The organism is Salinivibrio proteolyticus, from assembly GCF_001996165.1.
Taxonomy (GTDB): domain Bacteria; phylum Pseudomonadota; class Gammaproteobacteria; order Enterobacterales; family Vibrionaceae; genus Salinivibrio; species Salinivibrio proteolyticus.
In genome coordinates, this window is the sequence record NZ_MUFP01000023.1 from 1 (window position 1) to 45,386 (window position 45,386).

Genomic DNA, 45,386 nt, shown 5'->3' on the forward strand with positions numbered 1-45,386 from the left:
CCTCAAGACATTGGTGAATGAGTTCAGGGCAAAGGAGATCGGATAGACCATTGAGTTGGTCAGCAGAGAATTGATGTATTCGGTCGAGGGCTTGTCTTAAGAACATAAAAAATCCGAGTGTGCAGAAACACTCGGATTTTGACACCCTCTCAGGATCGTTCAACCGATCATTTTTTGCTTAACTGATCGGCATTAAGCCATTGGCTCGCCTTTCTATTGGGCAGTACAAAACGCTTACCGCTTACTCGTCCAAGAAGCTACGTAATGTCTCTGAACGGCTTGGGTGACGCAGTTTACGCAGCGCTTTCGCTTCAATCTGACGAATACGCTCACGCGTAACATCAAACTGCTTACCGACTTCTTCCAACGTGTGGTCGGTATTCATATCGATACCAAAGCGCATACGTAGCACTTTTGCTTCACGCGGTGTCAGACCGGCCAATACGTCATTGGTCGCCATTTTCAGGTTGTTAGACGTTGCTGAGTCCATCGGTAGCTCAAGGGTGGTATCTTCAATGAAATCGCCCAGATGTGAATCTTCATCATCACCGATAGGGGTTTCCATTGAGATTGGCTCTTTCGCAATCTTGAGGACTTTGCGGATTTTATCTTCCGGCATCATCATGCGCTCCGCCAACTCTTCAGGCAGTGGCTCACGGCCCATTTCCTGAAGCATTTGACGTGAGATGCGGTTAAGCTTGTTGATAGTCTCAATCATGTGCACCGGAATACGAATTGTCCGGGCTTGGTCTGCAATCGAGCGAGTAATCGCCTGACGGATCCACCAAGTCGCATAGGTTGAGAACTTATAACCACGGCGGTATTCAAATTTATCCACCGCTTTCATCAAGCCAATGTTACCTTCTTGAATCAAATCCAAGAATTGTAAGCCACGGTTGGTGTATTTCTTAGCAATCGAAATAACCAGACGTAAGTTGGCTTCCACCATCTCTTTCTTCGCGCGGCGTGCTTTCGCTTCACCGATAGACATGCGACGGCTAATGTCTTTGATACGCTCAACAGACAGGCCCGTCTCTTCTTCGATGATTTTTAATTTCTGCACACAACGACGCAGATCTTCTTCGTAACGTGCCACACGCTCTGCATACGGCTTACCGGATGACAGCGCTTCATCAATCCATGCATCGGATGATTCGTTACCGGCAAACAGCTGCACGAAGGTTTTCTTCGGCATTTTGGCCTGATCGACACACAGACGCATTACCAAGCGTTCTTGGGTACGCACTTTGTCCATGGTCTGGCGCATTTCGTTAACCAGACGATCAAACTGCTTAGGCACCAAGCGGAACTGCTTGAAGGTTTCTGACAGCTCTTCGATAGACGATTTAGTGCGGTCGTCGTAACGACCATACTGGTTGATTGCCGCTTCCATATTGGAATACGTACGACGGAGCTCGCTAAACTTCTCACGTGCAAGCTCAGGATCGATACCGACATCTTCTTCGCTATCATCATCGTCGTCGTCATCAGCGTCGTCGTCATCTTCGTCTTCGAGCTCTTTCTCACTCAGCTCAGAGCCGATGTGGGTGGCGGTCGGAGCCACGTCATCTTGGGTTGGATCAATAAACCCAGAGATGATGTCAGTCAGGCGTAGCTCTTCCGCTTCCACCTTATCGAACTGATCAAGCAGTGAGGCAATCGAGGCCGGGTATTCCGCCACCGAGCACTGTACTTGGTTAATGCCGTCTTCGATACGCTTAGCGATATCGATCTCACCCTCACGGGTCAGAAGCTCTACCGTTCCCATTTCACGCATATACATGCGCACAGGATCGGTGGTACGGCCAATTTCACTTTCCACACTGGACAGCGCTGCCGCTGCGGCTTCTACCGCGTCTTCGTCGGCCACGGTCTCAGACATCATCAACTCATCAGCATCGGGCGCGGCTTCTACCACTTGGATGCCCATGTCATTGATCATCTGAATGATGTCTTCTATCTGGTCGGAATCGACAATGTCTTCCGGGAGGTGGTCGTTAACTTCGGCATAGGTCAGATAGCCTTGTTCCTTGCCTTTTGCGACAAGCAACTTTAGCTGTGACTGCGGATTTTGATCCATAGACGATATCCAACTTCGGGTCTGAGTGAAGAATTTAGTATGCGGAAACGCAAACCGCCAATTTTAACAAATGTCGCCTTTGCTGGCTACTTTCTAAACGGACTGGCTCTGTATCAGTAGCATCAGTTCCCGCTTCTCTTCGACTGATAAGCCGACGGTATTTGACTTCGCTTGCAACTTGGCTATTTGTTGTTCGACACACTGGGCGAGTATTTTATCCAGTGAATCGCAAAAAAGTTCTGACGCATTATCATCGTCAATATAAAGATCCCAGCCGGCTAACCGCGCCAGCAAGGCTTCTTGTTTTGTCCCCCGCCAGTGCTCTAGCAACTGACCGGTAGTAATATTGGGGCGCGCTCGACAGATCTCAAGGATCGGATTGAGTAACGCCAAACCGGGCAAATCAATCGACTCCGCTGATGGCAACGGTGGTACCTCTTGGCCCAAGTACGGGTACTGGACCAGTAGCGCAATCACCTCACGCATCGGCGTACGCTTAATCTCTGATTGCCCATGTACTTTAACGGGCTGTCCTTGGCGACGGATCAAAGTCTCTAGCTGATGGTCATCCATGATGCCCAATTTCTGCCCCAGTGTATTACGCAGGTAAAGGCGCAACGTATCCCCGGGCACTTTTTCAATCAAAGGCACTGCCAAGTTCGCCAACTTGGCTTTGCCTTCTTGGCTGCTGGTGTCGACTTGCTTAAGCAAGGTGGTGAACATAAAGGTGGAGAGGGTTTGTGCCTCATTCAACCGCTGTTCAAACCCTTCTTTGCCCTCTTGGCGGATCATCGAATCCGGATCTTCACCGTCGGGCAAAAACATAAATTTGAGCTGCCTGCCATCATTCATGAAAGGCAGTGCTTGCTCCATCGCCCGCCATGCCGCTTCTCGGCCGGCTCGATCGCCATCGTAGCAGCAAAGTATAGTACTACTTTGCCGAAACAGGGTTTGCATATGCTCCCCTGTGGTCGATGTCCCCAGCGAGGCCACAGCGTAATCGACGCCAAATTGTGCCAGTGCCACCACGTCCATATAGCCTTCAACCACGAGGATACGCTCAGGGTGGCGATAACGTTGCATCACTTCATACAAGCCATACAACTCCCGACCTTTATGAAAGATCGGCGTTTCTGGCGAGTTCAGGTATTTCGGGGTGCCATCCCCTAACACCCGTCCACCAAAGCCAATCACACGGCCTCGGCGATCGCGGATAGGAAACATCACGCGACCACGAAAACGGTCATAACTGCGACCATTGTCGTTTTCAATCAACATGCCGGCGGTGATCAGCTGGCGTTGCTCCGCTTGGCTACGACCAAAACGTCGCTTAATGGTGTCCCAATGATCAGGGACATACCCAATACCAAACTGTTTTACCACTTCACCGGATAGACCACGTTGTTTGAGATAATCCACCGCCACTTGTCCGGCTTCCGTTCGCAGCTCGCTGCTGTAGGTCCGTGCAATGGCTTCCATGGTTTCATAAATCTGACGTTTATCATCCGTGGGAATGCTGGGGCGTGCTGTCCCGCCATTCGCTTGTTCACGGGGCACGTCTAAACCGAGTGTGTTCGCTAACTCTTCGATCGCATCGGGAAACTCCAATCGATCAAATTCCATCACAAAATCGATGGCATTACCGTGCACACCACATCCGAAGCAGTGGTAAAACTGCTTTTCTTGGCTAACGCTAAATGAAGGCGTTTTTTCGTTATGGAACGGACAACAGGCGCTGTAATTCTTGCCCTTTTTCTTGAGCTTGACCCGTGCGTCTATGATCTCAACAATGTCGAGACGTGAGAGCAAGTCGTCAATGAATGCGCGCGGGATTCTGCCTGCCATAACCTGAAATTTATAGGGAGAGAAGCAAACAAGCCGCGCCGTCCATTACGGAAAGCACGGCTTGTTGTAAGGTCTGGAAAAGCTTAGCTTAAATTCGCTTTCACGAGTTGGCTAACTTTTCCCATATCAGCTCGGCCTTGGATTTGAGGTTTTAGTACCCCCATCACCTTGCCCATGTCTTGCATGGAGGCTGCGCCGGTTTTTTCAACGGCAGCTTTTACCAATGCATCGACTTCTGCTTCACTCAGTGGTTGAGGAAGAAATTCTTCAATCACTGCAATTTCCGCAAGTTCCGCATCGGCAAGGTCATCACGACCGGCTGATTGGTATTGGGCTACGGAATCACGGCGCTGCTTTACGCTTTTTGTCAGCACCGCAAGAATGTCCTCGTCACTCAATGACTGACGGGTATCCACTTCTTGCTGTTTAATGGCTGACATCAGAAGGCGAATCGTACCAAGACGCGTCTTGTCTTTCGCTTTCATCGCCGCTTTTTGGGCATCTTTTAGACGTTCAAGCAATTCCATAGCACCTACCTAATCTGACTAAATTAGTACAGACGTACGCGACGTTGGTTTTCGCGTGCCAACTTCTTCAGGTGACGTTTTTGAGCAGCGGCTTTAGCGCGTTTGCGAACGGTAGTTGGCTTTTCGAAGTGCTCACGACGGCGAACTTCAGAAAGAATACCTGCTTTTTCACAAGAGCGCTTAAAGCGACGCAATGCTACGTCAAATGGTTCGTTTTCACGTACTTTAACTACTGGCATGTGCCTTTCACCTCAGGGGTTATCAGTTATCGCTGGCGAATTATTGGCCAGCCTTGATTAAAAATGGTGCGAAATTCTAATCCGAATAGGGGGGCATTGTAAAGCACATCTGGCGAATTACTTCCAAGCCATGTAAGATTGCGCGCACCGCCAGCCTATGCTGGCAACGTCTTCTCGCTTCGGTCTTCACGCTCAGCGTGCTCATTTATCCTAAGCGTTCAATCTATCGGCTGTTTTCCTGAGGTTATGATGCGAATTTTAGGCATAGAGACATCGTGTGACGAAACTGGCGTGGCGATCTACGACGATCAGCGCGGGCTTTTGTCACATAAACTTTACAGYCAGGTAAAGCTTCATGCCGATTATGGTGGGGTTGTCCCTGAGTTAGCCTCTCGCGATCACGTTAAAAAGACCTTGCCATTAGTCAAAGCAGCGATGGCAGAGGCACAGCTGACACCAGCGGATATCGATGGCGTGGCCTACACCGCCGGTCCCGGATTGGTCGGTGCCCTGCTAGTCGGTGCCACCATCGGTCGCAGCCTCGCGTACGCTTGGCAAGTGCCGGCGGTAGCGGTGCATCATATGGAAGGCCACTTACTTGCGCCTATGTTAGAAGACACGCCTCCTCCCTTTCCGTTTGTGGCGTTGCTCGTCTCCGGCGGACACACGCTGTTAGTCGAAGTAAAGGGTATTGGCGAATACCGCATTCTTGGTGAGTCGATTGATGACGCAGCCGGTGAAGCATTTGATAAAACCGCGAAGCTGATGAACCTTGATTATCCCGGTGGCCCCTTATTGTCAAAACTGGCAGAAAACGGCACCCACGGCCGCTTCACCTTCCCGCGTCCGATGACCGATCGCCCCGGTCTCGATTTCAGCTTTTCCGGCTTGAAGACATTTGCCGCGAATACCATTGCAGCCAATGACAATGATCCGCAAACCCGTGCGGATATCGCGTATGCCTTCCAAGACGCGGTGGTGGATACACTGACAATCAAGTGTAAGCGAGCGTTAGAACAATGTGGCATGAATCGATTAGTGGTTGCTGGCGGCGTTAGCGCGAACCGTTATTTACGCGACAAACTCGACACCCTCACGCGCAAACTGGGCGGCGACGTTTTCTATCCGCGTCCCGAGTTCTGTACCGATAACGGTGCCATGATTGCCTACGCGGGGATGCAGCGACTCAAAAACGGTGAGCATATGGGGCTGGGGGTGAAGGCACAGCCTCGCTGGCCGATTGATACCTTGCCATCGCTGACTAAATGATGCGAAAAAGCAGCCTTGAGCTGCTTTTTTTACGTCTGTTAACGTCGCCAGCGCCTGAGCACGATGGGTTTTTCCTCGCCATCGAGCAGGCGACGAATATTTTCGTAATGACGAAATAAGATCAGGCAGGAAAGCATCGCCACTGGCATGGTAAATTGCGGTTTAATCCACCAAGTGAAAAGCGGTGCCAAAATAGCAGTGACGATGGCACTTAATGACGAATAGCCGGTGATCACCAACACCACTCCCCAAGTCAGCACTAACAAGCCAGTCAGACTGAGTCCTATCGGGGCCATAGCACCTAGCGCCGTCGCCACACCTTTGCCACCTCGAAAATGAAAGAACACCGGATAAATGTGCCCAAGACAGGCGGCGATGCCAATCAAGCCAAGCAAAAACGGATTAATCCCGATAAGATAACTGAGCCAAACCGGGATCGTCCCTTTAAGCATGTCGCACACTAAGACCAATGCCGCGGCCGTGCGACCGCCGAGGCGATACACATTGGTCGCGCCCGGATTTCCAGACCCTTGTTCGCGAGGATCCGGCAGACCATAGGCCCGGCACACCAGCACCGCACTGGAAACAGAGCCGAGCAAATAGGCAGCGATGATGATGGCAATGGCCAGTGCAGTCATGTGAAATTCCTAGAGTTTGTGCTGCATTCGTTGCTATAGTGCGCCCACGATCTTGATTAGACGCAACATGGATCGGAACGCATCGCGCATCCAAGTGTCAATCGATAAGCTCGATAATACGGGCTTTCTTACCACAGTGGTATCCGACCTGTCACGGAGTGTGAAAAAACATGGATTCCGTCTTTATAGAACAACTCGACGTTGTGACCACCATCGGTGTCTACGATTGGGAACAAACTATCCAACAAAAGTTGGTACTCGATATCGAAATGGCGCACGACAATCGTCCCGCCGCCCAAAGTGATGATGTCAGTTTAGCGCTGGATTATGCCAGTGTCAGTGAGGCTGTGATTGCACATGTCCAAGCCAGCCGCTGTGCGCTCATCGAGCGGGTCGCCGAAGAGGTCGCCGCGCTAATCCAGTCACAATTTGGCGTCAGCTGGGTAAAGGTGCGTGTGGCCAAACCTGGTGCCGTCGCTCAAGCGCGTAATGTTGGCGTAGTAATAGAGCGAGGCACACGGTGACAAAAGCATTAGTCAGTATTGGCTCAAACATCGATCGCGACCTGCATATTCAAGCTGCAGTTGAAGCGTTACGTGCCTTAGACCCGCACTGCCGTTTTTCGCGCATTTTTGAGGCCGAACCCGTCGGCTTTGAAGGGCCGAATTTCTATAACCTTATTGCTGAGCTCGACACCACACTCGATCTGCAAACCTTTTGGCAAACCATACGCGATATCGAAAGTCGATATGGGCGACAGCGCGACGACGTTAAGTATCGCGATCGCACCTTGGACATCGACTTATTGACCTTTGGCTATCAGTGTCAGTCCAGCGGACCAGCCTTACCGCGCAACGATATTTATAAATTTGCATTCACCCTTTGGCCACTCGCTGAACTGTGTCCCGATCAAGCAATTCCCGGGGATGGACGAACATTTGCGCAGCTTTGGCAGCAATTTGACCAAGCCCAGCCACTATGGCCTATCGAGACCCCTGCGTATTTGAAGGAATAATCATTACCATGAGCATGTTTGAAGCCTTTTTCCTTGCCCTTATTCAAGGCTTAACCGAGTTTTTGCCCATTTCCAGCTCCGCCCACCTCATTTTGCCATCGCAGATTTTTGGCTGGGCCGACCAAGGCTTAGCCTTCGATGTGGCCGTTCATGTCGGTACACTCGCTGCTGTGATTGGCTATTTCCGTCGTGAAGTCGTGTCACTGTTAGGTGCCTTTTTCGCGTCGTTCACAGGCAAACACAGTCGGGATAGTCAATTGGCTTGGATGATCGTATTGGCGACCATTCCCGCCTGCGTGGCAGGCCTGTTTCTTAAAGATTTGATTGAGCTTTACCTGCGTTCAGCGTGGGTGATTGCCGCTACCACCTTGCTATTTGGCGCACTGCTTTGGTGGGCCGACCACCATGCGCGTCAACAATGCGATGAGTATCAAACCACTCGATCGCGTGCGCTGTTCATCGGGGTCGCTCAAGCACTTGCCTTGATCCCAGGCACCTCACGTTCGGGCGCCACCATTACTGCTGCGTTGATGCTAGGCTACACCCGAGAAGCCGCCGCGCGTTTCTCATTTTTGATGTCGATTCCGATCATCACCCTCGCCGGATCGTATCTGGGCTTACAGCTGGCCACCAGCCCAGTGCCGGTTGAACTTGCCCCCATTGGGGTTGGCGTGTTGGTCTCTTTTGTCAGCGCCTATGCGTGTATTCATGCGTTTTTAAAGCTGGTCACCCGAGTGGGTATGTTACCGTTCGTGATTTACCGCCTGATTTTGGGTGTGGGCCTTATTGCGCTATTGATGAGCCAATAAGCCTCACTAATCTAATGCCATCCGAGGGCAGACCACATTGGCTGCCTTCAGGTGGTACATCTCCACCTCAGGATGGCTAAAAAAGCCCACTTCCCACGGGTTTTTCGCCACAAAACGCTCTCGTATCTCATCAAACATCATCGACGGTTTAGGTACGGTGTAGACCTCGCCGCGAATAATGCTGTAGTTCCATTCAATCGCCTGTTCAAAGGTAAAGGTTGCGCGGCTATCAATCGCAAAGTAACAGCGGTTGTCGCGTTTTAGCAGCAAGGATTTGAAAGTACTGGGAAAGGTGATAAAGAAAATGTCATCCTCGACCGACGATAAAAACGCCATCACCGTCGTATGGGGCTGACTCGGCGCATAGGTCAAAAGCACACCGATTTTATTATCATACTCACTGTCATCCATAGCCGGGACTTGCGATAAAGGTGTGGTGGGTAACGCCACGGTCCGACGCGTATCTAACGGATAAGCATAATCAGGAGCTTGATAAGACTTCACCACGCCCATCCCATAGGCCACTTGATACTCAAGCGCATCAATCATGACCTCAAAGGCGGATGTGGCAATCACCTTGCCCTTAAACGACAGACGATACACCTTAAGGTCGGCGTCATAGTCACTCACCCCGGTGCGATTATCGAGATGTAACGTCACCCATTGACCGTCTTTCAATTGGTGTCCTTTGGGAAAAATCGTGCGTAACCGGGTATCACTAAGCGGCTCCACACCGCAAATCGACACCGCCATACTGCCCATCTTCTCTGGGGTGGAATACGTGCCTAGCACGCCCAATACACGCGCTCCAATCAGATCACGCAACGGCCTTGTGTTCATGCCTCGCTCCCTCGCTGCTCGACTAACAGCTATTAGCATGGCAGTAAACTAAAAAGGGCGCCAATCGGCGCCCTTAGGGAGGAAGTGATGGCTATTACTCGCCAGCCACTTTCATTGCATCAATAATGATTGAGCCGGTTTGAATTTGGCTGCGCGTCTCAACATCTGTGCCGATAGCGACAATATTGGCGAACATCTGGTTTAAATTCCCCGCGATGGTAATGCCGCTGACTGGATATTGGATTTCACCGTTTTCCACCCAAAAACCCGCAGCGCCGCGCGAGTAATCACCAGTGACAGGATTCACCCCCTGCCCCATTAACTCAGTCACCAACAGACCGGTGCCCAAGGTTTTCAGCATGGCATCAGCATCTTGGCCGGTGTGGCTGACATACCAGTTATGGATACCGCCAGCATGGCCAGTGGGCTCCATATCGAGTTTGCGAGCCGCGTAGCTGGTCGCTAGGTAGGTTTTTAATACCCCTTGCTCCACAATGCGTCTGTCTTGGGTCTGAACCCCTTCGCTATCAAACGGCGAGCTGGCCGACCCTTTAAGTACGTGGGGTAACTCATTGATCGTGAGCCAGTTAGGGAAGATTTGTTCATCCTTTTTATCCAGTAAAAAGGACGACTTGCGATATAACGCAGAGCCACTGATCGCCATCACCAGATGACCAAACAGGCCGGTCGCCACACTGGCATCAAACATCACGGGGACTTCACACGTCGCCAGACTACGTGGGTCTAAACGCGCTACCGCGTGTTTTGCCGCTTCGATGCCTACTGAGGTTGGGGTCCATAAATCGGCTTTATCGCGCGCAACCGTGTAGCTCATATCGCGCTCCATACCATTGGCACTTTCCGCGATCACCGAGCAGCTTAGCGCCTGACGGCTGGAGGCATAACTGCCTAGCATGCCGTGGCTATTGCCATACACACGGACTCCATAATGGCTGTCGTAACTGGCGCCATCACTGAATTTGATCCGCGAGTCATAACCTAACGCGGCTTGTTCCGCCTCAATGGCTAATGCGGCTGCAGCATCGGGCTCTGGCTCGTCAGGGTAAAACAGATCAAGATCGGGATACTCAAAGGCCATTAAGTGTTTTGGTGCTGGGCCACCAAAGGGATCCGGTGAGGTATAGCTGGCAATTTCCAACGCGGCTTCGACCGTTTTGGCAATCGCACGCTCGGACAGATCTGTCGTGGATGCGCTACCTTTGCGCTGATCGCAGTAGACAGTCACTCCCAAGGCACCATCGCGATTAAACTCTACGTTCTCCACTTCACCCATGCGTGACGTGACGCTGATCCCTGTGCTTTTGGTGATCGCTACCTCTGCGGCATCACTGCGTTGCGCGGCCATGTCCAACGCACGGCTGACGGCTTGGCGTAGGTGTTGCTCTTGCTCCGCGACCTGCTGTTTTACACTCATAGTTGACCTTTCTGATTAAAATTCGAATTTAGAATACGGGGCCACGCGAGCCGGTGACAAAAAAGCCCGCGTTTGTGCGCGTTTCTTGTTAACATAAGTGTCATTGCACATTCTCATTGAGGTTGAACATGGGCCGTAAAAATAAACCTGCTCCTTGGGAGGAAGAGGAAGAAATCATCTGGGTGAGTAAATCCGAGATGAAGCGCGATATGCTCGCCCTGCAAGAGCTTGGCGAAGAGCTGGTTAAGCTCAAGCCTGCCGTGTTGGAAAAGTTTCCACTCGACGACGACTTATACACCGCCATTGTTGACGCACAACGCTTAAAAAACGAAGCACGTCGTCGCCAATTGCAATATGTCGGCAAGCTCATGCGCTCTCGCGACCCTGAGCCGATTCAAGCGGCGCTGGATAAGCTACAAAACAAGCACGCGCAACAAAGTGCTGAGCTGCATAAGCTCGAAAAGCTGCGCGACCGTGTTGTCGATGAAGGCGACGACGCTATCAACGATGTGATGCTGCAGTATCCAGAGGCCGACCGCCAACGCTTACGCCAACTTGCCCGTCAGGCTAAAAAAGAGCGACAACAAAACAAGCCGCCCAAGGCGTATCGCGAGATCTTCCAATACATCAAAGGCTTTTACGACCAAAGCCTGTAAAACCTCACGCCAGTGTTCTCCACTGGCGTGTTTGTTTATGACTCCGTGCCACCCACTGTCATGGCATCAAGTTTCAGCGTTGGCTGACCCACGCCAACCGGCACACTTTGCCCTGCCTTACCGCAGACGCCGACGCCTCGGTCAATCGCGAGATCATTACCCACCATCGACACTTGTTGCATCGCCTCAATACCACTGCCAATCAAGGTGGCCCCTTTCACAGGCGTGGTAACTTTGCCGTTCTCAATTAAATAGGCTTCAGAGGTCGAGAATACAAATTTACCCGAGGTAATATCCACTTGTCCGCCACCAAAGTTGGGCGCATACAAACCATGCTCAACACTGGCAATAATATCACTCGGCGTACTGTCGCCACCCAGCATGTAGGTATTGGTCATGCGCGGCATGGGTAAATGCGCATAAGATTCGCGACGGCCGTTTCCGGTCGGTGCCACTCCCATCAAGCTCGCGTTGTGCTTATCTTGCATATAGCCTTTAAGCACCCCGTTTTCGATCAGGACGTTATATTGGCCCGGCACCCCTTCATCATCGATATTGAGCGAGCCGCGACGGTCCGCCATCGTGCCATCATCAACAATGGTGCAAAGCGGTGAGGTCACTTGCTCACCGAGGCTGCCGGTGAAGACAGACGATTCTTTACGGTTGAAATCGCCCTCCAAGCCATGCCCGACCGCTTCATGCAATAGTACGCCCGGCCAACCCGCGCCTAACACCACAGGCATGGTGCCAGCAGGGGCGCCTTCTGCACGCAAGTTCACCAGCGCCAAACGAATGGCTTCATCAGCAAACTGTAATGCCGTGCTTTTTCCATCTTGCTCTTGCAAGAATACCTCGTAACCATAACGGCCACCGCCACCGGCACTTCCCCGCTCACGGCGCCCATCCTGCTCAACGAGCACAGATACAGATAAACGGACCAGAGGGCGGATATCCGCGGCATAGGTCCCATCCGTCGCGGCAATCAATACTTGCTCGTACAAGCCATTAATACTGGCACTGACTTCTTTCACTCGCGGCTCTTTGGCTCGAATGTAGCTGTCGATTTCTTTCAGCAATGCGATTTTTTGCTCACGAGTTAGGCTACCGAGCGGATCAAGCGGGCCATAGTATTGACCGCCTCGAACCGTGCGAAAGGCACTGACTTGACCCTGTCCACCTTTGGGCGCAATCCCGCGTGCGGCAGTCGCACTTTGCATCAAGGCATCAGCGTTAAGTTGGTCCGAGTAGGCAAACCCGGTTTTCTCACCCGTGATAGCGCGTACACCTACACCTCGATCGATATTGAACGAGCCGTCTTTGATGATGCTATCTTCCAAGACGAGCGACTCGTGCCACGTTGATTGGAAAAAAACGTCGCCGTAGTCAATTTGACGACCACTCAGGTGAGCCAGTGTCTCTTGGAGATGCGACTCACTGATCCCCGCAGGGCGCAATAAGGTTTCTTCGACCTGTTCCAGACTCATTCGCTTACTCTTGGTTGTGGCTATTTATGCTAGCCAAAGATAAAAAGATGATGCGCCGAGGGTGCGCTATTTCAATTGGGTTTGCAACCGAGCGTGGTCGAGCACCGACATTTTACGGCGAATGGATTCACCGATGCTCAGATCAAGCTCCGCCCACGTGACACCGGGGTCGTCCCCCAGTGACGCCACTACTTGCCCCCAAGGGTCGATAATCATCGAATGCCCCCACGTTTGACGGCCTTTACTGTGTTCACCACATTGCCCGGCAGCAATCACCCAGCATTGGGTTTCAATCGCGCGGGCGCACAACAACGCCTCCCAATGCGCCTGTCCCGTGACGCGCGTAAACGCCGCCGGCACGGTTAAAATATCAGCGCCTTGCGCGCGCAACGCATGATAGAGCGGCGCAAAACGCACGTCATAGCAGATGCTTAACCCCAAGCAACCAAATGGCGTATCCACGGTGGCAAGTTGATCGCCGGCTTGAAAGTAGTCCGACTCACGATAACGTCCGTGGGCATCCGCCACTTCCACATCAAACATATGCAGCTTATCGTAGCTACCTCGCAAGTGTCCGGCATTATCGAACACTAAGCTTGTGCTACTCAGACGGCCGTTGTCGTTTTGGATTGGAAAGGCGCCCACCACCAGCCAGATGTCGAACTGGTGCGCCATTTCTGCCAGTTGGCGCTGAATACGGCCATGTCCTAACGGCTCGGCGTGCCGTTGGTAATCTTGTTTATCACCAAATACCAAGGCATTTTCTGGCGTCAGCGCCAGTTTAACCCCGTGTTGATGCAACCGCTGCAAACTGGTTTGTAGTACGTCCATGTTCTGCACCGGATCGGCGCCCGAATTCATCTGGATGATGCCGACTTTCATCATGCTCACTCCTTGGCTTGTTCTGCCTGTTGGCGCAATCGTTCCGTGGCATCGGCGGGCAAGGTTAGCGCCTCTTGATTACGGGAAATTTCCCGAATGTCAGGCGTACCAATCGGCCCAGTAACTTGATAGCGAACCTGTGTAAATACATCCACAACCGGCGAAATCGCCGTGGTGACGGCCAATACATAGAGCGCCGTTTGTGGCGTAACAGCAAACGCGCTGAGCACAGGGATCCCAGAGGTAATATCTGGCGTAAAGCGCACATCCGCGTTGACTTGATTGCTGACCAAGTTAGCGATACCTCTGATAACCATATCACCTGCTAATCCATCCATGCGGATATTATCGGTCACGACCACGCCATTTGTGATCACCGCACGGCCGGTAATGTCATCAAACGCCAGCCCATCTTCGAATACGCCAGAAAAGTCGAGTTGGATTTTGCGCAAAATAGAATCCAAGCTAAATAAGCCCAGTAATTTACCCGCGCCTCCGACGCCACTGATGTAACCATCTTGGATATCGGCACGGGCTTCACCATTTAAACTCGCGATATCCACTTGCCACGGCAGTCCCGCATAGGAGATGTCCGCTTGCGAGGTAAAACGCGCATCTTGGATACCACCGCTAACCCCAAAGCGCCCCATTAAATCAGACGTGCTATCGCCATTTAACTGTATGGAGAGTGCCGTTTGATTGCGCTGATCCTCATCGATTAACCAACTCCCGCTCACCGCCGCTTGGTTTTCACCGCTCTCGATGGTCAATGAGGTTAAGTCAATTCGTTCCTCTTGCTTATCGAGTGATGCCGAGACCCGCCCGAGTCGATAGCCTTGTAGCCATAAATCTTTGATCAAAATATCGGTGGATGGCACCGCCGCCAATAGCGCCTTATCGGCGGTAGAGGCTCGGCTATCCACTGGCGCAAACAGAGGAGCATTCGGATCCTTTGCGGCGGTATCGGCGATCATATTGATATGCCAATGATCGACATCGATAGCTAAGCGCCCTCCCGTCGGCCATTGGGCGCGGCCGCTAAGCTCATTGCTACCGAGTAAGGCGTCCCATCCTTGCGGCTTTTTGCGCACAGCAAGAGACACTTGATTAAATCTCAATTTGTCGGCGTCTAAGCGAGCTATGCGTGCGTTCACTTTAGTCGGCACCGGTAAGGTCGGAAAATCACTTTGTCCTTGTGGCCATTGCGGCGTCACATCACGCCATAGGTCGCGCCACGGCATTACATCTAGCTGCGCCAAGTCAATATCCAGCCGATGCCCTTGTGTCGCCAAGAGTGAGGTAGGCTGTTCGCCCACATTCCATTGGCTTGCAGTGATCACTGGGCGCTCGCCTTGGGTATTAATACGCGCTTGATAGCTGACTGCCGGTAACTGAATTCGCCCTTGTAGTCCTTCGCTGTTGCCCGTTGCTGCCAGCGAGGCACTACCGGTTGACCAGCGTGGTTTAGCCAGTGGCGCGGGCAATGTTGACTGCAAGGGCGTGGTATCGATATCAACCCCCAGTTGGTAGTCAAAACCGATGTCGTGTAATGTCAGGCCCAATGTTGCCTGCCAGCGTGCACCACCGGCGAGATAATCCCCGAGCGGTAGCGACAATTCAGCCAGCAAAGGGGCAACGTCCCAGTCCGCGTCGAGGTTAAGATCCAACTGATAACCTGCCGCGTCGGTTTGTCCGTCAAAATTCACCGAAATCGGTTGACCCAACCACTGTGCAGTGAGGCCACGAGTACTAATCGTGTCATCGTCAAAGTGCAGTCTGCCCGCGACATTATCCAGTTGCATGGACGGTGCTTGAATAAGCACTTGATTACCTGCAAAGCGCACTTCGCCTGTGGCATGTAGCTGACTGCCATCAAGTGGAATATTGAGCGCTAAATTGGCATCCACCAATCCCTCAACTTGGACGTGCGTCAACGCCGCACCCAAGGAGTCAACGAGTGGTGTCGCCAACATATAACGACGGACCGCATCCCCAGTGGCCGATAAATCCGCCTCTAAGGTTAATGCACTATCAGCAGCCTCCATATCGTTGATATCCGCACGAACCTGACGGCTGATCGCATCGCCAAGGCGTACATGATCGCCCTGAATAGTTAACCGAGCGTTTTCAAACAAGAGCTCAGCATCCAATTCGGTCAGAGTTGGCCAAGCGGTATCAAAACTGAACGCGCCTTGACGCAACGGCACTCGCGCTTGGAATACGCCGTCATGTAGACGGTAAGGAAACGCATTTAAGGCGCCAAACCATAAAATGTCACTGCCCTGTGCCTGCCCGCCCTGAATCGCACGAGAGAGATAATCAGTGAGGGAGTCTGGCATCGCGCGGGTAGGTAAATAGCGCCACGTCTGGCCTGCATCACGCACATCGGCGTTCGCATAGAGCGCCAAAAACGGCGAACCTTGCGAAGGAATGTCTAAGCGAAACGCCCCGCGCGCATCCAAATCAGCGGCTTTTATAGCAATCGCATCACTCCAAACCGTCAAAGTATCGCCACGCTCCGCCCATTGCACCGTCACCTCACCATGCTCAAGCGGTAATGGCGCTTGGAAAAAATCACCATAAGGGAGCGATTGTTGACCCAATGCTAAGGTTGCCTTGCCTTGATGTCCCTCACCGGACACGGTGACATTTAACCCCTCAAAGGCCGGAAAATACCCCCACTGGTTAGCGCGAATGTCAGAGAAAGAGGCTTGATAGCGCAGCGGCCCATCGGAGGCCTGACTCATTGCCAGCGTGTCCACCGTACCGGCTGGTGAAAGAGCCTCTATCAGTTGATGTTGACGGTCAGATTGGCTCAATAATCCAACTAAAGGACGCAATGCCGCAATGTCGAGGTGACGAGCATTAAGCTGCCAGTTAGACTCGTTTCCTTGCCAAGACAACTGATTCAGCGCCGGCAGCGTGGTATCCCCTTGTTGAACCCAAACCCCATCGCTATCCACGCGCCATTGCTGGTCCTCCCTTGCCTGCAGTTGCACGCGGCTGTCTTTGAGTGCCCATTGCTTCGAGGCCCCCTGCTGATCGCGCCACGTCAAAGCCAAGGTATCGACACCCAGCAAAGCATTTGCCACTTGGCCTTTCTCAACCCGCAGCCATGCATTGGCATCTAAGCGCGCATTATCAATCGTCACTGACGGCGTGAAGCGCTTCATCAGCCACGGTGCCAAATCCATGTTTTCGCTAGCTAGATAAAAATCACCACTAAGCGAGTCCAACCCATCTGTCTCGGTAAAGGCCGCATTGACGCGGATTTTTTCCAGCTCTGTCCCCGCAATCCCGATGGTGCCCTGCGCATGATGTTGACCATTTTGATTACGCCACAACAAATTATCGATATTAAGCGTCTGCGCCGCCAATGAGGGCGTGACAAGAACCAGACGAGCGTTGGTGACAGAGAACTGGCCAAGGCGGGCTAAAAACAAATCTTCAAGGCGCTCACGCACCCCAGTGCTGTCTTTTTTATCGGGAAGTTGACCGCTGTTAAAGGTCAATCCATCGAGGGTAACATGGGAAAACACCGGTTGACGGCGAGATAAGCTCGCAAAGACATCCAGTTGTAGATCAATGTGGTTTGCGGTCAGTAACGGCGGACTGTTATCACTGGTGGTCAAGGCGACATTATTGAGTTGCAATGACGGCGTAAGATTGCGCCATTGGCCTGCAATGGTCCCAAGACGCGCGCTAAAGCCCGTTTGCTCGCTGACCCATTGTCGTAGCGGCTCACGCACCATATCCACGTTAGGCAATAAAAAGCGCAAACCGCCAATAAAGGCGGCGGTTAACAGAATAAGACTCACGACGCCGGCTATCAGCCAGCGTCCAATTTTCGCGACCCAGGTCATGGATTACATCATTACTACGTCAAACTGCTCTTGGGTATACAAAGGCTCGGATTTCACCTTTACTTGCTTACCAATAAAGACTTCGAGCTCTGCAACTAAGTGGGAGTCCTCTTCCACCAAAGCTTCCACCACAGCCGGCGAGGCATATACCACAAATTTATCGGCATCATAGGCACGGTTCACTCGAGTGATTTCTCTCAGCACTTCATAGCAGACGGTTTCTACCGTTTTCACCGAGCCTCGGCCTTCACACGTTGGACACTCACCACACAGCACATGTTCAATACTTTCGCGCGTACGTTTGCGGGTCATTTCCACTAAGCCGAGTTGGGTAAAGCCATTAATGTTGGTTTTTACCCGATCATGGCTTAACGCTTGTTCCAGCGAGTGCAACACGCGGCGGCGGTGTTCGTCGGTACTCATATCGATAAAATCGATGATGATAATACCGCCCAAATTGCGCAGGCGCAGTTGGCGAGCAATGGCTCGTGTCGCTTCAACATTAGTATTAAAGATAGTCTCATCAAGGTTACGGCGCCCAACAAAGGCCCCGGTATTGATATCAATGGTGGTCATGGCCTCGGTTTGATCAATGATCAAATAGCCCCCCGACTTCAACTCCACCTTACGTTCCAGCGAGCGCTGGATTTCGTTTTCGGTGTCGTACATATCAAAAATCGGTTGCTGACCATCGTAGTAAGCAAGCTTGCCGGCAAGTTCGGGGACAAATTCTGAGGTGAATTCTTCCAACGTATCATATGCTTGGCGAGAATCGACTCGAATCAAATCCAGCTCGGTGCCAACAAAATCACGCACAATGCGCTGCGCTAATGCCAACTCGCCATAAAGCATGGATTTCGATTTATACCGTGCGCGCCGCTCTAAGACCTTCTTCCACAACCGTTTTAGAAACGCTGCATCTTGCGCCATTTCTTTATCCGTCGCGCCTTCTGCCGCGGTGCGGATAATAAAGCCGCCCAGCTCATCGCAATAGTCACTGACAATACGTTTTAAGCGACTGCGCTCCTCTTCACTTTCTATACGCTGTGACACGCCAACATGCGACGCGCCCGGCATAAAGACCAGATACCGCGACGGCAAAGTAATGTCAGTGGTCAGGCGAGCGCCTTTGGTGCCCAAGGGGTCTTTGACCACCTGCACCACAATGTCTTGTCCTTGGCGTACCAATTCAGAAATATCGCGCACTTGAAATTGCTGTTTTTCATTTTCAGAGACACACTCAGTGTGCGGCACGATATCCGAGGCGTGCAAAAAAGCCGCTTTATCTAAGCCAATATCGACAAAGGCTGCCTGCATCCCAGGCAAGACACGACTCACTTTCCCTTTGTAGATATTGCCTACGATGCCGCGCTTCGCTTCTCGCTCAATATGGATTTCTTGAAGGTTGCCACCTTCTATCATCGCCACCCGCGTTTCGCTAGGTGTGACATTGATTAACAGTTCCGCACTCATGGTTTCCCCGACATCTCAAAAAGGGGCCTGACGGTTGTTCAGGCCATAAATTGCTTGAGCAGCTGCTCGGTTTCATACAATGGCAAACCAACGACCGCGTGATAACTGCCGTCGATACGGGTAACAAACTTGCCGCCAAGGCCTTGAATGGCGTAGCCGCCCGCTTTATCCATAGGTTCTTTCGATTGCCAGTACGCGCGAATATCGTCATCGGTCAACTCACGAAACCACACCCGTGTTGTTACCACTGTGGTCACTTGCTTCATCGCATTGGCAACGGTCACCGCCGTCATCACTTGATGCTCACGGCCAGATAGCTGTTTGAGCATACGCGCCCCATCCGCTTCATCGCGCGGTTTTTCCAATACCTGCTCGCCATCGACGACGATCGTATCGGCGCCTAATACAGGTAAATGACCACCGGTTTTTGCGACTCCCGCACGGGCTTTGTCTTGTGATAACCGAGACACATAAGCATAAGGCGATTCACCGGCTTTCTGCTGTTCTTCAACATCTACCACTACCCGCGAAAAGTTGATGCCCATATCGGTCAACAACGCTTGGCGTCGCGGTGAGCCTGACGCCAGATATAAATCAATGCTCATGAAATCCCTCTAACGAATTGCAAAACGACGACGCACCCGGCGGAGCAGTAAGAAAAGCCAAGGCCACAGTATAAAGTTAAGCACACCTGCCCAGAGCTGCTCTGGATTAAACTGTACGTCAGAGACGAGGTACTCCGCCCAGAACTCGATCAACTTTCCCGCGAGGGTTAACAGCGACAGTAGCAATGCTTGTTGCCAGTAAGACATGTTGCGCAAAAGTTGAAAGTTGAGCGCGACAAGATAGACCAAGATCGCCATCATTAAACCGCGCACCCCTAATGTTGACCCCAACATCAGGTCCCACAGCAAGCCCAGCACGAGTGCCGTGCCGACATTGACCCGATGCGGCAAAGCCAACACCCAGTAAAAGGTCACCAGCAACACCCACGATGGCCGAAAAGGTGCGAGTTCGCCAGGCCAAGGCGCAGCTTGTAAGATAAGCGCAGCAATAAAAGTCAGCCAAATCACCAGATGGCCGCGAAATATTGAATTTGCCACTATTGCGACTCTCCTTTTTCGTTAGATGCCACGGCATCCTCGGGTTGAGAGCCTGCTTGTTCGCTATCTTGCTCGGGATCCGCTTGCTCAGGCGTCGGCCACACCAACAGCAAATACCGTAGGCGATCAAATTTCACCGCCGGCGTTGCCTTGACCTGAGCAAATGGCCGTTTGTTATCAAACGAAAACTCCGTCACCGTTCCGACCGGATAACCTTCCGGAAAAACGCCGCCCAACCCCGACGTGACCAGCTTGTCACCGACCTTAATATCGGTACTGCTCGGAATGTTGTCCAGGCCGATGTACGCTGTCGAACCCCGTCCGGAGGCAATCACTCGAATGTCATTGCGCATTACCTGAACAGGAATTGCGTGGGTAGGATCGGTTAATAACAGCACCCGACTGTTGTGCGCGCCCACATAGGCAATTTGCCCCACCACACCGTGCTCATTGATCACCGGTTGGCCTTCGTAAACACCATTGGTGCGCCCTTTATCCAGCATCACTTGATGTTTATAGGGATCGGAGTCGACCGCCATGACCTCAGCGACCATTTTTCGCTCATCGCGAACAAACGGCGAGCCGAGTAACTCCCGTAAGCGTTGGTTTTCGCGCTCTGTTTGCGCTAACAACAACTGATCACTTTCAAGGCGCAATACTTGCGTACGCAGCGCCTCATTTTCGGCTACTAGGCGTCGGTGAGATTGAAACTGCGTCACCAACGCATCTAGCGTGTCCCTTGGAACGTTCGACGCATATTGCAGCGGTGCAACCAGTGTATTGAGGAAATAGCGAACGCCAGCAAAGGCGTCAAGACGACTATCAGCCAGCATAAGGCTGACTGATAGTAAGAGAGCGAAAAACAGGCGTAGTTGCAGAGACGGACCTCTGCCAAACATAGGTTTCATGATGAAAACAACCTGTTTGCTGGCACGATCACCTTAGTCTTCGCTAAAGAGGTCGCCGCCGTGCATGTCAATCATTTCAAGCGCTTTACCGCCACCGCGTGCCACGCAGGTCAATGGGTCTTCTGCCACCACTACAGGGATGCCAGTTTCTTCCGTCAGCAAACGGTCCAAATCACGCAGCAGCGCACCACCGCCTGTGATCACCATACCGCGCTCAGAGATGTCAGACGCCAGCTCAGGTGGACATTGTTCTAGCGCGACCATCACGGCTGAAACAATTCCGGTCAGCGGCTCTTGCAGCGCTTCAAGAATTTCATTCGAGTTCAGGGTAAAGCTACGCGGCACCCCTTCAGCGAGGTTACGACCACGCACTTCAATCTCACGCACTTCATCGCCCGGATATGCCGAGCCAATTTCGTGCTTGATGCGCTCTGCCGTCGCTTCACCAATCAAGCTACCGTAGTTACGGCGCACGTAGTTGATGATGGATTCGTCAAAGCGGTCACCACCGATACGCACCGATGAAGAGTACACCACACCATTTAGCGAGATCACAGCCACTTCAGTGGTACCACCGCCGATATCAATCACCATCGAACCTGTGGCTTCTGAGACCGGCAGACCTGCACCGATCGCCGCTGCCATTGGCTCGTCAATCAAATACACTTCACGAGCGCCCGCACCGAGTGCTGACTCACGAATCGCACGGCGTTCAACTTGGGTCGAACCACAAGGCACAGCGACCAGCACACGCGGGCTTGGGCGCATATAACTGTGATCGTGTACCGATTTGATAAAGTGCTGCAGCATTTTCTCAGTCACGTAAAAGTCGGCAATCACACCATCTTTCATCGGGCGAATGGCCGCAATGTTTCCAGGCGTACGACCCAGCATTTGTTTGGCGTCGTGACCCACAGCAGCCACACTTTTTGGCGAGCCCGCTCTGTCTTGGCGAATGGCAACAACAGAAGGCTCATCAAGAACAATGCCTTGTCCTTTTACGTAAATCAGCGTATTGGCGGTTCCCAAGTCAATCGATAGATCGTTGGAAAACATCCCGCGAAGTTTCTTAAACATGATGGTCGGTTAATCCTGCAAGCTGTGAAATCAGACAAATTGAGCTAAATGTATCAACGCGCACGGTAAGCGGCAAGATACGGCGCTGTAAACCTGAATGAGATCTGAGTTTTTTTTCATTGCGCTGTCATTTTGATGATTTTTTCATCGAAAAACATGCCAGCTTCCTATTTTGTCCACTTTGCTATTGCGACATCGGTGCCTCTTGGCAAGAGGGACGGATGACTAATTCGGTCTTCGCATGCTGTGTCGGTGTTGCTTCATAGTAACTGAGGTAACACGACGGTGCGGGATTATCATGATACACCCACACGTAATCGACACCGGCTTGGCTGTCATGCGGCTTTGGCAGCCAGCGCTCTTCTTCTTTGAGCACACCAATTAATTGCGGTAAGTCACTGGCTACTGGATACCCAAATTGCACGTCAATGGTGGTGCCTTCGACCGTTAAAGTCCCGCGAGGCTGATCCGCGATATTCGAGGCTTGCGCTTGTTCATAGGTCTGCACCATCACATTATCAATGGCACTTTTTAGCCCTTTTAACGCCGTCACGTTCGCATCCGCCTCATAATCGTAGAATTTGGGCACCGCAACAACCACAAGCAAACCTAAGGTACACAACAGAAGAATAAATTCGAGCCATGTTCGCCCTGCCTGTTGCTGCTTGCGATTCACTTGATTCTCCTCTGTTGTCATCGTTTCCCCCAGCGGCGGCGTTTCTTTTGCGCAGGATGAGGTGACATTTCCGCACCGAGTAAGCGCCCTTGTCCCCCCACAACGCCCAGCTCTTTAACCACCTGCCACTCTAGGTCCGTTTCCACGCCTACCGCCAAGACGTCGGTGGTAGTGGCTTCACACGCCCCCAGCATACTGCGTAAGTACAATTGGTTTTCAGGGCGCTGATGAATATTACGCACTAAGCTACGATGTAACTTAATGTACGCTGGCTGAATATCTTTTACATAGTGAGTACTCACTACTGTTCGACCAGCTTGATCGACTACGAGTCGGCACCCTAACGCGGCTATCATTCTCAAACAAGGGCGCGCCGCGTCAAATTGCGCCACTAAGGCACCTTCAGACACTTCCACCAGCAAACGATTGAGGATACTTCGGGGTGTTTGCAATAACGCATCACGCAACCAAATCACAAATTCGCGTTGGCAAAGTGAGTGAACACTTACATTTATAGCATAATTGTCGATATGATCAGCGGTTTTTAACCACCACAGCGCACGGCTCACCGTCGCTTTATCAAACACCACATCCATACCGACCAACTCGACCCCTGGCCAGAATCGAGAGGCTTTTAACACCTTGCCATTTTCGTCTTTGATCCGACCTAAAAGTTCATAGTGAAGACGGGTTTTGCCATCCCGCGCATACACAGGTTGGCGATACAGCATCGGCCCTTCCCCCGCCATCACCGACTCCAATAGCGTACGCCAGCGCACACTGCCGCGTTTGTCTAAGCGGCGAATGTCTTTGTCAAATTGCGACCAGCCACTATGCCCTTCCAGTTGGGCCGCTCGCAGCGCACGCTCGGCTTCATCCATCAAACGACCTCGACGCTCTCCCGCCCCAAATGAGGTCATGCCCATATGAAACCAGTTGTCGGTATCCAGCGTATCTGGCGGGCTAAGCTTGTTAAGAGCGTTGGTGAGTTGAGACAAAAAGGGATGGACTTCTTCCCCTGCTTGATTAACCAACAGAATGGCGAAATCCGAGGCAAAATAGCGAGCCAATACGGCATCAGGAAAGCGCTGGATCGCATTCGATAACACACTGCCCATGCCTTGAATCAGCGCATCAGCGCCTTCTTGCCCCTGCTGTTCAAGCAAGTCTTCCCAATCGGCGACACGCACTAAAATCAAGCTACCTTGGCTCGCATCATCGCTGGCTAACGTGTGCAAGCGGTTATCAAACATGACTCGGTTCGCCGCTCCAGTAAGCTGATCAAGGAAGGTATTAGTGCGAATAAAGGTATCAAAGCGACTTCGCTCTTGGCGGGCTTCTTTCAATTCCTCGATTAATTGCGTCAATGCGGCACTGGCAGGGATCGGCCACTCGTGAGCATCGCCATGTTGCGCTTCATCAAGCCTGCCAGCTAAGATTAAGCGCCCTCGCTGCTCCAAGACCTCACTGCCATAAAGCTGGCGGCGTAACCATTGGATCCCCCACGCCAAGCCCAGCACAATCACCAAAATGGCCGCTGAAAGTGACGACAGCGGCCCAATGGAGTAGGCAAACTCCGCATACGGGGGCACAAAGGTCAGCTTCACAGCAAAGCCGGGATTGTTGGCCAGCGGAATGTCTCGGGTAATCGCTTGTTGCGTGGTCGGGGCTTGATAATGAATTTGCTCGTACTGATAAAGGATGCCCGCATCGGAGTAGATGGTCAGCGAGGTGACATCACTCGCCTTGAGCATTTTAGGCAGCCAACGTGAAAAATACTGGTTGTCCCGTTGCTCGGTGGCCATTTCCTGATCGATCACCTCCACCATGCCATCCACATAGTGTGAGATAAAATCGATACCTAATTGACGAAAGCTAATTGCCCCACCGATAAATAAGACAAAAATGGCACACACCACAATCAGGGTGACAAACGCCACTAATCGATTGGTAAGCTTCATGCCGCTAACTTTGATGGCGTTGGCTGTTCTTTCCATGATTCTCTGCTGATTCAGGTCGCCTTGATGGTCGAGTAGTCGGTATTATCAGGCTTGGTTATCATAATGTGAATGCTTGTCTGACGATTGGTTATCACCTTTTCCACTATTAAGAGGTTTCATGGACTGGATTACCTGCACACAAAGCTTTATCTGTGTGGTTGAACAAGGCTCTTTGGCACAAGCCGCCACCAAGTTACACACCTCAAGTTCTGCACTGTCAAAGCGGTTAAGCTGGCTTGAGAGCCAACTGGGCGTGCAGCTGTTAAAGCGCACCACCCGAAGCCTGTCCATGACCGATGCTGGCGATCTGTTTTATCAACGCGCCAAAGCGTGGGTGGACGATTGGCAACAGCTGGTCAGCGAGACCGCATCCACGTTTGGCGAAGTCAGTGGCATCCTGCGTATCGGTGCGCCATTGGTGACAGGGAACCGCTTTTTGGTCAACTTTATTGCTGAGTTTCTTGAGATCTATCCGAAAATCAAAGTCGAACTGACTACGCTGACGCCCGGCCAATTACCCGATCTGAATTTAGATGTGGTGATCAGCCGAGAGCTCGACTACTTCAACTCAGCCAGCTACATCGCGGCCAAGCTATTTGATTTTCAGCCCGGTTTTTTCGCCGCTCCTAGTTACCTCGCTCGCCACGCGCCGATCACCTCACCAACGCAACTGACCGAACACAACGTATTGCTATATGGCAATTCACACCAACCTCAAGAACGTGTTTTTGAGGACGGAACGCGCTTGCAGTTATCTGGCAACTTTGTCTCTCCCAACCCTGAAGCGCTAGTGAGCGCGGCTGTGATCGGGATGGGGATCATTCTTGGCGGCGCTGGCACCGTCCAAAAAGAGCTCGATCAAGGGTTACTGGTCCCCGTTTTGCCGACGCTGAAACAGCCCCGCACATCTGCCTATGCCTACTATCCAAAGTTGGACTACAACCATACCAAGACCAAATTATTTATCGATTTTATCAAGCAAAAAGTTAAGAACTTGTATATTTAAGGAAATATCACGACTTAACAAGCGATAGCGCATGCGCGGCTTTGCGCGATTTTGGAAAAAGTATTTTATTTTTTGTCTATATATCGATAACAACTGTCGCGCTAAGGTAAGGGTCTTTACTCACCTCACAAAACGGACGCGAGATCCATGTCTTACTACAATCCTAACTATCCCGACACACCGGCACTCAAACGTGCGGCCAAAAAGCGTATTCCCGCCTTTGCCTTTGATTATTTATGTGGTGGATGCCACGACGAAATCGGTCTCGCTCATAATTTTGATCGCTTTAAAGACGTCAAGCTACAGTCTGATCTTTTGGCTCCCACCCCTGAGATTGATTTATCCGTTGAGCTCTTCGGCCACCGCTATGCCGCGCCCTTTGGCATTGCGCCTGTTGGCTTACAAGGCTTGATGTGGCCTAAAGCGCCTGAAATCCTTGCCAAAGCCGCACTGGAAGCCAATGTTCCCTACGTGCTCAGCACAGTGTCGTCGGCAAGTCTTGAAACCATTGCCGACATTTCTGAGGGCACCGCCTGGTATCAGCTCTATAACCCAACCGATGCCAAGATCCGCGAAGATCTGATGGGCCGCATTAAGCGTGCAGGCTACAAGGTTCTCCTCGTCACCGTCGATGTACCAACCTTTGGTTATCGCCCTCGTGACATCAAAAACGGCTTAGCCATGCCACCCAAAATGAACCTACGCAATATTGCACAAATGATGCAATGTCCAAGCTGGTGTTGGCATACCTTGCTGGCGGGGGTACCGGAAATGCAAACCCTCAAACCCTACATGCCGAAGAATATGCCCACCAGCGAGTTGGCAAACTTTATGAACAATACCGTGATGGGTGCAGTGGATTWTGAAAGCCTGAAAGTGATCCGTGACAACTGGGATGGCCCCTTGATTCTCAAAGGACTGGTCAATCCTGAAGACGTCGCTCAGGCCGTTGCCCTAGGTGCTGATGGGGTGGTGCTATCCAACCATGGAGGCCGTCAGTTAGATATCGGCGAATCGCCGCTCGATACCATTCGGGCTATCGACAAGGCCTATGGGGATAAAATTAAGCTGTTGCTAGACAGCGGCGTACAAAGCGGTGGCAACGTTGCGCAGGCGATGGCCATGGGAGCCGACTTTACCTTGCTGGGCCGTACCTTTGTTTATGCGTGCGGCGCCGTGGGGCATCATGGTGGCGAGCACGCGATTGAAATGCTCAAACAGCAAATGACGCAAGTCATGGGGCAGTTAAAGTGTCCAACGCCGACACAACTGCCCCATTTCCTCAAAGCCGGCCCCGGCGTTTAAGTTCATCAGATAAAGAAAAGCCCCGTCACAACGGGGCTTATCGCTTTTCGAGTAAACCGTTTTTTAGAACGGAATATCGTCGTCAAAGTCAGGCAGATCGTTGTACTGCTGCTGAGGTTGCGATTGCGGCTGAGATTGCGGCGCGGCTTGCTGCTGAGGCGGCTGCTGGTTGAAGTTGTTTTGTGGCTGTTGAGGCTGACCCCATCCACCTTGCTGCTGCGACTGCTGCATTGGCTGACCTTGGCCTGGTCCGGCACGGCCACCAAGCATTTGCATGCTGCCGTTAAAGCCTTGTACCACTACTTCTGTTGAGTAGCGGTCTTGACCACTTTGATCTTGCCATTTGCGCGTTTGCAGCTGCCCTTCAATATAAACTTGCGAGCCCTTACGCAAATACTCGCCAGCCACTTCTGCGGTCTTACCAAACAGAACCACGCGGTGCCATTCGGTTTTTTCACGCATCTCGCCAGTGCTCTTGTCGCGCCATGACTCCGAGGTCGCTAGGCTTAAGTTCGCCACTGCACCACCGTTCGGGAGATAACGGATTTCCGGATCATTGCCCAAATTACCAATCAAGATGACTTTGTTTATGCCACGGCTGGCCATAGGTGACTCCCACTCTTGTTACACGCGAAAACATTTTCGCCTACTGGATAAATAAACACGAAGTCTAGCACGAGCGTCAAAGAGGTTCGATGCTTTTCCACGCGATCTGGTTCCAGATTCTGTATTCACGCTGCGAACCTAAGAACGGTCATACGCTTACATATACGTAGACAACAAAAATAGTTTAGACTGAATAAAGTCCCCGCGTGAGCGCCTCTCTGCGCTGAATTATGCAATAATACGCACATCGGTGAGCACGCTTTACGTCAGATAAGTAGGAACTTTATGAGCAAGGCAGAAACTACGTCCGATTCTTACACACTGCTTCTCATCTCTCAGCCCAGCATGTCTGTCTCTGCATTGATCGCGTGTTTAGAAAAAGAAATCCGCGGCACCGTCGAACTCGTGAGCCCAGATACCATTCACGAAAAGCTCACCGAACGTTCTGGGTTGGTCCTGATTGATTTAAGTGCCTTCGACGACACCGCCACCGAGCGTCTTAAACATGCACTCACACCGTATGCCGATCAGCATGTGTTTGCTCTCCTCAATGCCCACGATCTTACCGCGAAGGAATTGGCAAGCTGGCCCTTTATTAAAGGGGTATTTAAGAAAGACGATGAGCTAAGCCATCTGTGCTACGGCATCGAGAAGATGTTCTCGGGAGAATATTGGCTCCCTCGCCACAAAATGGCTGCGCTGATTCACTACTACCAGCAGCATTACCAACAAACTATCGATGAACAAGCCATTGTGCTCACCAACCGCGAGCAAGAAATCTTACGGCATCTGGTCACAGGCGCGTCGAATCAAGATATTGCCAATGCGCTTGCGGTCAGCGAACACACGGTTAAATCGCATTTGTATAATGTTTTCAAAAAGATAAATGTGAAAAATCGCGTGCAAGCTGTTTTTTGGGCAAAAAACAACTTATCGTTAATCGGATCGGTCGGGATCGAACTCGGTTCTGACAGTTACGATGATTAATCGCGAATACATCCTCTCGAATCTCAACGGCGCACTCGCGCCGTTTTTGCAATAAGGAAGTCGCAAATGGCCTTTGATGTTTTTAATGGCGATGCCGACGGGCTAACCGCTCTGGTACAGTGGCGCCTCGCTTACCCTCAAAACACCACCCTCATCACTGGTGTGAAGCGGGATATTGCGTTGTTGCAACACGTCCCAGTTGAGACCGAACAGGTCAGTGTGTTTGATATCTCGATGGCAAAAAACCGTCCTGCCTTAGAGGCCTTATTGCAGGCGGGCGCCAGCGTTTTTTATGCAGACCACCATGACAGTGGGCCGCTTCCGACCTCACCGTTATTGGATGCGCACATTCATACTGCATCGAATACCTGTACCGCACTGATTATTGACGCCCTACTCGGTGGCCAATATCGTCATTGGGCGCTCGTGGGCGCTTATGGTGACAACCTGAACCGCAGTGCTGACGCCTTAGTGAAGCAAAGCGAGATCGATACCGCTACGCGCGACCGCCTACAGCGCTTAGGGGTGTATCTAAACTACAACAGTTATGGTGCCAGTTTGGATGATCTTCTCATGCCGCCTGCGGTGCTTTATCGCCACATTGCCGGATTTGAAACGCCTGACGACTTTATGCAAGCCTATCCAGATATTGTGATGGCGCTCGCGGAGGGGTACCAAACCGATCGTGCTCATGCAGAACAACTCACTGCCGAATATGACTATGCCGGTGGCGCCGTCTATCTACTACCCAATGCGCCTTGGGCACGGCGTATCAGCGGCATGTTCGGCAATCAGCTTGCCAACCAATCCCCCGAGAAAGCCCACGCGGTATTAACGCCGACACCGGATGGAGATTGGATGGTTAGTATTCGCGCCCCCTTAAACCGCCCTCTGGGCGCTGTGGCTCTCGCACAACAATTTGCCACCGGAGGCGGTCGAGAAGGCGCTGCTGGAATCAATGCCTTGCCACAAACAAAGCTATCCGACTTTATATCGGCTTTCAGTCGCCACTACCCGTAAGTGTGGTCAGCCTTTCGCATCGGTCGCGCTTGCGCCGAGGTAAAGAGTGTGAACTAACGCATATTCATGTCGTCAGAGTCTGGGTGAGCGATGAGTGAGGGCGTGCGTTTCGCTATACTGGAGCGATCGCGGCTTGCTTCCCGGCGCGTCGCCCAGCAAAATAATGCCTAACTTATTGCTGTGAGTGGCGTATTTGGTTGCCATTCACGTAAATCACGCTGCGGCCTTTATGGCCACATCAGTGACGAAAAAAGGATCCAAGATGATTAACAAATGTCTGTTCCCCGCCGCCGGTTATGGTACGCGCTTTCTACCCGCGACCAAGTCCATGCCCAAAGAGATGATGCCTGTCGTCAATAAACCATTGATTGAGTACGGTGTTGATGAAGCACTTGAAGCGGACATCCACGGCATGTGTATTGTAACGGGTCGCGGTAAGCATGCGATCATGGATCATTTCGATAAGAACTATGAACTGGAGCATCAGATCAGCGGCACCAATAAAGAGGTGCTGTTGGATGATATCCGTAACACCATCGAAAAAGCCTCGTTTACCTATATTCGCCAACATGAAATGCGTGGCTTAGGACATGCCATTTTAACCGGACGTGAACTGGTTGGTGATGAAGCGTTTGCGGTCGTGCTGGCGGATGACCTGTGTATCAACCCGGGGCATGGCGTGCTTAAACAAATGGTGGCGCTATACAAACAATTTCGCTGTTCTATCGTCGCGGTGGAAGAAGTACCAGAAGATGAGACCCATAAATACGGGGTTATTTCCGGGCAAGAGATCAAAGATGACCTTTTCCGCGTAGACAACATGGTGGAAAAACCTGACCCGGGTACAGCGCCGAGCAATTTAGCCATTATCGGCCGTTATATTTTAACCCCTGATATTTTTGAACTGCTCGAAAACACACCACCGGGCAAAAACGGTGAAGTGCAAATCACCGACGCCTTGCTCAAGCAAGCGCAAGCCGGATGTGTGTTGGCCTATAAATTTAAAGGGGAGCGCTTTGACTGTGGCAGTGTGGAAGGCTTTATCGAAGCCACTAATCATTGCTATCAAAACCTCTACTTAGGCGGCAAAAACAAAGACGAAGCCACGGTTAAAAACCCGTAACCCCCGCTCTGCGTTGCGTCTCGACGTAAGGCTTTCCACCTTGACAAAAGGCTGTGTAAATATACAGCCTTTTTTGTTTGGTCACAGCGCCGTCTGTGCGATACTGAACACCGGTGACCAATAAGTGAGCTGACTGAGAAGTAGGATAACAATGGATAATATCGACGTCAGAGGCGCGCGTACGCACAACCTCAAAAACATCAACCTAACTATTCCCCGCGATAAGTTGATTGTCATCACCGGGCTCTCTGGATCCGGCAAATCATCTTTAGCCTTTGATACCTTATATGCAGAAGGACAACGTCGCTATGTTGAGTCTTTGTCGGCTTATGCGCGCCAGTTCCTCTCTTTGATGGAAAAGCCCGACGTTGATCATATTGAAGGCTTGTCCCCCGCTATCTCCATTGAGCAAAAATCAACCTCGCATAACCCACGCTCARCTGTGGGTACCATCACCGAAGTTTACGATTACTTGCGCTTGCTGTATGCGCGGGTCGGTGAGCCTCGCTGTCCAACCCATGATGTGACCTTGGCCGCTCAGACGATTAGCCAAATGGTCGATAAAGTGCTTGCCCTGCCAGAGGGTAGCAAACTGATGTTACTCGCCCCTATTATCAAAAACCGCAAAGGCGAGCACGTTAAAACCCTCGAAAATCTTGCCGCGCAGGGCTTTATTCGCGCACGTATTAATGGCGAAGTCTGTGATCTGTCCGATCCACCGACTTTGGAGCTTCATAAAAAACACACCATTGAAGTGGTGGTGGATCGCTTTAAAGTCCGTGACGATCAACAACAACGCTTGGCGGAATCGTTTGAAACCGCCCTCGAGCTCACCGGCGGCAGCGCGGTGATCAGCTGGATGGATGGCGACGGCGAAGAGCTGATCTTCTCTGCCAATTTTGCCTGCCCGCATTGCGGTTACAGCATGCAAGAGCTAGAGCCTCGTCTGTTTTCCTTTAATAACCCCGCTGGTGCATGCGGCACCTGTGATGGCTTAGGCGTACAACAGTACTTCGATCCCAAACGGATTATTCAAAACCCTGCGGTCAGCCTCGCCGGTGGGGCTATTCGAGGCTGGGATCGACGCAATTTCTACTACTTTCAGATGCTGCGCTCACTCGCCGATCACTACGACTTTGATCTCGAGCTGCCCTGGCAAGATCTGTCTGGTACCATTCAAGACATTCTGCTTTACGGTTCAGGCCCGAAAGAGATCGAGTTTAAATACGTCAACGATCGAGGCGATATTCGTGTGCGCAAACATCCATTTGAGGGGATCCTCAACAATATGGAGCGTCGCTACCGTGATACCGAATCTAATGCGGTACGTGACGAGCTAGCGAAGTACATTGCGACTAAGCCGTGTGCAAGCTGTGGCGGATCACGATTGCGTCAAGAAGCACGCCATGTCTTTATTGATGGCCGCAACTTACCTGAAATTTGCGAGCTGAGCATTCAACAAGCCCTCGACTTTTTTGAACAACTGACCTTATCAGGTCAACGTGCCAAAATTGCCGAAAAAGTTATGAAAGAGATCCATGACAGATTGCGCTTTTTGGTCAATGTCGGGCTTAATTATCTTAACTTGTCACGAAGCGCCGATACGCTTTCTGGCGGGGAAGCACAGCGTATCCGCTTGGCGAGTCAAATCGGGGCTGGCTTGGTCGGGGTAATGTACGTGCTTGATGAACCATCGATTGGTTTGCATCAACGAGATAATGCACGTTTGCTCGATACACTGGAGCATTTACGCGACCTCGGTAACACCGTGCTGGTGGTCGAGCATGATGAAGACGCCATTCGCGCCGCCGACTACGTGATTGATATTGGTCCAGGCGCTGGTGCTCACGGCGGACAAATCGTGGCTGAGGGCAGCCTCGACGATATTCTCAGCAATGACAACTCGCTAACCGGACAGTACCTCAGCGGCAAGCAGGCGATTGCCGTTCCAGAGACCCGTCGCCCTCGAGATCCTGAAAAAATGCTGGTACTCAAAGGCGCAACGGGGAACAACTTAAAACATGTCGATTTACACTTGCCCGTGGGCTTATTCACTTGTGTCACCGGTGTATCTGGGTCAGGAAAGTCGACCTTAATTAACGATACCTTCTTTAAAGTTGCCCACCAGCAACTTAATGGTGCCACCACCGCCGAACCCGCGCCTTACGAGTCTATTGACGGGTTAGGACATTTCGACAAAGTGATCGATATTGATCAAAGCCCCATTGGGCGTACCCCGCGTTCAAACCCAGCCACCTATACGGGGATCTTTACGCCGATACGTGAGCTCTTCGCCGGCACTCAAGAGGCTCGGGCACGCGGGTATAAAGTAGGTCGCTTTAGCTTTAACGTACGCGGCGGTCGCTGCGAAGCCTGCCAAGGCGATGGGGTGATCAAAGTAGAAATGCACTTCTTACCCGATGTCTATGTGCCTTGCGATGTGTGTAAAGGGAAACGCTATAACCGCGAAACACTCGAAGTGCGCTATAAAGGCAAAACGATCGATGAAGTCTTGGAAATGACCATCGAAGACGCACGTGAATTTTTCGACGCCGTCCCCGCTATCAAGCGTAAGCTACAGACGTTGATGGACGTCGGTCTGAGCTATATTCGTCTTGGCCAAGCCGCCACCACCTTATCGGGCGGCGAAGCGCAGCGGGTAAAACTGGCCCGTGAGCTATCTAAGCGAGATACTGGTAAAACGCTTTATATCCTTGATGAACCGACAACCGGCTTGCACTTCCATGATATTCAGCAGTTGCTGAATGTGTTGCATCGCTTACGCGAACAAGGCAACACCATTGTGGTGATCGAGCATAACCTAGATGTGATTAAAACCGCAGATTGGATCATCGATTTAGGGCCTGAAGGCGGTAACGGCGGCGGTGAAATCATTGCTCAAGGCACGCCAGAAGAGATCGTCAATGTGGTTGGTAGCCACACGGCACACTTCTTGAAGCCCATGTTGGAGCGATAATGACACAGGCGTTACCCACCCACCGAGTGAAACGAAAGCCGCTTACGGTGCCCTTTTTAGGGGCACTGGCGGCGTTATGGCTGATCTGTTTGCCATTGTATTCGGTCGACTTACCGTTGGTGGGTATTCGCCATCCTGCTGCCGCGCTATCGCTACTCACGCTTAGTTTGGTGTTGGGGTTCGCCGGGCTGGAAGTGTGGCGACAGCATACATGGCGCGTTACTCACTTAACGTGGGCCTTGGTGGCCGCGACGCTGTGTGCCAGTGTGCCATATCTTTATCCGCAAGCGGCAACGCTAAACAGTGGCTATGCCATCGCCGCACTGGTACTCAGCCTCGGTTTTTTCTCTAGCTTACAACAATTTATTTTTAATCATGCTCAGCGGCAAAAGCTGTTAGCCGTCTTGATGCTTGCCTCTTGGTTGGCCATCCTTTCCGTCTTAGGCAACCAATCGCCTCCGGGCATGGCGCCTTTTAAGTTTGAGCACTGGGTGCCACACTTACCCGCTGCCGTGACCCATGCGTTGTTACTCACCGGCCTAAGTCTAGCGGCTTACTTGCTCGCCAGAGAGCCGAGCAACCGCTACCGCCATCCCATAACGCAAAGCGTGTTGGTGTTCACGCCAGTGGTTATCCTGCCCGTGCTTGCCATGCAAGGACGACCGCTACTGCTCCTGTTTGCCCTTTGCGCCATTGCCTTGCAACAGGTTTACCTGAGTCGCTTTGCGACGCGGCGCCAGCATCTTGCGTGGCTAGCCGCCATGTCTGCTGGGGCGTTACTCGCTGTGTTCGGGCTGACCGGGCAAGAAAGCTGGCAATGGCTCACGCCTCAAGATAAACGCGTACTGTGGCTTGCATGGCAGCAATTTCAACAAACGCCTTTTTTTGGCGTTGGCATGGGTCATGGACAAACGACTCTACTACTGGCATCGGCGGCACATCCGGGACACACGGGTCCTGTGAAATTACCGAGCGCGCTAGCATTGTGGTTATTGGAAGGTGGGCTTGTGATGGCACTGGCGTATCTCGCCGTGATACTGCCACTGGCGCTTCGCATTATCCGCGCCCCATCAGGCACGCGGCGTATGCTCGTTGCACTCGTGCTTCCGCCACTCACTGGCTTGCTTATCTATCCGGCCAGCGGTACGCAGTGGTTTAACGGCATTTTACTGCTCATGTGGCTGTACTGGCTGGATAATTTAACCAGCAAATACCAACGGATAACATTTTCTACCGCCGAATATGGGCAACGTATCGCGACACGCAGTATTGTCACTGTAATGATCTTGGTGGGATTGTTGTGCCTATCGTCGGTGTATTTAGCAAATCGCTACTTGCGTGACTCTTTATTAACCTCTCAGCGTATTGCGCTCTATCAGCAACATCCGTGGTGGCAAAGTAAACTCACCCAAGGGCTCGCGGAACAGCACTTTCAGCACACCCTAGAGACGTTGTCGGATGCCGATCGCCACCAGCACCTTAACTTATGGCTGCAGCATGTGGCACAACACCCCACGTTTGCGGGCTACCAGCATGCTTATCAGATTGCTCTGCAAATTGGCGATACGCAGCGGGCGCGCGATATTCAGCAAGAGGCGCGATATTTGTTTCCGCAAGCCGCCAAGGTGTGGACCACTCGCCACACCTTACCGATGCGCACTCCGCAGGAATAACGTGCGCTTAGCGCAGTGCGTCGCCCAATGCTTTTAAGCATAGCGCGATGTTTTCTTCACGCGCACTGTAGCCCATTAAGCCAATTCGCCATGCTTTACCAGCGAGATCGCCCAAACCAGCACCGATTTCGAGGTTATAGGTGTTGAGCAAATGTTGGCGTACCGCGCCATCATCGACACCATCCGGAATATATACCGCGTTCAATTGCGGCAAGCGATAAGGCTCATCCACCACAAAGCGGATACCTAAATCGTCCAACCCCGCCTTTAAGCGTTGATGCATGGTTTGATGACGCTGCCAAGCGTTCTCAATGCCCTCTTGATATAACTTGAGTAATGATTCATGCAATGCATACAGACTGTTAACCGGTGCAGTATGGTGATAACTGCGTTTGCCGTCACCGCTCCAATAGCCCAGCACTAAGCTTTGATCGAGAAACCAGCTTTGTACCTTGTGGGTGCGCGCTTGCATTTTTTCAACGGCACGCGCCGAGAAGGTGACCGGCGATAGGCCTGGGACGCATGACAAGCATTTCTGACTGCCGGAGTAGACCGCATCAAGTTGCCATTCATCAACTTTCAAGGGCACACCGCCAAGTGATGTTACGGCATCGACAATGGTAAGGCAGCCGTGCTCGCGTGCCAGCGTCGCCAGTGCTTGCGCGTCTGAGCAAGCGCCCGTGGAGGTTTCAGCATGAACAAAGGCAACGATGCTAGCCTCTGGATGCGCTTTTAATGCCGCTTCCACCTTTTCTGGGCTGACAGGCTCGCCCCATGCATCGTCAACCATCACCGCGTGCGCACCACAGCGTTCAACGTTTTCTCGCATTCGGTCGCCAAACACCCCATTGCGACAGACAATCACGGTATCACCGGGTTCAACAAGGTTAACGAAGCACGCTTCCATCCCTGCACTCCCGGGGGCAGAGACCGCAATGGTAAACGGATTCTCGGTCTGAAAGGCATATTGCAAAAGCTGTTTGACCTCATCCATCATCGCAATAAAAAGGGGATCGAGGTGTCCCAACGTTGGACGACTCAACGCCTGCAACACTTGCGGAGAAATATCAGACGGACCTGGGCCCATCAGGGTGCGCTCTATCGGCTGAAATGAGCGGATATCGGAAATTGAAGTTGCCATAACCTATCCTTGTGTCTGCTAAATTTGCGCTTTCCGTTATAGCATACTTTGTGTTCATCGCCCCATTGTCACATCGCGAACTTACGTGCTAGAGCGCATATTCAACGGGTGGCGGATAGCAGCGGTATACGTGCCTGATCGTCGCTTTGTAACGCAATTGGCGGTTGACAACGACTCATCAGCGCCCGTAATGTAACCACTCACCATGTGGATCAACACATGGCCGAACATACAGAAGAGGTGCATCACTCAGGCAGTTATCACGCGGAGCCCTACTCCAAGGCGTGATAATCAGGGGAGGCGATGCCGAGGGGGTTCCGATAGGGTAAGGAACCGCCGGCCATGAAGGCTGAATCCTTCAGGCTGTCACTTGTCATCCATTTGGACAGACAGGTGGAGCGCTTCTGGCAGAATGCCTGCCGTTTGCTCTTCCTTTTTGCTCGCGTTTGCGACGTGACTTCTGATGTTCCCCACTGACTTTTAAATATGTTGAATCAATGAGCACGAGCTCAAAAGGGGAAAAGGACGTGAACCCGTTACCATCTATTTCAGTCGCTAAATTTGGCGGAACCAGTGTTGGCACCTTTGCCGCCATGCAACAAAGTGCCGCGGTGATTATGCGCCATCCCGAGACCCGTTTTGTGGTGATTAGCGCATGTGCCGGCGTCACCAACCATCTTGTCGCCTTAGCCCAAGGCATAAAAAACGATGTCTTACGCCAAAACACACTGAATGCAATAAACGCTATTCACCAGCAAATACTGGCAGCTTTGCCTCCTTGTCATCACACCCAAGAAGCAGTACGAACGCTCCACCAGCAGATTATCGCCTTGAGTGAGCAAGCCTTTGAGGCCCCGAGCGAAGCGCTTACCGATGCATTGGTCGCCTGTGGCGAGCTTACCTCTACGCACCTGTTTACTCGCTTGCTCATCCACCTTGGCCTGCCCGCAGCTCGAATTGATGCCCGCGAATATTTGAAAACGGATAGCCAATTTGGTCACGCGATTCCAGATATCGCCCTGACTCAGCAACAGTGTCAGCGCTTGAATGCGCAGCTAGACAATCACATTCTCGTGACCCAAGGCTTTATCGGTGCCGACAAAGCAGGACGAACGACAACTCTTGGCCGAGGAGGCAGCGACTACAGTGCCGCTTTGTTTGCCGAAGCACTCGGGGCAACAAGCTTGGCGATTTGGACCGATGTGCCGGGTATTTATACTACCGACCCACGCCTCGCCGCCAAAGCACGTCCTATTGCTGAGATCAGCTTTAGTGAAGCATCGGAGATGGCGACGTTTGGCGCCAAAGTGCTCCACCCGTCCACGCTATTACCCGCGGTACGCCAGCATATTCCGGTCTTTGTCGGGGCTGCCTGTGCGCCGAAAAAAGGCGGAACTTGGATCCGAGAACACGCGGAATCATCCCCCCTATTCCGCGCCATTGCGTTGCGCCGAAATCAAACCATGGTGACCTTGACCAGTTTGACGATGTTCCAAGCGTATGGCTTTCTTGCCAACGTCTTCGCGATCCTAGCGCGCTATCAGATCTCCGTCGATCTGATCACTACCTCCGAAGTCAGCGTCTCTTTGACACTCGATCAAACCAATACACAAGGTGAGGTGCCCCGTTTGCCTGATGCTGCCTTAGAGGAACTCTCAACCTTGTGCCATGTTGACGTTTGCCAACACTTAGCCGTGGTCGCCTTAATTGGTAATGAGATGCGTCATACCCCGGGGGCGGTGACGCCGGTATTTAACGCCTTAGATACTGCCACCTTGCGCATGATTTGTTATGGCGCGAGTAATCACAATGTGTGTATGGTGGTTGATGACGACAGTGCCACCGAGGTGGTGCAGCGTTTACATACACAGCTTTTTGAGTAAAACCGCAAAGAAAAGCCAGCGTGCGCTGGCTTTTCTCGATTAGGCATTGAGATTAGGACCTAGCCACTTTTCAGCTTCGTCAAGACGCCAGCCTTTACGTGCCGCGTAGCTATCACGTTGATCGTTTTGGATCTTCGCCACCGCAAAGTAACGTGACTCAGGATGGGAAAAATACCAACCCGACACCGACGCGCCCGGCCACATGGCATAGCTTTCGGTCAGTGTCATCCCCGTATGCGCTTCTACCGACAGCAATTGCCAAATCTTGCCTTTCTCACTATGTTCAGGGCAGGCGGCATAACCTGGCGCTGGCCGGATCCCTTGGTATTGTTCGCGGATCAGGGCGTCGTTATCGAGCGTCTCATCGGGCGCATAGCCCCACAAGGTGATCCGAATTTGCTGATGGAGGTACTCTGCAAAGGCTTCTGCGAGTCGATCCGCCACCGCTTGGATCATGATCGCGTTGTAATCGTCCCCTTTCGCTTTGTACTCTTCCGCCAAAGCATACTCACCAATGCCGCCTGTCACCGCAAATGCACCAATCCAATCCGGCTGACCACTGCTCTTCGGCGCTATAAAGTCTGACAAGCAATAGTTCGCACCACGCGGCTTTTGTGTTTGCTGGCGCAAGTGATTCAATATCGTGTTTACCGTTTGTCGTGACGAGTCGGTATACACTTCAATATCATCATCCACGCTATTGGCAGGAAAGAGGCCACATACCCCTTTTGCCGCCACCAAGCCTTCGGCCGCAAAACGATCGAGCCAAGCATTGGCGTCTTGATACAAACGACGGGCTTCTTCCCCCACCAGTTCGTGATCCAAAATTGCGGGGAATTTGCCGCTGAGAGACCACGTCATAAAGAAAGGCGTCCAGTCGATATACTGACGTAAGGTCGCTATCGAGACATCATCGTAAACATGAATGCCCGGCTTCGTCGGTTGCGGAGGCATATAATTTGCCCAATCCGTCTGCCACTTGTTATCGCGAGCCTGTTCCAAGGTTACCGGTGGCGTGCGGGGCGCTTTACGCTGATGTTGCTCACGCACGATGTCATACTCTTTGGCCAAACGCGCGACAAAGTCAGGTCGCTGCGTCTCGGATAATAACGAGGAGCATACCCCAACCGCACGCGACGCGTTGGGTACATAGACCACAGGCGCATGGTAATGCTGCTCAATTTTCACCGCGGTATGGGCTTTGGACGTGGTGGCGCCGCCAATGAGCAGAGGAATATCAAACCCTTGGCGCTCCATCTCTTTCGCCACGTTCACCATTTCATCTAACGATGGGGTGATCAGACCCGATAAACCAATAATGTCGACGTTTTCTTCTCGGGCCACCGACAGGATCTTATCGGTCGGCACCATCACGCCGAGATCAATAATCTCGAAGTTATTACATTGCAGTACCACGCCAACAATGTTTTTGCCAATGTCGTGTACATCGCCTTTGACGGTGGCGAGCAGGATCTTGCCATTGGTCTGCCCTTGCTGCTTTTCAGCATTGATGTAAGGTTCAAGGTAAGCCACCGCTTGCTTCATCACCCGTGCCGACTTCACCACCTGAGGCAGGAACATCTTGCCTTCACCAAACAAGTCCCCAACCACGTTCATGCCCGCCATCAATGGGCCTTCAATCACGTCGAGGGGTTTACTTGCCGCGGCGCGAGCCAGCTCGGTATCTTCAACAATAAATTCTGTAATGCCTTTGACCAGTGCATGTTCCAGCCGCTTTTCCACTGGCCAGCTGCGCCACTCCGCGGTTTCCGCGACCTCGCTCTCACCGCTATCGCGATAGCTGTCGGCGATCTCTAATAAGCGCTCCGTGGCACCATCATCTTTATTGAGCACCACCTCTTCTACTGCCAAGCGCAGCGATTCAGGCAAATCATCATAGATGGCTAACTGGCCCGCATTGACGATCCCCATGTCCATGCCATTTTTGATGCAGTGATACAAGAACACCGCATGGATAGCCTCACGAACGGGGTTGTTGCCTCGAAACGAAAACGACACATTTGAGACCCCGCCCGAGATCATGGCATGAGGCAGGGTTTGTTTAATGTCGGCCACGGCGTTGATGAAATCGACCGCGTAGTTATTGTGCTCATCAATACCGGTGGCAACCGCAAAGATATTGGGATCGAAGATAATGTCTTCCGGCGGAAAGCCGACTTGCTCGACCAGAAGATGGTAGGCCCGCGCACAGATTTCCACTTTTCGTGCCTGAGTATCGGCCTGGCCCTGCTCATCAAACGCCATCACAATCACCGCTGCACCATAGCGGCGGACTAAACGTGCTTGATGAAGAAAGGCTTCTTCTCCTTCTTTGAGCGAAATAGAGTTGACGATGCCTTTTCCTTGAATGCACTTGAGACCAGCTTCAATCACCTCCCATTTGGAGGAGTCAATCATCACAGGTACACGGGCAATATCTGGCTCGGCCGCGCAAAGATTGAGAAATCGCACCATGGCCTTTTCGGCATCCAACATACCCTCATCCATATTGATATCGATGATTTGGGCGCCGTTTTCCACTTGCTGCAATGCCACTTCAAGCGCTTCGTCGTATTGCTCTTCAACGATTAAGCGTTTAAAGCGTGCTGAGCCGGTCACATTGGTGCGCTCTCCCACATTTACAAACAAACTATCGGCATCAATGGTCAGGGGCTCGAGTCCAGATAAGCGACAGGCGACTGGATGAGCCGGCAAGGGGCGAGGAGGATGCGTCGCAACGACATCACTGATCGCTTGAATATGTTCAGGCGTGGTCCCGCAACAGCCACCGACTAAGTTGATAAAGCCAGATGCCGCCCACTCATCAATGTGTGTCGCCATCTCTTCCGGAGAGAGATCATATTCGCCAAACGCGTTGGGCAACCCCGCGTTCGGGTGGACAGAGACAAAGCCCTCACAAATGTCGCTCAGCTCTTTGACATACTGGCGCAATTCAGCCGGTCCCAGCGCGCAGTTCAAGCCAAAAGACAGTGGCTCAACATGACGCAAGGAGTGATAGAAAGCGGCGGTAGTTTGTCCGGATAAGGTGCGCCCAGATGCATCAGTGATGGTGCCGGAGATCATAATGGGTAGGCGCAAACCACGAGCATCAAAGACCTTCTCCACCGCAAAGGCGCACGCCTTGGCGTTCAAGGTATCAAAGATGGTCTCCAACATGATGATATCAACACCGCCATCAATGAGCGCTTCGGTGGACTCGGCATACACGTCGACTAACTGATCAAAGCTGACATTGCGAAAGCCCGGGTCATTCACATCCGGTGAGATTGAGCACGTTCGGTTGGTCGGCCCTAACACACCTGCGACAAAGCGGGGTTTATTTGGCGTTTTCGCCGTCCACGCATCAGCAACCTCACGCGCTAGCCGAGCGGCCGCGACGTTGATTTCCGCACTCAACGCCTGCATGTCGTAATCGGCCATCGCGATTTGGGTGGCGTTAAAGGTATTGGTTTCAATAATGTCCGCGCCCGCAGCCAGATAATCACTATGTAGCGCAGCGATTTTATCGGGTTGAGTCAGCACCAAAAGGTCATTGTTACCTTTTACATCACAGTGCCAATCTTTAAAACGCGCACCACGATAATCGGCCTCATTGAGGCCTAGCCCCTGAATCATGGTGCCCATGCCACCATCGATTACCAAAATACGTTCGCGCAGTTGCTGTGTCAGTCGGTCCATACTCATTACGCTTATCATCTTCCTCATTGCGATTATTTCATCCTACCACAGCAAAAATGGAAATCTAGACGTCTATTTAAATGAATTAATATTGATCTATTTCAAATCTGCTGTTCGTTTTGGAAGCGATTTCTATTAATATTTTGTAACTCTTTTTCCACTCCCTAGCCGTATCAGGAATGATATATGTCAACCTACGCTATCCTCAGCTTTATGGCCGCTGCCGCCATTATCATCGCGTTTATTAACAGTAAAATTAGCCGCGTCCAAACCACCATCGCAATCACGGCGGGTGCACTTTTACTGTCTTTAGGGATAGTGATTGCCGGTCAGTATCAAGCCCTGCCTCTAAAGGCGATTGCCGCGCAAACTTTAGGGGATATTCATTTTGAGGAGTTTCTCCTTGAGGGTGTGCTTGGCTTTCTACTTTTTGCTGGAGGGCTAGGTGTTAAACTGCCTTCGTTTTCAGACCAAAAATGGGAAATCACCACCCTTGCACTCGGTGCGACGCTGATCTCCGTGTTTTTAGTGGGATCCGGTGTGTGGGGCGTGTTCCAACTGATTGGGGTACAATTTGATTATATTTACTGCTTGCTTTTCGGCGCCCTGATCTCCCCTACCGACCCCATTGCCGTGCTTGCGATTGTCAAAAAATTACATGCCCCCATGCGCATTACCACCCAGATCGAAGGCGAGTCGTTATTTAACGATGGTTTTGGCTTGGTGGTGTTTGTGACCATTTTTACCCTCGCATTCGGGCACCAAAACCCAACCTTGGCGGGCACCCTGTCGCTGTTTGCGCAAGAAGCGATTGGCGGCATATGTTACGGCCTAGTTTTAGGCTATGCCTTTCACCGTTTGATTTGTGCCACTAACGACCACTCCATGGAGCTGTTGCTCACTTTAGCCATTCCCAGTGCAGGCTATGTGCTCGCCGATATGCTGCATGTTTCCGGTCCCCTGGCAATGGTCGTTTCGGGGATCATGATCGGTAACTGGACCCGCTTTATTGGCTTTTCCAAAGAAAGTGAAGATCACCTCGACCATTTCTGGGAACTGGTCGATGAATTTCTTAACAGCTTACTGTTCTTGCTCATCGGCTTAAGCTTGCTGCAAATCACCTTTCATGAAGAGGACTGGATTGTAATGGGTTGTGTAGTGCCTTTAGTACTGGCGGCTCGCTATTTGAGTGTCAAAGCCTGCTACCTCGGTTTCCGATGCTTTCGCGAATATAACCCGTGGGCTGTGCGCATTCTCACATGGGGAGGATTGCGTGGAGGCCTCGCCTTGGCCATGGCCATGGCAGTGCCAGCTGGCATTATTGTGGTCCCAGAAAAACAAATCGATGTCCGAGAGCTGATTTTGGTGATGACTTACGCGGTGGTGGTGTTTTCTATTTTGGTACAGGGTTCAACCATGACCGGCATGGTTGATAAAGCAAACGCGGCCCAAGACGAGATGGACAAACGTCATCACTGACGCCGCGCCTTTGTCTATCATAAAGGCGCCAGATGGCGCCTTTTTTATTCATCAAGCGTAAAGTTAGACGCTGAAAATGCTGCCAAGTCGAAGGGGGTTTGCTGATAGACACAATAGTTCAGCCAATTCGCAAACAGCAGATGCCCGTGACTGCGCCAGCTCACATACGGTGGCTGAGAAGGATCATCATCAGGGTAGTAGTTAATGGGTATAACAGGCTCCATCCCCTCCTCTAAATCACGGTGATACTCATCATGCAAGGTATGCGCATCATACTCGGGATGCCCAGTGACAAACACATTGCGCTTATCTTTGGTCGCGGCCAGATACGTACCCGCCTCATTAGAGGTGGCTAAGATATCCAGATCGGTATGTTCATCCAAATAATGGGGAGAAAAGTCTGCATAACGTGAATGAGGCGCTAAGAAGCTATCATCAAAGCCGCGTAATAGCGGATGCTTAGATAACTCCCTATTTACCTGATGGCGATAAACACCTGATAGCTTTTCTTTGCGGGTTTTCTTAGGCAAATCGTAAAGTAGCTTTAAGCCCGCTTGCGCTGCCCAACAGATATAGAGTGTGGAGGTGACATGTTGGTGTGCCCAATTCATGACATCCTGTAAATGCTCCCAGTAAATCACGTCCTCAAATTGCACTAAGCCGAGAGGCGCGCCTGTCACAATCAAACCATCAAAGTTACGCCCCCGCACGGCCTCAAACTGGCGATAGAAGGTATCAAGATGCTCGGTCGGCGTGTTCTTGCTTGGTCGGTTATCTATCCGTAAAAGCTCAACATCCACTTGCAAAGGGCTGTTAGAGAGCAAACGCATAAATTGCGTTTCGGTCTCGATTTTCTTTGGCATCAGGTTTAGAAGCAGGACTTTCAGCGGACGGATGTTTTGACTTACCGCGCGCGTTTCTGTCATCACAAAGATATTTTCACGCCGCAGAATATTGGTSGCGGGAAGTTGGTCCGGAATTTTAATCGGCATCACTGCCTCCTAGAGATGTTTAGACGTCCAGATATCTAATAACATAACGCAGCCCATTATGGAGCTCAAGCAATAATCAAGTGGGAAAGGGTAATACTCTATTGAGAATAGAAAGGAATCGGTATGGAAGGACAATACGTAGAAACGAAAAAGCCCCCCGCAAATGCGGAGGGCTTATAAATAACTCTTGGCAGTGACCTACTCTCACATGGGGAGACCCCACACTACCATCGGCGCAGCAACGTTTCACTTCTGAGTTCGGCATGGATTCAGGTGGTGCCGTTACGCTATGGCCGCCAAGAAAATACTGGTGCTGATAGGCAGATTTGAACTGCCGACCTCACCCTTACCAAGGGTGCGCTCTACCAACTGAGCTATATCAGCGAAAACGCTTCATCAAAGTCTTACGCATATCCGCTTTGATGCTTAAACTCGTTTTTGCCTTCAGATTTTTTCAAAAATCTGAAAACAAGAAATCAAGCCTGGCGATGTCCTACTCTCACATGGGGAGACCCCACACTACCATCGGCGCTGCTTCGTTTCACTACTGAGTTCGGCATGGAGTCAGGTGGGTCCAAAGCGCTATGGTCGCCAAGCAAATTCGGTAATCTAGAAAGCTGTTCGTTCTCGCCACAATCAACTGGCTTATTTTAAGTCCAACCCAAAACCTCTTGGG

34 protein-coding genes, 1 tRNA gene, 2 rRNA genes, 1 pseudogene and 1 riboswitch are annotated in these 45,386 nt (G+C 51.7%); of the genes and pseudogenes, 14 read left to right on the forward strand and 24 right to left on the reverse strand.

Translation table 11 applies throughout. From position 1 onward, the window contains the following. Positions 1-241 precede the first annotated feature (241 nt). From rpoD to rpsU, 4 genes and pseudogenes are all read right to left on the reverse strand, one after another. Positions 242-2,092: pseudogene (gene rpoD / locus BZJ19_RS14760) on the reverse strand (RNA polymerase sigma factor RpoD); the annotation flags it as partial. An 81-nt stretch (positions 2,093-2,173) separates the two neighbouring features. Further along, positions 2,174-3,925, reverse strand: a complete 1,752-nt coding sequence (gene dnaG, locus BZJ19_RS14765; RefSeq protein ID WP_077676206.1) for a DNA primase — start codon at positions 3,923-3,925, stop codon at positions 2,174-2,176. A gap of 83 nt (positions 3,926-4,008) precedes the next feature. After that, entirely contained in the window at positions 4,009-4,452 is a 444-nt protein-coding gene (locus BZJ19_RS14770) for a GatB/YqeY domain-containing protein (RefSeq protein WP_069588140.1), read from the reverse strand. Positions 4,453-4,475: 23 nt separating this feature from the next. Next, positions 4,476-4,691 carry a 30S ribosomal protein S21 gene (gene rpsU, locus BZJ19_RS14775; protein WP_069588141.1) on the reverse strand — a complete coding sequence of 72 codons (216 nt, stop codon included), beginning with the start codon at positions 4,689-4,691 and terminating at the stop codon, positions 4,476-4,478. 249 nt (positions 4,692-4,940) lie between these two features. Between rpsU and tsaD the strand changes: the two genes are divergently transcribed. Further along, complete coding sequence (tsaD, locus tag BZJ19_RS14780; protein WP_077676207.1) at positions 4,941-5,960, forward strand: tRNA (adenosine(37)-N6)-threonylcarbamoyltransferase complex transferase subunit TsaD; 1,020 nt, start codon at positions 4,941-4,943, stop codon at positions 5,958-5,960. 38 nt (positions 5,961-5,998) lie between these two features. Here tsaD and plsY read toward each other — a convergent pair whose 3' ends face one another. Continuing rightward, positions 5,999-6,598, reverse strand: coding sequence for a glycerol-3-phosphate 1-O-acyltransferase PlsY (gene plsY / locus BZJ19_RS14785; RefSeq protein WP_069588145.1), 600 nt, complete (start codon positions 6,596-6,598; stop codon positions 5,999-6,001). Between the two features lie 170 nt (positions 6,599-6,768). Between plsY and folB the strand changes: the two genes are divergently transcribed. Genes folB through BZJ19_RS14800 form a run of 3 tightly spaced genes read left to right on the forward strand, consistent with a single transcriptional unit; the run spans position 6,769 to position 8,422 of the window. Then, positions 6,769-7,122 (forward strand): dihydroneopterin aldolase, encoded by a 354-nt coding sequence (gene folB / locus BZJ19_RS14790; RefSeq protein WP_069588147.1) that lies wholly within the window; start codon positions 6,769-6,771, stop codon positions 7,120-7,122. Beyond that, positions 7,119-7,613, forward strand: a complete 495-nt coding sequence (folK, locus tag BZJ19_RS14795; RefSeq protein WP_077676208.1) for a 2-amino-4-hydroxy-6-hydroxymethyldihydropteridine diphosphokinase — start codon at positions 7,119-7,121, stop codon at positions 7,611-7,613. The genes folB and folK overlap by 4 nt, the downstream gene beginning before the upstream one ends. 8 nt (positions 7,614-7,621) lie before the next feature. Continuing rightward, entirely contained in the window at positions 7,622-8,422 is an 801-nt protein-coding gene (locus BZJ19_RS14800; RefSeq protein WP_077676209.1) for an undecaprenyl-diphosphate phosphatase, read from the forward strand. A 6-nt stretch (positions 8,423-8,428) separates the two neighbouring features. Here the strand turns inward: BZJ19_RS14800 and BZJ19_RS14805 are convergent, their stop codons facing one another. Both BZJ19_RS14805 and pmbA read right to left on the reverse strand, forming a co-directional pair. Further along, complete coding sequence (locus tag BZJ19_RS14805; protein WP_077479467.1) at positions 8,429-9,262, reverse strand: pyridoxamine 5'-phosphate oxidase family protein; 834 nt, start codon at positions 9,260-9,262, stop codon at positions 8,429-8,431. 94 nt (positions 9,263-9,356) lie between these two features. Continuing rightward, positions 9,357-10,697, reverse strand: coding sequence for a metalloprotease PmbA (gene pmbA, locus BZJ19_RS14810; protein ID WP_077676210.1), 1,341 nt, complete (start codon positions 10,695-10,697; stop codon positions 9,357-9,359). Between the two features lie 128 nt (positions 10,698-10,825). On the opposite strand from pmbA, the gene yjgA reads away from it, so the two are divergent. Then, complete coding sequence (gene yjgA, locus BZJ19_RS14815; protein WP_077676211.1) at positions 10,826-11,353, forward strand: ribosome biogenesis factor YjgA; 528 nt, start codon at positions 10,826-10,828, stop codon at positions 11,351-11,353. A gap of 35 nt (positions 11,354-11,388) precedes the next feature. On the opposite strand, the gene tldD is transcribed toward yjgA, so the two are convergent. The 10 genes from tldD to csrD form a co-directional block, all read right to left on the reverse strand. Continuing rightward, complete coding sequence (tldD, locus tag BZJ19_RS14820; RefSeq protein WP_077641062.1) at positions 11,389-12,837, reverse strand: metalloprotease TldD; 1,449 nt, start codon at positions 12,835-12,837, stop codon at positions 11,389-11,391. Between the two features lie 66 nt (positions 12,838-12,903). After that, complete coding sequence (locus BZJ19_RS14825) at positions 12,904-13,722, reverse strand: carbon-nitrogen hydrolase family protein (RefSeq protein WP_077676212.1); 819 nt, start codon at positions 13,720-13,722, stop codon at positions 12,904-12,906. A 2-nt stretch (positions 13,723-13,724) separates the two neighbouring features. Further along, positions 13,725-17,582, reverse strand: coding sequence for a YhdP family protein (locus BZJ19_RS14830; protein WP_077676213.1), 3,858 nt, complete (start codon positions 17,580-17,582; stop codon positions 13,725-13,727). Positions 17,583-17,585: 3 nt separating this feature from the next. Next, a complete protein-coding gene (gene rng / locus BZJ19_RS14835) occupies positions 17,586-19,055 on the reverse strand; it encodes a ribonuclease G (RefSeq protein WP_069588168.1) in 1,470 nt (489 codons plus the stop codon). A 38-nt stretch (positions 19,056-19,093) separates the two neighbouring features. Beyond that, complete coding sequence (locus tag BZJ19_RS14840) at positions 19,094-19,660, reverse strand: Maf family protein (protein WP_069588170.1); 567 nt, start codon at positions 19,658-19,660, stop codon at positions 19,094-19,096. 9 nt (positions 19,661-19,669) lie between these two features. Beyond that, positions 19,670-20,158, reverse strand: a complete 489-nt coding sequence (mreD, locus tag BZJ19_RS14845) for a rod shape-determining protein MreD (RefSeq protein ID WP_069588172.1) — start codon at positions 20,156-20,158, stop codon at positions 19,670-19,672. Then, the gene (gene mreC, locus BZJ19_RS14850; RefSeq protein WP_069588174.1) at positions 20,158-21,066 is read right to left on the reverse strand and encodes a rod shape-determining protein MreC; all 909 of its coding nucleotides are present in this window, start codon (positions 21,064-21,066) and stop codon (positions 20,158-20,160) included. Before mreC ends, mreD begins: the two co-directional genes overlap by 1 nt. A 33-nt stretch (positions 21,067-21,099) precedes the next feature. Next, the gene (locus BZJ19_RS14855; protein WP_069588176.1) at positions 21,100-22,143 is read right to left on the reverse strand and encodes a rod shape-determining protein; all 1,044 of its coding nucleotides are present in this window, start codon (positions 22,141-22,143) and stop codon (positions 21,100-21,102) included. A 184-nt stretch (positions 22,144-22,327) separates the two neighbouring features. After that, the gene (locus BZJ19_RS14860) at positions 22,328-22,840 is read right to left on the reverse strand and encodes a hypothetical protein (RefSeq protein WP_077676214.1); all 513 of its coding nucleotides are present in this window, start codon (positions 22,838-22,840) and stop codon (positions 22,328-22,330) included. Further along, positions 22,837-24,816 carry an RNase E specificity factor CsrD gene (csrD, locus tag BZJ19_RS14865; RefSeq protein WP_077676215.1) on the reverse strand — a complete coding sequence of 660 codons (1,980 nt, stop codon included), beginning with the start codon at positions 24,814-24,816 and terminating at the stop codon, positions 22,837-22,839. The genes BZJ19_RS14860 and csrD overlap by 4 nt, the downstream gene beginning before the upstream one ends. A gap of 121 nt (positions 24,817-24,937) precedes the next feature. Between csrD and BZJ19_RS14870 the strand changes: the two genes are divergently transcribed. Both BZJ19_RS14870 and BZJ19_RS14875 read left to right on the forward strand, forming a co-directional pair. Next, positions 24,938-25,825: a LysR family transcriptional regulator gene (locus tag BZJ19_RS14870; protein ID WP_077479477.1), complete on the forward strand. Its 888-nt coding sequence runs from the start codon at positions 24,938-24,940 to the stop codon at positions 25,823-25,825. A 147-nt stretch (positions 25,826-25,972) separates the two neighbouring features. After that, positions 25,973-27,130, forward strand: a complete 1,158-nt coding sequence (locus BZJ19_RS14875) for an alpha-hydroxy acid oxidase (protein WP_077676216.1) — start codon at positions 25,973-25,975, stop codon at positions 27,128-27,130. A 63-nt stretch (positions 27,131-27,193) separates the two neighbouring features. On the opposite strand, the gene BZJ19_RS14880 is transcribed toward BZJ19_RS14875, so the two are convergent. Beyond that, entirely contained in the window at positions 27,194-27,736 is a 543-nt protein-coding gene (locus tag BZJ19_RS14880; RefSeq protein ID WP_069588185.1) for a single-stranded DNA-binding protein, read from the reverse strand. 285 nt (positions 27,737-28,021) lie between these two features. Here BZJ19_RS14880 and BZJ19_RS14885 point away from each other — a divergent pair, with 285 nt between their 5' ends. The 5 genes from BZJ19_RS14885 to BZJ19_RS14905 all read left to right on the forward strand — a co-directional run bounded on the left by BZJ19_RS14885 (position 28,022) and on the right by BZJ19_RS14905 (position 35,516). Next, on the forward strand, positions 28,022-28,723 hold the full coding sequence (locus BZJ19_RS14885; RefSeq protein WP_077676217.1) for a LuxR C-terminal-related transcriptional regulator: 702 nt from the start codon (positions 28,022-28,024) through the stop codon (positions 28,721-28,723). 66 nt (positions 28,724-28,789) lie between these two features. Further along, positions 28,790-29,743 (forward strand): acetyltransferase, encoded by a 954-nt coding sequence (locus BZJ19_RS14890; protein WP_077676218.1) that lies wholly within the window; start codon positions 28,790-28,792, stop codon positions 29,741-29,743. A gap of 262 nt (positions 29,744-30,005) precedes the next feature. Then, complete coding sequence (galU, locus tag BZJ19_RS14895; RefSeq protein WP_069588192.1) at positions 30,006-30,866, forward strand: UTP--glucose-1-phosphate uridylyltransferase GalU; 861 nt, start codon at positions 30,006-30,008, stop codon at positions 30,864-30,866. A 151-nt stretch (positions 30,867-31,017) separates the two neighbouring features. After that, the gene (gene uvrA, locus BZJ19_RS14900) at positions 31,018-33,843 is read left to right on the forward strand and encodes an excinuclease ABC subunit UvrA (RefSeq protein WP_077676219.1); all 2,826 of its coding nucleotides are present in this window, start codon (positions 31,018-31,020) and stop codon (positions 33,841-33,843) included. Beyond that, complete coding sequence (locus BZJ19_RS14905; RefSeq protein ID WP_077676220.1) at positions 33,843-35,516, forward strand: Wzy polymerase domain-containing protein; 1,674 nt, start codon at positions 33,843-33,845, stop codon at positions 35,514-35,516. Before uvrA ends, BZJ19_RS14905 begins: the two co-directional genes overlap by 1 nt. Positions 35,517-35,523: 7 nt before the next feature. Here the strand turns inward: BZJ19_RS14905 and BZJ19_RS14910 are convergent, their stop codons facing one another. Beyond that, on the reverse strand, positions 35,524-36,657 hold the full coding sequence (locus tag BZJ19_RS14910) for a pyridoxal-phosphate-dependent aminotransferase family protein (protein ID WP_077676221.1): 1,134 nt from the start codon (positions 36,655-36,657) through the stop codon (positions 35,524-35,526). A gap of 227 nt (positions 36,658-36,884) precedes the next feature. Next, positions 36,885-37,069, forward strand: a riboswitch (Lysine riboswitch). 85 nt (positions 37,070-37,154) lie between these two features. On the opposite strand from BZJ19_RS14910, the gene lysC reads away from it, so the two are divergent. Further along, positions 37,155-38,540 carry a lysine-sensitive aspartokinase 3 gene (gene lysC / locus BZJ19_RS14915; protein WP_077676222.1) on the forward strand — a complete coding sequence of 462 codons (1,386 nt, stop codon included), beginning with the start codon at positions 37,155-37,157 and terminating at the stop codon, positions 38,538-38,540. Between the two features lie 39 nt (positions 38,541-38,579). Here the strand turns inward: lysC and metH are convergent, their stop codons facing one another. Continuing rightward, positions 38,580-42,245, reverse strand: a complete 3,666-nt coding sequence (metH, locus tag BZJ19_RS14920) for a methionine synthase (protein WP_235608251.1) — start codon at positions 42,243-42,245, stop codon at positions 38,580-38,582. A gap of 180 nt (positions 42,246-42,425) precedes the next feature. On the opposite strand from metH, the gene BZJ19_RS14925 reads away from it, so the two are divergent. Beyond that, on the forward strand, positions 42,426-43,718 hold the full coding sequence (locus BZJ19_RS14925) for a cation:proton antiporter (protein ID WP_077676223.1): 1,293 nt from the start codon (positions 42,426-42,428) through the stop codon (positions 43,716-43,718). A 44-nt stretch (positions 43,719-43,762) separates the two neighbouring features. On the opposite strand, the gene metA is transcribed toward BZJ19_RS14925, so the two are convergent. From metA to rrf (BZJ19_RS14945), 4 genes are all read right to left on the reverse strand, one after another. Next, complete coding sequence (metA, locus tag BZJ19_RS14930) at positions 43,763-44,710, reverse strand: homoserine O-acetyltransferase MetA (protein ID WP_077676224.1); 948 nt, start codon at positions 44,708-44,710, stop codon at positions 43,763-43,765. Between the two features lie 185 nt (positions 44,711-44,895). Beyond that, positions 44,896-45,011: ribosomal RNA gene (rrf, locus tag BZJ19_RS14935) — 5S ribosomal RNA — on the reverse strand. A 7-nt stretch (positions 45,012-45,018) separates the two neighbouring features. After that, positions 45,019-45,094: transfer RNA gene (locus tag BZJ19_RS14940), tRNA-Thr, on the reverse strand. Between the two features lie 96 nt (positions 45,095-45,190). Continuing rightward, a 5S ribosomal RNA gene (gene rrf, locus BZJ19_RS14945) occupies positions 45,191-45,306 on the reverse strand. Between the last annotated feature and the right edge of the window lie 80 nt (positions 45,307-45,386).

What these genes read in the sequence shown, in the direction of transcription:
- galU (WP_069588192.1), top strand. Translation starts at nt 30,006, where the DNA reads ATGATTAACAAATGTCTGTTCCCCGCCGCCGGTTATGGTACGCGCTTT.
- BZJ19_RS14825 (WP_077676212.1), bottom strand. Translation starts at nt 13,722, where the DNA reads ATGATGAAAGTCGGCATCATCCAGATGAATTCGGGCGCCGATCCGGTG.
- lysC (WP_077676222.1), top strand. Translation starts at nt 37,155, where the DNA reads ATGAGCACGAGCTCAAAAGGGGAAAAGGACGTGAACCCGTTACCATCT.
- BZJ19_RS14800 (WP_077676209.1), top strand. Translation starts at nt 7,622, where the DNA reads ATGAGCATGTTTGAAGCCTTTTTCCTTGCCCTTATTCAAGGCTTAACC.
- BZJ19_RS14910 (WP_077676221.1), bottom strand. Translation starts at nt 36,657, where the DNA reads ATGGCAACTTCAATTTCCGATATCCGCTCATTTCAGCCGATAGAGCGC.
- BZJ19_RS14805 (WP_077479467.1), bottom strand. Translation starts at nt 9,262, where the DNA reads ATGAACACAAGGCCGTTGCGTGATCTGATTGGAGCGCGTGTATTGGGC.
- plsY (WP_069588145.1), bottom strand. Translation starts at nt 6,598, where the DNA reads ATGACTGCACTGGCCATTGCCATCATCATCGCTGCCTATTTGCTCGGC.
- BZJ19_RS14860 (WP_077676214.1), bottom strand. Translation starts at nt 22,840, where the DNA reads ATGACAACAGAGGAGAATCAAGTGAATCGCAAGCAGCAACAGGCAGGG.
- mreC (WP_069588174.1), bottom strand. Translation starts at nt 21,066, where the DNA reads ATGAAACCTATGTTTGGCAGAGGTCCGTCTCTGCAACTACGCCTGTTT.
- yjgA (WP_077676211.1), top strand. Translation starts at nt 10,826, where the DNA reads ATGGGCCGTAAAAATAAACCTGCTCCTTGGGAGGAAGAGGAAGAAATC.
- dnaG (WP_077676206.1), bottom strand. Translation starts at nt 3,925, where the DNA reads ATGGCAGGCAGAATCCCGCGCGCATTCATTGACGACTTGCTCTCACGT.
- BZJ19_RS14855 (WP_069588176.1), bottom strand. Translation starts at nt 22,143, where the DNA reads ATGTTTAAGAAACTTCGCGGGATGTTTTCCAACGATCTATCGATTGAC.
- BZJ19_RS14905 (WP_077676220.1), top strand. Translation starts at nt 33,843, where the DNA reads ATGACACAGGCGTTACCCACCCACCGAGTGAAACGAAAGCCGCTTACG.
- BZJ19_RS14890 (WP_077676218.1), top strand. Translation starts at nt 28,790, where the DNA reads ATGGCCTTTGATGTTTTTAATGGCGATGCCGACGGGCTAACCGCTCTG.
- BZJ19_RS14840 (WP_069588170.1), bottom strand. Translation starts at nt 19,660, where the DNA reads ATGAGCATTGATTTATATCTGGCGTCAGGCTCACCGCGACGCCAAGCG.
- BZJ19_RS14770 (WP_069588140.1), bottom strand. Translation starts at nt 4,452, where the DNA reads ATGGAATTGCTTGAACGTCTAAAAGATGCCCAAAAAGCGGCGATGAAA.
- BZJ19_RS14870 (WP_077479477.1), top strand. Translation starts at nt 24,938, where the DNA reads ATGGACTGGATTACCTGCACACAAAGCTTTATCTGTGTGGTTGAACAA.
- metH (WP_235608251.1), bottom strand. Translation starts at nt 42,245, where the DNA reads ATGAGTATGGACCGACTGACACAGCAACTGCGCGAACGTATTTTGGTA.
- rpsU (WP_069588141.1), bottom strand. Translation starts at nt 4,691, where the DNA reads ATGCCAGTAGTTAAAGTACGTGAAAACGAACCATTTGACGTAGCATTG.
- pmbA (WP_077676210.1), bottom strand. Translation starts at nt 10,697, where the DNA reads ATGAGTGTAAAACAGCAGGTCGCGGAGCAAGAGCAACACCTACGCCAA.
- BZJ19_RS14830 (WP_077676213.1), bottom strand. Translation starts at nt 17,582, where the DNA reads ATGACCTGGGTCGCGAAAATTGGACGCTGGCTGATAGCCGGCGTCGTG.
- rng (WP_069588168.1), bottom strand. Translation starts at nt 19,055, where the DNA reads ATGAGTGCGGAACTGTTAATCAATGTCACACCTAGCGAAACGCGGGTG.
- BZJ19_RS14880 (WP_069588185.1), bottom strand. Translation starts at nt 27,736, where the DNA reads ATGGCCAGCCGTGGCATAAACAAAGTCATCTTGATTGGTAATTTGGGC.
- csrD (WP_077676215.1), bottom strand. Translation starts at nt 24,816, where the DNA reads ATGGAAAGAACAGCCAACGCCATCAAAGTTAGCGGCATGAAGCTTACC.
- folB (WP_069588147.1), top strand. Translation starts at nt 6,769, where the DNA reads ATGGATTCCGTCTTTATAGAACAACTCGACGTTGTGACCACCATCGGT.
- BZJ19_RS14925 (WP_077676223.1), top strand. Translation starts at nt 42,426, where the DNA reads ATGTCAACCTACGCTATCCTCAGCTTTATGGCCGCTGCCGCCATTATC.
- tldD (WP_077641062.1), bottom strand. Translation starts at nt 12,837, where the DNA reads ATGAGTCTGGAACAGGTCGAAGAAACCTTATTGCGCCCTGCGGGGATC.
- BZJ19_RS14885 (WP_077676217.1), top strand. Translation starts at nt 28,022, where the DNA reads ATGAGCAAGGCAGAAACTACGTCCGATTCTTACACACTGCTTCTCATC.